This window comes from Idiomarina abyssalis (genome assembly GCF_900116625.1).
GTDB lineage: Bacteria > Pseudomonadota > Gammaproteobacteria > Enterobacterales > Alteromonadaceae > Idiomarina > Idiomarina abyssalis.
In genome coordinates, this window is the sequence record NZ_FPBE01000004.1 from 171,419 (window position 1) to 226,034 (window position 54,616).

Annotated in this window: 45 protein-coding genes (1 of these 45 only partly in view); 5 read left to right on the plus strand and 40 right to left on the minus strand. The window is 47.1% G+C overall.

Going from position 1 to position 54,616, the window contains the following annotated elements; all coding sequences use genetic code 11:
- The 28 genes from tldD to BM359_RS09400 form a co-directional block, all read right to left on the minus strand.
- Positions 1-732 carry the 5' portion of a metalloprotease TldD gene (gene tldD / locus BM359_RS09265; protein WP_074930848.1) on the minus strand. 690 nt of this gene lie to the left of the window's left edge, so only the first 732 of its 1,422 coding nucleotides appear in the window; it begins with the start codon at positions 730-732; its stop codon lies off the left edge, out of view.
- Positions 729-1,526, minus strand: a complete 798-nt coding sequence (locus tag BM359_RS09270; RefSeq protein ID WP_054489783.1) for a carbon-nitrogen hydrolase family protein — start codon at positions 1,524-1,526, stop codon at positions 729-731. The genes tldD and BM359_RS09270 overlap by 4 nt, the downstream gene beginning before the upstream one ends.
- Positions 1,498-5,376 (minus strand): YhdP family protein, encoded by a 3,879-nt coding sequence (locus BM359_RS09275; protein WP_054489782.1) that lies wholly within the window; start codon positions 5,374-5,376, stop codon positions 1,498-1,500. Before BM359_RS09275 ends, BM359_RS09270 begins: the two co-directional genes overlap by 29 nt.
- Positions 5,377-5,381: 5 nt before the next feature.
- Positions 5,382-6,851 (minus strand): ribonuclease G, encoded by a 1,470-nt coding sequence (gene rng, locus BM359_RS09280; protein ID WP_054489775.1) that lies wholly within the window; start codon positions 6,849-6,851, stop codon positions 5,382-5,384.
- On the minus strand, positions 6,841-7,437 hold the full coding sequence (locus BM359_RS09285) for a Maf family protein (protein ID WP_054489773.1): 597 nt from the start codon (positions 7,435-7,437) through the stop codon (positions 6,841-6,843). The genes rng and BM359_RS09285 overlap by 11 nt, the downstream gene beginning before the upstream one ends.
- Positions 7,437-7,922 (minus strand): rod shape-determining protein MreD, encoded by a 486-nt coding sequence (mreD, locus tag BM359_RS09290; RefSeq protein ID WP_054489771.1) that lies wholly within the window; start codon positions 7,920-7,922, stop codon positions 7,437-7,439. Before mreD ends, BM359_RS09285 begins: the two co-directional genes overlap by 1 nt.
- Positions 7,919-8,776, minus strand: a complete 858-nt coding sequence (mreC, locus tag BM359_RS09295) for a rod shape-determining protein MreC (protein WP_054489769.1) — start codon at positions 8,774-8,776, stop codon at positions 7,919-7,921. Before mreC ends, mreD begins: the two co-directional genes overlap by 4 nt.
- A 3-nt stretch (positions 8,777-8,779) precedes the next feature.
- Positions 8,780-9,823 carry a rod shape-determining protein gene (locus tag BM359_RS09300; protein WP_054489766.1) on the minus strand — a complete coding sequence of 348 codons (1,044 nt, stop codon included), beginning with the start codon at positions 9,821-9,823 and terminating at the stop codon, positions 8,780-8,782.
- 59 nt (positions 9,824-9,882) lie between these two features.
- On the minus strand, positions 9,883-11,712 hold the full coding sequence (locus tag BM359_RS09305; RefSeq protein WP_234972488.1) for a formylglycine-generating enzyme family protein: 1,830 nt from the start codon (positions 11,710-11,712) through the stop codon (positions 9,883-9,885).
- Between the two features lie 228 nt (positions 11,713-11,940).
- Positions 11,941-15,768, minus strand: a complete 3,828-nt coding sequence (locus tag BM359_RS09310) for a DUF6701 domain-containing protein (protein ID WP_054489762.1) — start codon at positions 15,766-15,768, stop codon at positions 11,941-11,943.
- A gap of 2 nt (positions 15,769-15,770) precedes the next feature.
- Positions 15,771-16,217: a hypothetical protein gene (locus tag BM359_RS09315; RefSeq protein WP_054489760.1), complete on the minus strand. Its 447-nt coding sequence runs from the start codon at positions 16,215-16,217 to the stop codon at positions 15,771-15,773.
- Positions 16,207-17,007: a PilW family protein gene (locus BM359_RS09320; protein WP_054489756.1), complete on the minus strand. Its 801-nt coding sequence runs from the start codon at positions 17,005-17,007 to the stop codon at positions 16,207-16,209. The genes BM359_RS09315 and BM359_RS09320 overlap by 11 nt, the downstream gene beginning before the upstream one ends.
- Positions 17,007-17,522: a type IV pilus modification PilV family protein gene (locus BM359_RS09325; RefSeq protein WP_054489754.1), complete on the minus strand. Its 516-nt coding sequence runs from the start codon at positions 17,520-17,522 to the stop codon at positions 17,007-17,009. Before BM359_RS09325 ends, BM359_RS09320 begins: the two co-directional genes overlap by 1 nt.
- Entirely contained in the window at positions 17,512-17,937 is a 426-nt protein-coding gene (locus BM359_RS09330; protein ID WP_054489752.1) for a prepilin-type N-terminal cleavage/methylation domain-containing protein, read from the minus strand. Before BM359_RS09330 ends, BM359_RS09325 begins: the two co-directional genes overlap by 11 nt.
- 54 nt (positions 17,938-17,991) lie before the next feature.
- Positions 17,992-18,504, minus strand: coding sequence for a prepilin-type N-terminal cleavage/methylation domain-containing protein (locus BM359_RS09335; protein WP_054489750.1), 513 nt, complete (start codon positions 18,502-18,504; stop codon positions 17,992-17,994).
- A gap of 45 nt (positions 18,505-18,549) precedes the next feature.
- The gene (locus BM359_RS09340) at positions 18,550-19,152 is read right to left on the minus strand and encodes a prepilin-type N-terminal cleavage/methylation domain-containing protein (RefSeq protein ID WP_054489747.1); all 603 of its coding nucleotides are present in this window, start codon (positions 19,150-19,152) and stop codon (positions 18,550-18,552) included.
- 62 nt (positions 19,153-19,214) lie between these two features.
- Complete coding sequence (locus BM359_RS09345; protein ID WP_054489745.1) at positions 19,215-19,664, minus strand: hypothetical protein; 450 nt, start codon at positions 19,662-19,664, stop codon at positions 19,215-19,217.
- Entirely contained in the window at positions 19,664-20,902 is a 1,239-nt protein-coding gene (locus BM359_RS09350) for a type II secretion system F family protein (protein ID WP_054489743.1), read from the minus strand. The genes BM359_RS09345 and BM359_RS09350 overlap by 1 nt, the downstream gene beginning before the upstream one ends.
- Positions 20,902-22,617, minus strand: a complete 1,716-nt coding sequence (locus BM359_RS09355) for a GspE/PulE family protein (protein ID WP_054489741.1) — start codon at positions 22,615-22,617, stop codon at positions 20,902-20,904. The genes BM359_RS09350 and BM359_RS09355 overlap by 1 nt, the downstream gene beginning before the upstream one ends.
- A complete protein-coding gene (locus BM359_RS09360) occupies positions 22,614-23,711 on the minus strand; it encodes a tetratricopeptide repeat protein (RefSeq protein WP_054489739.1) in 1,098 nt (365 codons plus the stop codon). Before BM359_RS09360 ends, BM359_RS09355 begins: the two co-directional genes overlap by 4 nt.
- Positions 23,708-24,616: an ExeA family protein gene (locus tag BM359_RS09365; RefSeq protein WP_054489737.1), complete on the minus strand. Its 909-nt coding sequence runs from the start codon at positions 24,614-24,616 to the stop codon at positions 23,708-23,710. Before BM359_RS09365 ends, BM359_RS09360 begins: the two co-directional genes overlap by 4 nt.
- Before the next feature lie 5 nt (positions 24,617-24,621).
- On the minus strand, positions 24,622-26,292 hold the full coding sequence (mshL, locus tag BM359_RS09370; RefSeq protein WP_054489735.1) for a pilus (MSHA type) biogenesis protein MshL: 1,671 nt from the start codon (positions 26,290-26,292) through the stop codon (positions 24,622-24,624).
- Positions 26,289-26,630: a GspB domain-containing protein gene (locus tag BM359_RS09375; RefSeq protein ID WP_054489733.1), complete on the minus strand. Its 342-nt coding sequence runs from the start codon at positions 26,628-26,630 to the stop codon at positions 26,289-26,291. The genes mshL and BM359_RS09375 overlap by 4 nt, the downstream gene beginning before the upstream one ends.
- Entirely contained in the window at positions 26,623-27,258 is a 636-nt protein-coding gene (locus BM359_RS09380) for a hypothetical protein (protein ID WP_054489731.1), read from the minus strand. The genes BM359_RS09375 and BM359_RS09380 overlap by 8 nt, the downstream gene beginning before the upstream one ends.
- Positions 27,259-27,260: 2 nt before the next feature.
- The gene (locus tag BM359_RS09385) at positions 27,261-27,857 is read right to left on the minus strand and encodes a PilN domain-containing protein (RefSeq protein WP_054489729.1); all 597 of its coding nucleotides are present in this window, start codon (positions 27,855-27,857) and stop codon (positions 27,261-27,263) included.
- Positions 27,854-28,765 carry a hypothetical protein gene (locus BM359_RS09390; RefSeq protein ID WP_054489727.1) on the minus strand — a complete coding sequence of 304 codons (912 nt, stop codon included), beginning with the start codon at positions 28,763-28,765 and terminating at the stop codon, positions 27,854-27,856. Before BM359_RS09390 ends, BM359_RS09385 begins: the two co-directional genes overlap by 4 nt.
- 129 nt (positions 28,766-28,894) lie before the next feature.
- Complete coding sequence (pyrC, locus tag BM359_RS09395) at positions 28,895-29,929, minus strand: dihydroorotase (protein WP_054489725.1); 1,035 nt, start codon at positions 29,927-29,929, stop codon at positions 28,895-28,897.
- 86 nt (positions 29,930-30,015) lie between these two features.
- Positions 30,016-30,597 (minus strand): thymidine kinase, encoded by a 582-nt coding sequence (locus BM359_RS09400; protein WP_054489724.1) that lies wholly within the window; start codon positions 30,595-30,597, stop codon positions 30,016-30,018.
- 99 nt (positions 30,598-30,696) lie between these two features.
- Between BM359_RS09400 and BM359_RS09405 the strand changes: the two genes are divergently transcribed.
- A complete protein-coding gene (locus BM359_RS09405; RefSeq protein ID WP_054489723.1) occupies positions 30,697-31,917 on the plus strand; it encodes an adenosine deaminase family protein in 1,221 nt (406 codons plus the stop codon).
- 34 nt (positions 31,918-31,951) lie between these two features.
- Here the strand turns inward: BM359_RS09405 and BM359_RS09410 are convergent, their stop codons facing one another.
- The 4 genes from BM359_RS09410 to BM359_RS09425 form a co-directional block, all read right to left on the minus strand.
- Entirely contained in the window at positions 31,952-33,937 is a 1,986-nt protein-coding gene (locus tag BM359_RS09410; RefSeq protein WP_082332154.1) for a GGDEF domain-containing protein, read from the minus strand.
- Positions 33,938-34,326: 389 nt separating this feature from the next.
- Positions 34,327-34,872, minus strand: coding sequence for a type III toxin-antitoxin system ToxN/AbiQ family toxin (locus BM359_RS09415; protein ID WP_054489720.1), 546 nt, complete (start codon positions 34,870-34,872; stop codon positions 34,327-34,329).
- Positions 34,873-35,383: 511 nt separating this feature from the next.
- The gene (locus tag BM359_RS09420) at positions 35,384-37,969 is read right to left on the minus strand and encodes a DEAD/DEAH box helicase (RefSeq protein ID WP_054489718.1); all 2,586 of its coding nucleotides are present in this window, start codon (positions 37,967-37,969) and stop codon (positions 35,384-35,386) included.
- Positions 37,970-38,038: 69 nt separating this feature from the next.
- On the minus strand, positions 38,039-40,690 hold the full coding sequence (locus BM359_RS09425) for an AAA family ATPase (RefSeq protein WP_054489717.1): 2,652 nt from the start codon (positions 40,688-40,690) through the stop codon (positions 38,039-38,041).
- Positions 40,691-40,925: 235 nt separating this feature from the next.
- Here BM359_RS09425 and BM359_RS09430 point away from each other — a divergent pair, with 235 nt between their 5' ends.
- A complete protein-coding gene (locus BM359_RS09430; protein ID WP_054489715.1) occupies positions 40,926-41,555 on the plus strand; it encodes a hypothetical protein in 630 nt (209 codons plus the stop codon).
- Positions 41,556-41,731: 176 nt separating this feature from the next.
- Here the strand turns inward: BM359_RS09430 and BM359_RS09435 are convergent, their stop codons facing one another.
- From BM359_RS09435 to BM359_RS09460, 6 genes are all read right to left on the minus strand, one after another.
- A complete protein-coding gene (locus BM359_RS09435; RefSeq protein ID WP_054489713.1) occupies positions 41,732-42,151 on the minus strand; it encodes a hypothetical protein in 420 nt (139 codons plus the stop codon).
- Positions 42,144-44,174: an integrase gene (locus tag BM359_RS09440; protein WP_054489708.1), complete on the minus strand. Its 2,031-nt coding sequence runs from the start codon at positions 44,172-44,174 to the stop codon at positions 42,144-42,146. The genes BM359_RS09435 and BM359_RS09440 overlap by 8 nt, the downstream gene beginning before the upstream one ends.
- A complete protein-coding gene (locus BM359_RS09445) occupies positions 44,167-45,723 on the minus strand; it encodes a site-specific integrase (protein ID WP_054489706.1) in 1,557 nt (518 codons plus the stop codon). The genes BM359_RS09440 and BM359_RS09445 overlap by 8 nt, the downstream gene beginning before the upstream one ends.
- A complete protein-coding gene (locus tag BM359_RS09450) occupies positions 45,713-46,966 on the minus strand; it encodes a tyrosine-type recombinase/integrase (RefSeq protein ID WP_054489704.1) in 1,254 nt (417 codons plus the stop codon). Before BM359_RS09450 ends, BM359_RS09445 begins: the two co-directional genes overlap by 11 nt.
- 154 nt (positions 46,967-47,120) lie before the next feature.
- Positions 47,121-47,681 (minus strand): single-stranded DNA-binding protein, encoded by a 561-nt coding sequence (ssb, locus tag BM359_RS09455; protein ID WP_054489702.1) that lies wholly within the window; start codon positions 47,679-47,681, stop codon positions 47,121-47,123.
- A gap of 41 nt (positions 47,682-47,722) precedes the next feature.
- Complete coding sequence (locus BM359_RS09460; RefSeq protein ID WP_054489700.1) at positions 47,723-49,102, minus strand: MFS transporter; 1,380 nt, start codon at positions 49,100-49,102, stop codon at positions 47,723-47,725.
- A 116-nt stretch (positions 49,103-49,218) separates the two neighbouring features.
- On the opposite strand from BM359_RS09460, the gene uvrA reads away from it, so the two are divergent.
- The 3 genes from uvrA to glsA are packed head-to-tail and all read left to right on the plus strand — an operon-like array spanning position 49,219 to position 53,410.
- Positions 49,219-52,044 (plus strand): excinuclease ABC subunit UvrA, encoded by a 2,826-nt coding sequence (uvrA, locus tag BM359_RS09465; RefSeq protein WP_054489698.1) that lies wholly within the window; start codon positions 49,219-49,221, stop codon positions 52,042-52,044.
- Positions 52,045-52,056: 12 nt separating this feature from the next.
- Positions 52,057-52,464: an acyl-CoA thioesterase gene (locus BM359_RS09470; protein WP_054489696.1), complete on the plus strand. Its 408-nt coding sequence runs from the start codon at positions 52,057-52,059 to the stop codon at positions 52,462-52,464.
- Complete coding sequence (gene glsA / locus BM359_RS09475; RefSeq protein ID WP_054489694.1) at positions 52,454-53,410, plus strand: glutaminase A; 957 nt, start codon at positions 52,454-52,456, stop codon at positions 53,408-53,410. The genes BM359_RS09470 and glsA overlap by 11 nt, the downstream gene beginning before the upstream one ends.
- Here the strand turns inward: glsA and BM359_RS09480 are convergent.
- Positions 53,407-54,126, minus strand: coding sequence for a substrate-binding periplasmic protein (locus BM359_RS09480; RefSeq protein WP_234972489.1), 720 nt, complete (start codon positions 54,124-54,126; stop codon positions 53,407-53,409). The genes glsA and BM359_RS09480 overlap by 4 nt on opposite strands.
- Before the next feature lie 216 nt (positions 54,127-54,342).
- A partial coding sequence (locus tag BM359_RS09485) for an EF-Tu C-terminal domain-related protein (RefSeq protein ID WP_459543462.1) occupies positions 54,343-54,616 on the minus strand: 274 nt, incomplete at its 5' end.

Genomic DNA, 54,616 nt, shown 5'->3' on the forward strand with positions numbered 1-54,616 from the left:
CAGAACCACCGGCATATTGCCCGCAGGTGCCGGCTTTGCTTCTAAATTAACCAGCCCCTGACGTACAGCTTCTTCAGCAAAACGCTGCCAACGCGCGTTACCGCTTTTTTCTTCCAGGAAAAACTCATATCCTACACGCGCTCCACCACCGGCACTGCCGCGCTCGCGGCGGCCGTTTTGCTCGGTGATGACAGAGCAATTTAGACGAATTAAGGGGCGTTTATCCGTTCCCAGAGTACCGTCTGTTGCAGCGACCAGAACTTCATCGTAACTGCCACTAAGGCTCACGACGACCTGGCTCACTCTTGAGTCCTGGGCACGTGCGTGGGCATCTACTTTTTTTAGTAATTCGATTTTTTCATCTTCAGATAAGGTATCCAGCGGGTTAAGCGCTTCATAGCGCGACTTAGCCTGCACCGATTTCAACGCCTGGACTTTTTTACTTTGTCCCTGACGGGCTATACCCCGGGCAGCTTCGCTGGTACGTTTAAGCGCATTCAAAGTAATTTCATCGGCGTACGCAAAACCGGTTTTTTCGCCTTGCACCGCGCGCACGCCCATACCGGTTTCTATATGAAACGCTCCGTCCTTAATAATGCCATCTTCCAGCACCCAGGACTCATTGACACTGTGTTGTAAATAAATATCAGCAAAGTCGATATCACCGCTATAAAGTGTTGATAACGCGTTGCTTATTTCGTCTTGTGACAGTTCGTAGTCAGTTAGTGTCATGTCTTTTGTACAACCTCAAATTGATTCTGTTGCGCCACCGGCATTTGCTTTCGAATGGATTCTACATCCGCTAAGTCAACGCTGGCTGAAATAATGCCTTCGCCCTGCTCCTGCTCGACCAGTATTTCACCCCAGGGGCTAACAATAATCGAGTGCCCATAGGTTTCGCGGCCATTATCATGCTGTCCGACTTGGTTCGGCGCTACAATAAACACCTGCTGCTCAATAGCTCTGGCCCGAACTAACGCATGCCAGTGAGCCTTCCCTGTAACCTGAGTGAATCCGGAGGGTAAAACAATGATATCGGAGCCCGCCTGACGCAATGCTCTAAATAACTCTGGAAAGCGCAGATCATAACACACTGACATACCAACCACACCTAAGTCGGTTGCGGCGGTTACTACTTCAGTGCCGGGTTTCGTCCATTTTGACTCCCGGTATTTTTTGGTGTTATCTGCAACATCGACATCAAATAAATGAATTTTATCGTAGCGATTGACAATAGAACCGTCAGGCCCGAAGAGTAACGATGCCGCAGAGAAACGCTCGCCTGCCGCTATGGGTATGGTGCCGGCAACCAGATAAATACCATGCGCTTTTGCCAGCGAAGCCAACTGTCGCTGTATTTCACCGTCCTGATAGGTTTCAGCCATATCCAACTGCGCACGATCACCAGCACCGAAGCAACAAAACGCTTCCGGCAACACCACCAGTTGCGGACGCGCAGCGGGAAGTCGCTCTAATAACTTAGCAACAGTGGTCAGATTATCTTGCGGATCCGGGCGACTGCTCATCTGCAGCGCCGTCAGTTGCACTTGTGTCATCATCTGCCTCGGAATCGGTTGAGTTCTCTTCCAATTCTGGCAAATCAACAGGGCGGCTGTCACGTTCTATTTCTTCAACTACCGGATCATCAATGGTTCCTGTCACCTGATACCGCAAGCGAGAAATGACTTTAGCGTCATGCAGTACCTTGTCAATAAACAAGGCAGCAAGGCCGCTGGGCGGGTTAACCATCCAGGCCAGAATAATAGGAAGGCTGGAAGTCACTTTAGGTGCATAAGTCAGATTATAGTTTAACTCGCCGGTGTTCATGTCTGTCCACCCGCGAATTTCCATATCGCCGGCGGAGCCTAATAGCTGCGCGTCATTGGTGTTGGCCACGCCGTCTTCAACCTGAACGCTCCCCGTTAAGTCAGTAAAGAACATTCCCTGAGAGAAGATGTCACGGAAATCCAGTGTCAACTTACGAAGAATGCTGTCCAGACTCAGCATAGAAAACAAACGCGCACCACCATCACTGACTTCGGCCAAATAACCTTTCTCTAAATCCCATTTAATTTCACCATTGAGTGACTCCCACTCGAACTGATGTAGATGGTCTTGCCAATTCAAATCAAAATCAATAACCGCCGCGCTGTCCCTTATTGCGGTTTCCAAACCATAATCGCGTAATAAATCGCCCAAATCTTCGCTACTTAGGCTACCGGACAAAGCGCTGAATCCCCGCTCTTCTGAATGCCGCCAGAACCCTGTCAGTGTCAGCTCGTCACTGTCTTTTTTAAGCGTCATTTTTTCAATACTGAAGCCGTCATCAAGAGGACTAAGAATCAACTCTACTTCACCTAAGTCTTTTTCATCGATACGGCAACTACGGCACAGAAAATTCAATGGAGGGACTTTTTCAAGCCAGCTCCAGTTCGTTTCATCCGATTCCTCCGGTAATTCAAAACCCGTGCTTAAGGCTAAATAATCCGCTCTAATGCTGATACCTTGCTGCACAAAATTCTCGGGGATTGTCGCGCTTAGCACGGCGTTATTCGCGTCTACGCGGGCTTGCCAGCCTGACTCACCAGGCCATACCTGGATATCGGCCTGATTAAATCTCTGCTGCCCCCAGCGCAACTGAGGTGTTTCAATACTAATAGAGTCCGGCAACCACCCATCACCACTGCTCTGCTGTTCACTATCAACACCTGCTCCCTCTGCCAGAGCGTAGATAACTGAATACCACTGTCCAATATCCGCTTGAGGTAACTCCGCATTCACAGCAAACCCGGTAAAACTGCCCGGCTCATCTGCTGAAGATACTTCTCCGACATTCAATACGGCTTGCTGCCATCCGTTACTACCAGGCTGCCAAAGGCTGTCCCAGCTAAGACGATCATCGATATTGGCGCGCAGTCGCAGTTGGTCACCGTTTCCATTGAGACGAACTGAGAGCTGCCACCCCTCTCCAAAGTCCTTTTGCAAAGGTTCGGGCAGTGAGGTTTCCAGCCCCGTCAAATCAAACTGTGACTCCAGTTCAACACCAACATCTTCGTTACTAAGGCGCAAAGATAAGTCCGCTTCGCCGTTAACCGCACCATAGAAAAACGGTTCCCATTGCGGGTAAGGGAGTTGTTCAAACAAAGGCTCGCTTTGCCAGTCTATTGCCGTAGTGATATCGAGCAGGTACTCCTCATCACTTAACTCACCAGACACCTGAGTATCTATTGGCATTCCATACCAGTTTAAACGTAAACCCTCGGTGCTGACGCTACTGTTCTCTACCGTTAATTGCCCGTTCGTTATGTCAAAGGTCTGCTGTAATGCCTCAACGGTAATTGAAACCCCTTTCAGCGGCGCGCTGACTTCTACCGCCACTTCACGAGAACCATTAAACGGAATGTCTAATTCAAACGCCCCCTCAACCTCACCTTTAGGGTTAAGCTGCAATAGGGTTTCAGTCACGCTATCAAGCGGAGACTGTTCAAAAACAGGAAGTAAAGATTCAGCCTTACCACTCACATTCGCCTGTACTTGCAAACCCTGCTCCGCATCCGTTAAATCAGGAATTTGGGCATCAACCTGCTTCACCTGTACCTCGTTAATGTGGCCGGCATTTGCTGACATCCGCAAGGCTTTGTTATAGAAATCTAATTTTAAGGGTGCGTTTTCTAACGGCAACCAATTTGGTTGAAACCGGTAGCTCAAAGTATCGAAGTCAACACGCGCGTTGAAAACGCCATTCTGTTTTTCCCCCGGAAACTCATTGACCGGCCCGCGCCATAATACTTCAAGACCTTTAGCCTCACCGGATACTAAAGCATTAGTGAGATAATCTTTGACGCCCTGCCCCATAACTGAGGGGAGCAATGTCCGCGCCGTTGAGACGGAAAAAGGTTGTTGGGTTGACAGTAGCGCATCAACTTGAGGTGTGACCGCTCCGCGACCAGAAACCTGTCCACTGCCCGCTAGAAGAAAATCGTCCTTAGCTAATTCCATCTGTTCTAACCGGACTTTCCAGTGTTCGGATTGCACTAGCCACGAACCGGATAAACTCAAAGTATCAATATCCCACGCCTGTTCAGGAGACAAGCTATTGCCTGCAAGTCGAACATTACGACCATCGATACGCCAATATCCCTGGTTTGCGGTGCTATTTACCGCTAAATCCAGGCCATTGAAGCTTGGCAAATTATCGTTACCGTCGGCAGATAAATTTTCACTTTTCAACGACCACTGCCGGCCAGAAACCGGGTGCATCCGATACCGAAAACTTGCTTTGCCATTAAGACCCAGGGCCATCAATCCGTTGGTATCAAAGTCGACAGGAATTAAAGGAAGCAGACCAATGACTTCACCGATATCCATATCGTCGATGCTAATATCATGAACATCAGTCAATTGCTGCCAGGCAATACGGGGGATGTCTAACTGACCAACAGAGGTGTTCACTGTCATAGGTAAGCTGTTGATAAGCCACCCTTCAGCTTCCGGCCTCAGAATAATTTCGCCCTCAGGGAGCTGAAGCCATTTAAGCTCATCGGCTCCGGCATCGAGCCAGGTGATGCGGTTATCTCTTAGTTTAAGTAACCCCTCAAACAACTGACCGTTACGAACATCTAGCCAGCCGGTGAAGTTAACATTCGAAGCTTGTACATCAATATCCCCCAATTGTTCTTCTAACCAGGGACTAATGTCGACATTTTGAGAATCGACGTAAAATTGACCATTAAACTCTGACCAACGATCACCTCGTAAATCAATAATGAAATTAAGGCTGTTGGTGGCAAAGTCTTCCATTCTGAACTGACCTATCCCCTGGTGTTTTTTGCCTTCATTTGTCCAGGACAGGCGATCAATATCAATTTTACGTGTCACTCCACGCAGATTGGTCAGTAATAATTCGCCATTATTCAGTGAAAACTTCTCTAACTGCTGCAAAAACAAACGGTTAATGTAGTCGATATTTAATTCTTCGGTTTCATCAAGACCGGAAAATTTCCTCAGATCCAAAGCTATGCGTGCATCTTCCAGAATAAACTGCTCAGCAATCAACTGTCTGTCCAACAGCGTATTCCAAAAATCCAGTACAACATGAACTTCACCGACGCGCACTTGCAGAGGTGACTTCTCACGCTCCAGTAAAACAAGATTATCGAGGACAACAGAAGGGCCTTCTCTGGTCCAGGTCATAGACAGGTCGCTGATACTCACGGGTTGCTGAAAACGGGCTTCCAACTGCTCTTCGAGAGGTTCAGTTAAATCGGGCAGGTAAGGCAGGCTGTAGCGCAATAAACTCAGGCCGACCGCAACCAGCACCAGCACAATAGCCAGCGTTAGCCAGAGTTTGTTCAATATCCACGACAGAGTACGCATTAGCCTTACATCATGACAACGTCGAATTGTTCCTGATTATACAAGGGTTCGGTTTGTATCTTTATTTGACGCGAAACAAAGAGCTCAAGTTCAGCCAGAGCATGAGATTCTTCATTAAGTAAGGCTTCACTTACCTGAGCGGAGGCGTAAACAACGAACTTATCCGCTTCGTAGGCTTTGTGCACCCGGACAATTTCTCGCATAATTTCATAGCAGACCGTTTCCACGGTTTTCATACTGCCGCGTCCAAGACAAACCGGGCATTCGGAACACAAAACATGCTCCAGACTCTCTCTGATGCGTTTACGGGTCATCTCAACCAAGCCCAGAGAAGTAAACCCATTAATGGTCGTCTTTGCACGGTCTTTAGCCAATGCCTGCTCCAGACTATGGAGAACCCGACGCTTATGCTCTTCATCCTGCATATCAATGAAGTCGATAATGATAATGCCACCCAGGTTTCGCAAGCGTAATTGTCGGGCAATAGACTGTGTTGCTTCGATGTTGGTATTAAAGATGGTTTCTTCCAGATTACGGTGACCAACAAAAGCACCGGTATTAATGTCTACCGTTGTCATGGCTTCGGTCTGATCAATAATCAACGATCCACCTGACTTCAAATCAACCCTGCGGTCTAACGCGCGCTGCATTTCATTTTCCACGTCGAACAAGTCGAAAATGGGACGATCACCGGTATAATACTCAAGTACGCTGGTCAATTCCGGAATAAAGTCCTGAGTGAAAGTTTTTAAGGTGTCAAAAGTCACCTTAGAATCCACTCGAATACGCTCTATTTCTTCTCCGACAAAGTCTCTCAATACGCGACAGGAAAGGTTGAGGTCTTCGTACAACATGCCCACTTTGCGCTGAGATTTTTTGCGGGCTTTGATTTTATCCCACAACCGGAAAAGAAAGTCTGCATCACCCCTTAAAGACTGTTCCGAAGCGCCTTCTGCCGCTGTCCGTACAATGAATTTCCCGTCTACCTTACTAACATCTTCAGCCAATTGACGTAAGCGTTCACGCTCATCACCCTCTTCAATGCGCTGAGAGACGCCCACATGGTCGCTCTTGGGCATAAAGACCAAATACCTTGAGGGTAGGGTTATATCGGTTGTTAAACGCGCTCCTTTGGTTCCCAGGGGGTCCTTTACCACCTGCACCATAATGTGCTGCCCCTGGTGTACCAGCTCGGTAATCTTTTGCTGAGGCTTTTCATCCGGTTGAGGCAGGTCATCGCCGTCCACTTGAACAACAATGTCGGAAGCGTGTAAAAATGCGGCTTTGTCCAGGCCAATATCAATAAAAGCCGCCTGCATACCCGGCAGCACTCTGGACACCTTACCCATGTAGATATTACCGACTAGCCCACGCTTTGCCTGGCGTTCAATATGGACTTCCTGCAAGATGCCGTTTTCAACAAGCACAACACGAGTCTCTGTGGGGGTCACATTCATTAAGACTTCAACGCTCATCGACTTCACCTTCCATTTCGAACATCCGCAATAGTTGCTCCGTTTCATACAAAGGTAAGCCAACAACCGCAAAGTAGCTACCGTCGATGCGCTTTACAAACTTACCGCCATAGCCCTGAATACCATAGCCAGCAGCTTTATCGTGCGGCTCTCCGGTTTCCCAGTAGGCTTCTATTTCTTCATTGGTAAGCGCCGCAAACTCAACCTGAGTTGTTACCACGGCGGTTTCCTGCTCCTGAATACTACGACCATTCCAGTAGCAGACACTGACGGACGTTAAAACCTGGTGCGTCTGCCCTGACAGCTGCTTCATCATTTGGCTGAAATGCTCGTAGTTTTCAGGTTTTTCCATAACCTGCCCCTGAAAACTGATTAAGGTATCAGAGCCTATAACCAAACAGGCCTCATTTTGCCTTTTCGCTACAGCCTGCGCTTTTTCTTCAGCCAGCCGGGTCACATAGTCCATAGCAGTTTCATTCTGGCCACGGCACTCTTCAATTTCAGGAACACAACAGTCGAAGGGCCGATGCAGTAAGGTCAGCAGTTCTCTGCGCCTTGGCGACGACGAGGCAAGCAAAAGACGCATCAGACTACCCCAAACTGGCGACGGACTTTTCGTAATAACGGGAACACCCAAAGCCAGAATACGGCCGATGTTAGTACCGGCCAGAAATAGGACAGTGTAAATTCTGCGTCGTGCAAAAATACATTCGCCTCAAAGACCACAAAGCGTTTAATAAATATGAGTAAAGCAATGACCAGCGCCTGCTGAATTAAGGCAAAGTTACGAATACGCTGAAAATGGCGCGCCGCAAAATAAGTAACCACCACCATGCCTAACGCGTGAACACCCACAATAGAGCCTAATAAAATGTCACTTAAAACCCCAAGAGCTAACGCTGTGCCCATATTAACCCGATGTGGCAGAGCTATTATCCAATACAACATGACCAGAGTCGGCCAGTCAGGACGGAAGGTGTCGAATGCGGCAGGCATCGGCATCACCATCAGCGTAAGTGCAATGACGTATGTAACCAGCAAGGTGATAAACCCGGGTTTAACCACAATCATCCCTCGTCCTCATCGAAAATCGGTTGTTGCTCACCTTCACTAGGCCATAGCAAAAGCACATTACGAACACGGTCCAGTGCGCTGACAGGGTCAGCGAATACCGTTGCAAAAGGCAACGACTCGTCTCTAACAATACTGCTGATTCGCGCAACGGGATAGCCTTCAGGAAATACGCCACCCAAGCCTGAGGACATCAGTAAGTCACCTTTTTGTAAATCACTGCTGTGTGGGATAAACATGAGCTCAAGGCGACCAATATCACCGGTTCCCTGTGCCAATACCCGAATGTCATTGCGCTCTGAGCGCAAAGATATGGCGTGACTTTGGTCAGACAACAATAAAACACGGGCGGTATTTCCGCCAACATCCTGCACCTGACCAATAATACCATTGCTGTCGAGCACCGGCTGCCCTTCATAGACGCCACTCAGGGTACCCTTATTGATGACCAACTGTTGTGAAAACGGCTCTGATGCAACCGCAATAACTTCCGCTACCATACGACGAGCGGAGTCGCGTGCATCGGACCCCAGCAATTCTCGCAGCCGTTTATTTTCATTCTGAAGAAAGCGAAGCTGCTGTTGCTCACCCTGTAACTCAAGAATCGCCTGCTTCAGGCGTTTGTTCTCTTCGCTGAGCTGAGAGGTTGTTTTTACCGATTCAGACAAGCCGTCCAGTATCTGTTCAGGCAAAATAGCCAGGTACTGCACTGGAGCCACTAACGAATTGAGAAATAGACGGACAGGCTTCATCGCTTGTAGGCGATGATCAATAAAAATCAGTAGAAACGAACAGGCTAGTGCGAGCACTAGCCTGGAGAGTAAGGATGGACCTCGGGCAAACAGAGTTTTCATGAATTACTCATAACTGAATAAATCACCACCATGCATATCAATCATCTCTAAGGCTTTACCGCCACCGCGTGCAACACAGGTGAGCGGATCATCAGCAATAATGACCGGAATACCGGTTTCTTCAACCAACAAGCGATCAAGGTCTTTCAGTAAGGCACCGCCACCTGTCAGAACCATACCACGCTCTGAAATATCGGATGCTAACTCCGGTGGCGACTGTTCCAATGCAACCATGACGGCACTGACAATACCCATTAGCGGCTCTTGCAGAGCTTCCAGTATTTCATTGCTGTTTAGCGTAAACGAGCGCGGAACCCCTTCAGCCAAGTTGCGGCCACGCACTTCAATTTCTTTCAGTTCCTCGCCCGGAAACGCAGAGCCTACTTCATGCTTGATGCGTTCAGCGGTTGCATCGCCGATTAAGGCACCAAAATTGCGGCGGACATAGCTGATAATAGCTTCATCAAACTTATCGCCACCAATGCGGACAGAAGACGAATACACCACACCGTTTAGTGAGATAATCGCAACTTCGGTGGTACCGCCACCGATATCAACCACCATGGAGCCTGTTGCCTCTGACACTGGCAACCCAGCACCGATAGCTGCAGCCATCGGTTCATCAATCAAATACACTTCACGAGCACCGGCACCCAGTGCTGACTCGCGGATCGCGCGGCGCTCTACCTGAGTCGAGCCACACGGCACACACACTAAGACGCGAGGGCTGGGACGAAAGTAATTGCTGTCATGCACTTGTTTAATAAAAGACTGAAGCATTTTTTCGCACACATAAAAGTCGGCAATTACGCCATCTTTCATTGGGCGAATGGCGCGAATATTACCCGGAGTACGACCCAACATTTGTTTTGCTGACGCCCCAACAGCGGCTATCGATTTAGGACCGCCCGAGCGTTCCTGCCGAATGGCCACAACGGATGGTTCGTTCAAAACGATACCTTCATCTTTAACGTAGATGAGCGTATTCGCTGTTCCCAGGTCAATAGACAGATCGTTTGAAAAAATGCCGCGAATTTTCTTAAACATGAAGCGGTATATCCCTACTTATTTAGCTAACAGAGTGACAGCAAAAAGCTCAGTATGTGTTACTGAGCTCTTACAACACGGAATCCAATGTAGTTGGAGTTAAAATCTGACGGAAGTTCCATTTTTGTCGAAACTCTTGCCAGACTCGGTGTAAAGTTCCAGGCGCCGCCCTTCACTACCACACCGTTATCGGTTTCAGTCCACTCCCAGACATTACCGACTGTATCGTACAGTCCCCAAGGGTTACGATGGAAGCTAGCGACTGGAGCCGGACGTTTGTTTGACCAATCTGTACCGCAGTTACGGCAGTTTGCTTTACCATAACCAACATCATTTCCCCACCAAAAATCTGTTTCAGAGCCGGCGCGCGCAGCGTATTCCCACTCGGCTTCTGTTGGAATGCTGTATTTAAAACCGCTCTTTTGAGTTAACCAGTCGGCGTATGCTTTAGCATCATTATAACTCACACAAACAACCGGCGAGCTATCTGACTGCTTAAAACCCGGATTTTTCCAGCTTAGATTGTCGTTAAACTGAGGGCGGCCATTGCTAAGGCTTGCACATGTGCCTCGTTTCTCGGCATCAGTGACGTACGCAGTATCTTTTACGAAATTACTAAATTGCTCAACGGTTATTTCAGTGTCTGAAATACCTAAAGCCGTTGGAATTTCACGTGTTTCAGCAGGGCGTTCATTAGGCAAACCATTGCCTACTAGATCACCCATTTTAAATTTCCCGGCAGGGACAACGACTAATTCCGGGCCACGAACGTCACGGAATAGAATGTCCTGAATTTTCTCGCCACGAGTAAAAGAATACTCTGACTTCTCTAAATCAGCTCGAATAGAGGTTGCGTCTTTTAATACTATTTTCTCTGCATAAGCAGAGTATCCGTACTTAAGAACTTCAATTTGGTGTTCACCACCTGGCAACATCACTTCTAACGGTGTTGAGCCATAACTTACGCCATCGATAACAACTTCATCATCATACACGTTCGAGCGTATGGTTAACGGGTGCATGACGGAGCTATCAACCGTTTCCTCATCACCCGCTTGCAGCTCCCCCGGCCGTTGCTCCGCCGCGCAGTAGCGCATATCAACATTCAGCAGAGTACATGCCTGACTTTGCGGCAGCTGCCCTCTCAGTTCCACAGCAAGTTTGACGCCATAATTACCAGCACCACTGAAGCCATTGCTAACGGTTTTTGAACCTAAGATTTGAACGTTCGGGCTCGCTTTTTCAATATTTTCACGTGCCAGCGACGATTCACTTAAGCCATCTAAAATTGTATTGAGATACTGTTTTGAGGCTTTTTGCTTCGCCATCAACTTACCGCGGTTCTCACACTGCGCCAAAGTTTCCTGACGATCACAGCTAATGGACTGGCTCACTTCCAGTTCACCCGTGCGGTTAAACTCGTTCTCTAACCGATCGACCCGAGCTAAGTTACGCTGTTCTTTTAAGGTTTCAATTTCATTAATTAGGCTGTGCTTACTAACACGCGCTTCTTCAACTTCACGCGCCTTTTCATTCACCAGGCTAACCTGCTGCTTAATGTCCGCTTTATTTTGCTGGTGAGCCATGACCGCTTGCTTATATGCTTCCTGAGCGCCAGCAATATCAATTGTGGGGTCTTCTACCAAACGCTGATAGCGGTCATTCATTTCCGCTAAAGCCGATTCGCGCTTTGACTCCAGTTCGCTATTGCGTTCACGCAAGTTTTGTAGCTTTTCACGCAGCTCACGCTCTTCTTGTTGAAGCGTATTAACGGTGCCAGAAAAGTTCTCAAAGTCGCTCTCTAGAGTCGAAATTTGGTTAGCAATTTCTTCGACAGTCATCTCCTGCTGAGCAAGAGCCGTCGAGGCGAATGTCAATGTAGAGGCCATTACTAGGGCCAGTCGAGCCAATCGCATCATGTTCCCATTCCAAGCTTGAAAAAATAACAAAGCGGCGTAAAAGCCAAAGCTGTAATCGCGCTATAGTTATTGTAATAATATTGAACGTTCGTCAACGTCGCGCATTTTTCGTTTAAACTCTGCTTTATGCTATTTGCTTGTCAACAAAAGAGCAAGAGGCATTGTCATCGAATTGTCGATTATTCATCATAAATGACTCTACCAGCCTACTTCACGCCAGTAAATTTGGCGATCGCTGCCGCGATAAATACCGAATGTGCCCTCGGCTTGCGGGTTTTCATCAAAGTCGCCATCTCCTGACCAGTCATACTGTAAATATGCAGGCACTTGAGCCTCAAAAAGAAACGAGTAGGGCTCACTTTCTTGCTCCGATACCCAACGGAATAACTCGTTAATATCAACATCTGAGGGGTTCAGTAACCCATCCCTGACGCTAAGTTCGGCCGGCGTTGTTTCTAACGCCGGGTACGGTCCGGCTGTTAGGTCGTCGCGCAATTGAATGTCTGCGCGAGAAAATGTCGAGCAAGCATCCTTTTCATTTGTAACAAAGCTTTCGCCCTGCCAATATTCAACAGCTCCGGCAACTGGCATGACATCGCCCATACCCGCGTACGTATCTTGCAGGTTAACACGACCATAATATAGAGAGGAACTATCCAACCGGGCGGCCCCGTTCATTGCAGGTAGCTCACTATTTTCGAGTACCGAGTAGAAATTACCATCTTCTTGATCGTCGAGTTGCCATCCCAGTATGTAATTTTCATATGGACCATCGGGCTGCTGTGACAATAACCGGGACACAGTCACACTAGCGGAGCCTATAAATTGGCCGATGCCATTGTCCCATTGCCAGTCATTTGCCGGGTTTTCAGATACTGAATGTTCAGATAACGGCTCTGCCAGACCACTCTGGTCATCATAGGCATAAAACAGAGGTATGGCCTTCGCGAGCGAGCCATCATAATTTGCCGTTACTGCGCCGCCAGCATTAACCGCTCTTGCTGACAGTTCAATCAACTGCGGTTGCCCCATGTAATAAAAATCTGTGCAAGTACCGGCAAATCCCGCGGTCAATGGCTCAAACGCGAAAGGAATGAAGCGACCAATGTTATGATCAGTGATAACCGTTCCTGTGCCAAGATAATCTTGGTCCGCAATTTGAGCAGTAACTCTAGCATTGCCGACTTCGGTATAAGCCACTGTCGTATTATCAAAGCGAATCGATCCGATATCCTGCGCTATGAAGTTGCCGGCATTCTCTATATTACCATCATTCTCTGAAGGCAAAACTGCATCTGCGATACTCGCTATATTCAGTGTCTCCTGTGGAGTTTCACGACCAAAATTCGGCGTTACCTCGCCACCCGCATTAACCGCTTGCAACGACATCGAGAACGCCTCGCCCGCCTTCGCCAGAATATCACCACTATAATTGCTCACGGTTTGTAGCGAGATTTCAGCCGGTTTATAGACAAAGTCGTTCGACACACCTTCAATCACTTTGCCATTAGGCAGTTGAGCTTTTGCGTGTAACTTCACCTGGCCAGCATCACCGTATTGAACCGTAAATAGATCCTCTCCATCAACAAAGTCTGTTACAACAGCTGTCCATCCTTCAACAACACCGCTGCCATTCTCTTCTAGTTCGTCGATTTGAGTGTTATCAACTGTCATTTGTGCATAAGGAAACTGAGTAAAGTCGCTACAGCTGCCTGGATTTACGCAATACATTCCCATATCGACTTCATTTACCTGTTCGGCCACGACTTCACAGGCCTTAGTTTCATCATTAAGTCGAACAACGGAAAGCGTACTGGAGAATGGCACTCCCGCAACCTGATTTGGAATCGCTCCAAACTTAAGACCGGTATCACTAAAGGTTATCTCACAATTTGAAGTTAAATTGCCATTAACGTAACACTGCGTCGGGTTCAAAGCTCCTGGCGTTGTTTGAATATCATCAACGGCTAGCGTGTAGTCACCCGCTTCTAACTGGCTTAACTCAACATTTGCCGTAGGTGCTACTACAACTGGGTTCGGGCTCCACTGCCCCGCACTCTGAGAAAGGTAGACCGTGCTGCTAACAGGTGAATAACTTGAACATGACTCATCCGCACATGCTTCGATAGTCACTTCCGTAGCTTCACAAGTTAATGCCGGGCTTGTATAGGACAACCGATAATGATCAGGCACTACAACCGGAGGCTCTGTATTGCCAGCTTCACAAAAATTGCCGCCATCCAGAGGTTCATCAGGGGCTCCATACGCTATTGTTGGCGAGAAAAACCCCGGAAAACCAAAAGAACTGGCCTGGCCTGCCAAACTCAGCGCCCCGCTAACCTCACTTCTGTTCCAGGGGAAAATACTTTCTTCGAAATACAAATTACCCTGAACATAAATATAACCGTTAATTTCTACGTCTTTTTCTAAATATAAATCACCCGTCACAACCAGAATCAGTTCATCTGCGCTGCCACCGATATTAATCCGACGGCCGGACTGTATGGTTAAATCACCATCAATATAAACCCGCGACGTCTGCCCGTTTGTTGAGTAGTTTGCGCCAACATCACTAAAATCACCAACTCGCAAATAATCTATAGGCTGTAGCGTTCCCGGCAATTGAGAGTTCAAATCTCGGTCTGGCAAGTCAAAAGGCAAAGGTACGCTATTGGCCGGGCTGAACCCTTGCGGCCATACTGCCGAACATTGAGGGCGGGTGTTCGCACATGGCCGTGTTTGGTAATACAGAACTGCAGCAGTTGTCGGCGTGAAAACTCCGTCACTCAAGTAGACTTCATCAATTTCTCCACGAAAGCTATTTTGTGAACTGCCCTGACCACCGATATAAAGGGTCGGTGTTGCTCTATCGTTAAGTCTCGTGTCGCCGGAGTAAGAGTTGGTATCGAACAGTTCACCGTCAATATACAAATAAAGAACGTTATTGTCGGCATTGTAGCTCGCCACTATATGATGCCACTGGTCATCAAATAAATTACTCTGACCATTAAAGGCATTTCCCGCTTCAATTGTCAGCAGGTCACCATTTCTTTTACGTACTTCAAAGTATAATCCGCCGCCGTCGCTATCATCCTGCCGGTAGACTTCAAAACGCCCAGCATCTGTCTCTGTCGTGCCTTCCCCGAGCAGTAACAACGTCTGGTAGCTGTCGCTCGGGTTTTGTAACTCCGAGTCACCTTTAAACCAAAAAGCAACGGAAATGGTATTTGACTCCAGTGTCTGGTCGACACCCGGAACGCGCACCCGGTTGTCGCCATTGAAGCGACCATAACGGCAAGTACTCTCATCGTTTAAGGTTCTCGCGGGGTTAAAACCTGACGTAAACGCATTGCTTAACGCAATACCGTCATAAGAGTATGGTGAGCTATCGGCAACTTCTCCGGATGTACCACCCCACTGTAATTCATCAAACTGCCAGTAACCTATTGGATCGGGTAGGGTCTGCTGGCAGTCGCCTACGTTACCGGGGGTATTGCAAGTTTCGCCTTCAATCGTACCGCTATTATTAATTACCGGCGCGTTCACATCACCCGTTACTGTACTTCCGGAGCCTATTGTTACCGTCCCTGCGCTACTAAGGTCACCTTCAACCGTTACGTTGTCCCCTAACGTTATATCCCCACTTGAACTAATATCTCCGGTCACCGTGGTGCCGTCGCTTATGACGATGTCACCGTCACTGTCGAAGGACGCATTCACCGAACTGTTTTCACCAATAGTAGTTTGCCCTCCCGATAAAAACTGCATATCCAGAGACGGGCCTTTACTGTTAATTTGAACTCCGTCAGCGAAGTCAATGGCCTCAACGATAATAACAACGCCTTCATTGCCGGTGATTTCAATTTGATCGCCACTGTTGAGTGTTAAGGTTCCGCAGGTGTAAGTCGTTCCATTTTGCGTACAGCCCGGCAGACTTTGGTTCGGCAAGTTGTACTTTTTGGCGTCGGCACTTACCGTGACCAGAAGACACGCAACGGCTAGTAAAAATAAATAGCGAGCTTTCATTTTTAATTCCCCACTCGCGTTTCTATTTGCAGCTGCCTTGATGCTCGTTGCGAGCCAGCTTCACAAACCGCGGTTGATGTCACCACAAGATGAGTAAAGGTCTCGCTATCAGCATCTGTGTAATTCTGACTATCGCAACTTATGGCTGCGTTACACTGCTGAAGGCTCTGGTTACCTGCGAAGCTGTAACTGGTGCCATCAAAGCTGCAGTTGGTAACAGGGTCATTATTTAATGGATAGACTTCCAACATGGCTTGCTCCAGCCCCGACTGCGCAGCTAAATAACTACGCGCTCCCAGCACTTCGGTAACCACACTTTCTGAGGTCGTCCTCAGCAGACTGGATAACACAGCTACCAGACCTCCGAGCACAACAATAACGAACACCGCAATAACTAAGGTATTCCCTCGCTGTTTACCGAGTTGTCGTTGCTGTCTGTTATGGCGCATTAGGGATGTGCACCTCACGGTAATAAAATACTTGTTCTTCAGCGGCTTCGCCGAATTGAAGTTGCAGAGTAATGATATTATTACTTTGCTGGTTATTCGCTTCTACGTCAAAAACAGCGGTACTCATGTTAATGTCTTGCGCAATTAGGTTTTCAGGTGCAAAACCACCTGAGGGTATTGGTTGCGTTTGCTGCCAACCATAGCCGCTCACCCTATATAAGTTACCCGCATTTAAACAGAAGCTGACCGGAGGGCTGCCAATATAAGCTCTTTGCAGTGGCGACTCCTTCGCGAACTGACTTGATGACTCTAAAGGCAGAGTATTCTCAAAGCTGGTAGACACATAGCCACTTGCTAGCTCTGCATAACGTTGTGGGTTATCTGAGTAGATAAAGTTTGCCCTGGTGGCATAAATAAAAATACGCTCATCTCCGCTTAGGCTCCAGCTTATATTGTCTTCATCTGAGCTCCCGGCAAAAGTCACAAAGGTCATTTCGTCGGCAGAACTGGGTCGTATTGGAGTATCATAATAAACCCCGGCGACTTTTGCCGGCACAAACTCAAGGCATTGACCACTAACCCGTACACTATTTGGAACCGCCCCCCGCACTTCCCGGGTCAAACGCTCAATGGCAAAACGGATTTTCTCTATGGTCTGCAACCGCTCAGCACCGGTCGAAAACATTTGCGCGCCAATACCAATAAACTGAAAACTAAAACCCGCCACTATGGCCAGCAACACAATAACAATAATGAGTTCTATTAAGGTAAAGCCCCGTTGCGCTCTCATCACCAGTTCCCTTTTATGGAGCTGAACTCTATGCGCTCGTCTTGAGGAGTAATAACTGTGACCGTTATTCTTTTAAGTTCATTTGCATTTTTTTCTGTGACACAAACAAATGCCTCAAAACCATTGTAACGATTCGGTGAGGAGCCACTCAATTCATCTCCACTTAGCCTCAAGCCGTTATAGTCGTCCACATCATCAAACTGTTCTCGCTGAGCTTCTTCGGCATTTGGGGTGCTACCGTCACCAGGACACGGAGCCGGTGTTGTGCAGCTCCCCGAACCTTCAGAGCAGCGTTCATACTGATTACCGATATTAGAATTTTCATCAAACCGCCGGGCCATTATTTCATTCATGAGACTTTGCCCAACTTCCGTTGCCCTAATCTGCTGCCAGGGGTCCACACTTTGACGAAAGAGCTGGCCCAACCCGGTTGTCACCACCAAAGTAACAATAGCAATAACCACAATGCCGGCAATAAGCTCAATGAGTGTGAAACCTGTCTGTTTATTGCGCATCAATAAAGCCTTCTTTATTAATGCTAATGGTTCGGCTTACGCCTAAATTTTCGGTAATCGTTATTGTGCAACCGCCAGTACAACCGTGTGTTGGCTGCCCTAGTGCATTGAAGCCAATAGTTAGGTCTGAAGGTGAAAACGTGATGTCATCTAAATTGCTGAGCTGAAGGCTATTGTCTTCGCTGTAAGGCGGGTTACCCAAAGTGCTTTCTGTTACCGAAATACTATAATCATTCACAGTATCTTGCATTGCTTGCTGCTGAACGGCTCGCAAAATACCCATCGCTTGTAAGCGGGCTGTTTGGCTTTTTGTGCCAGAATCACTAATAAATAAGGGGCTAGCCGATACGGCTAAGATACCGATGATGACCAGTATGATGATGAGTTCTATAAGAGTGAAGCCTCGGGACTTCATAGTTAGCCTTTAAAAAGCCCACAGCTGAATGGCTGCAGGCTCCTAAAGTCAGATTTAACAGCCAGTCGTTACAATAGTAATTACTGGAGGGGTATTAGAATCAGCCGCATCTGAATATGTCGCGTAACAGTTCGTGTCGGTAATATCCCCTACCGCTGCCGTTGTAGGATCTACTACTTGATCACCTGGAGCAATTGAAATGGTACCGCTATCTGCAAAAAACGCCCAATCTGTTGTTACTGTAGTAGCAGGATCAACATTTGTTGCATCTAAATTGGCAGCAGTAACAATGCCTGCCTGTGTCGCTGCTGGATAACCGTTCACAGTAGCTACACCATTAACAGTCACCGGAGCAGCCGAAGTGCCATCCAAGTCATCATCAATCGCAGCTCTTGCATATACTGTCTGAGTCGCGCCCTGCATTGCCCCTTTAAGACCTTTCACAGTCGAAGTACGAGCATCGCCGGAGAAGTTAATAAACTGAGGCGCAGCAGTTACAGCCAAAATCCCCAAAACTACGATGACAATGATCAGTTCGATCAGAGTAAAACCTTTTTGATTGCGCATAATTAAAACTCTCAATTGTTGTTTAAAAATATTTCTATATAGAAATTATTGGTTATTGCTGTGAATACTCACGCCGCCATTGCGTGGATTATAAACGAAAGCGTTGCCCACTGTCAGATAATCATCACCCGACGGCGCTGTTGCTTCATTTTTTATGGTGTTTGTTAAATAATAAACACACATATCGTTACCTGCGGCACTGTCCTGTGTCACGTAAGTAAAATAACGGGTTTGCTCAAGGTTACTAAAATCGGTTGTAACCGTTGGTGCTCCTTGCAAAATAGACTGCATAACACTTACACAGTCCTCAGCTACCAGATTTTCGTCGTGCGCTGCGTCGTTGTCACCACTAACCGGGTATCCGGTATTGCCATCCACATAAAGCAGAATTTGGTCCAGCGATACTTCAGCCCCGGAACCCGTGCTGCTATCACCTTTCGGACGTCCGCTAAGCTCCCACTCACCCCGAACAATGCCTACAGCACTGGCAAAACCGCCAGCTACGCCTTCAAGAGCTGCGTCTTCTGCGTCTGATGATACATCGGTAAACCGGGGAATAGCCGCGGCGGCCAATAACCCCAGAATAACCACCACGATAATCAGCTCTATAATAGTGAAGCCTTGCTGCTTTCTCATTTTAGTTCTCATACTAAAACTCCAGTGGAATCCATTTTATGACATTTCCTTAACACTTAACACCAGCTTTCTCTTTATTTTCGAACGACCTGACCCTGCTTATCGTGATAGCTAAACCAGGCCCGTTGGTTAACTTCGTAATAACAGCTGTTTAGCTCCGCTTTAACCTGCAAAGCACTGGCTGGTATTTCACCGCCCAATTGCTGCCATAAGCGCAGGCAGCCTTGTTCAACCGAAGGCCAGCCCTTATTATTCATGACTATTTTCACTTGCTGCTTTCTGCTTTCATTCAGCAAGGCCACTTCTTTCGGCTTGCCGCGGCGCATCCATTCGGTGCGTGCCAGCCAAAGCGAGTCAATAAAACGCGATACTGCAATGTCTAACTCGGTTTGACGCCACTTTTGCGGCTCGTTAATAAGTACCATTCTGGCGGCCACCGCAGCCAGTATCAACAAAAGCAATACCACCAGAATGTTCTGAAAACGTTGAATGCCCTTACGTTCATCCGTTGTTTCCCGTGTCATTAGCGTCCCTGGTATGCGCTCATCATGTCCCACATTGGGGTAAATATTCCCAGCGCGAGAATCAGTACCATCACCGCGACCACAGCTATCATTATCGGCTCAATACGCGCGGTTAAAGTTTTCAGATCGTAATCGGTTTCGCGCTCATAATATTCAGCCACTTCCAGTAACAGCACATCGACTCGACCGGTTTCTTCACCAACGGATATCATTTGCAGAATCAGCGGCGTAAAGAGTTCCGACTGGCGGGCAACTCGTGACAAATTTTCGCCTCGTTCAATACCCCGACGCATTTCTATAATGCGTTTTTCCATCCAGGCGTTATCAACGGCCTCAGCCACTAAAGATAAAGCCTGAGTCAATGGAACACCGGCGCCAATCATCACCGAAAAACTGCGCGCAAAGCGGCCTAACATGGAACGCATTAAAATAGAGCCAATAATAGGAATTTTTAATTTAAGGCTGTCCCACTTCAACCGCCCATTGTCCGTTCCGACGTAATAACGAATACCGAAAAAGCCGCCCACCATGGCAAGCAGCAGAACATGCCAATAGCCGACAAAGAACTGGGAGGACCCGAGTAGCGCCCGCGTTGCCCAGGGGAGCTCAACATTGAACCGGCTGAACATGGAGGCAAAAGTTGGAATAACAAAAATGTTCAGCACAAAAATGGCGACAACCAGAGCTATCAACACAAAACTCGGGTAACGTGTGGCCGCTTTTATTCGCTTACGGGTGTCCTGCTCTTTTTCCAAGTACACCGATAGCTGCTGAAAGGATTCCTCCAGTTGACCGGTGTTTTCTCCCACATGCACAATAGCAATAACCAACCGGGGAAAAACGCCTCGGTGCTGAGACATAGCGGTGGATAAATTCCGCCCCCGCTCCAGTTGATCATGCACATCTTTAAGGGTTGTCCGCAGACGCTTGTTTTGCGTGGTATCAGCAAGGCCTTCAATGGCTCTTAGCATAGGAATGCCGGCATGTGTCAGCGAGTACATCTGCCGACAGAAAATAATCAGTTCGTCTAATGAGACTTTCTGCTGAAAAGCCGATTTTAAACTTTCACCAAAGCTGCTGTTAAGTAACGAAAAGCTCTGTCCTCCGGCCGGGTTAATGGACAAAGGAACCAACCCGCGCCGCATGAGCACGTCAGCGGCATTACGCTCATCGCTGGCATCAACTGAGCCGCGCTGCAGTTGGCCTGACTTGTCCCGGGCACGATAACGAAACTGCATCAGATGCTGTCCTCAACACTTTCAGCCAGGAATAACACTTCATCCACACTGGTAACGCCCTGCCGCGCATAATCCAGCGCAACCGTTGCCATGGACTGATAGCCCGGATGCGCTTTAGCAGCCGCAGCAAACTCACGAGTGTTACCGTCACGTAAGGCATCCATCATGGGTGTGTTCATTTCAAGCAGCTCAAACACACCGATACGTCCCCGGTATCCGGTATGGTTGCAGCTCTGACAGCCAGCTCCGCGTTTGAAAGAATACTGAGAGCTACCTTCTTTCAAATGTTCCAGCCACTGGCTTTCTGGTTCATCAGGCTGATAACCTTCAGTGCACTTGTCACACACCCGGCGCACCAGACGCTGAGCTAAAATACCGCGTAGTGCCGCAGCAACCAGATACGGCGGCGCGCCCATATCAATTAGGCGCATGGCGCTGGTGATAGCATCGTTGGTGTGCAAGGTGGATAAAACCAGGTGACCAGTGATGGAGCCGCGCAAACCTATTTCTACGGTTTCGTGGTCACGCATCTCACCAACCATAATAATGTCAGGGTCCTGACGTAAGGTGGTACGTAACACGCGTGAGAAATCCAGGCCGATTTTACTGTTTACCTGCACTTGAGATATACGCGGCAAGCGATACTCCACCGGGTCTTCAACCGTAATGACTTTTTTGCCTTCGGTGTTTAACTCACTCAGAGCGCCATACAAGGTTGTCGTTTTACCGGAACCCGTTGGACCCGTTACCAATAGCATACCGTGCGGCCGTTTTATCAACTTACGTACGCGTTTTAGAATTGAGTCCGGCATACCGGTTTGCTCTAAAGACAATAAGCCAGCTGACTGGTCCAGCAGACGCAGTACGCACGACTCACCGTACTGCACCGGCATAGTAGATACACGAACATCAATACTGTGCTTGCGTACCTTCATATTAAAACGCCCGTCCTGAGGCAAGCGACGCTCGGAGATATCCAGTCCGGCCATCAGCTTAAGACGCAATACCAGCGCATTGGCAATATTGGTTTCATCCAGAACATTTTCCTGTAGCACGCCATCAACCCGCTGACGGATACGGAGCTTGCGATCATCCGGCTCAATATGAATGTCAGACGCGCGAACTTGCACGGCATCTTCAAAGATTGACTGCAGTAACTTGGCGACAGTTGCTTCGTCCGTGTCGTCATCAAGGCTGAGTTGGCCCAGTTCAAATTCACTGGTGTCTTCGTATTCGTCCTGTAACTGGCTGGCAAAGGTTTCAATTTCCTTCGTGCGTCGGTACAAGTTGTCGAAGGCCTGCATCAACTCACCCTCTGGTACAACCGCCAGTTCAACCTGACGAGGAGCCAGCAACTGGTTTATCGCGTCAATTGAAGACAAGTCGGCCGGGTCACTCATGCCAACCAGGGCTTTCTTGTCATCGGCTTCAATGACCAAAGCGCGATGCCGGCGAGCCTGAACCTCAGGCAGTAACTTGAAAGCCTCCGGTGGGATTTTTCGCTCAGAAATACTAATGAGCGAAAGTTTCAGTTGCTGCGCCAAAAACTCCAGTAACTGCTGTTCTGAAATGTAACCGAGATCAGTTAACGTTGCCCCTAGCTTGCGTCCGCTGAGGTGCTGCTCTTCCAAAGCCTTATGCAGTTGATCTTCTGTGATGATTTGCTCATGAACAAGCAAGTCACCCAGTCGCATTTTGAGACGTGGGCGCTTCATTCTTCACCCGCCGGAGCATTTGTTTCTAACAACGCAATTTGCTGATGAATAAACTCGACAGTAGGCCGATGCGTAATTCGCGTTAGTGCCTCTTCATAAGAGACTAAAGCTGTTTGCGGTGCAAATTCCTGCTGAGCTAAAGCTTTACCTAAATACCAACGGCCCTGAGTCGGCTCCGCCACAATAAGTCGCTGATAAGTATTTGCTGCCGTCTGATAGTCACCCACTTCCTGAGCTAACAATGCTTTTTTCTGAACGTAGTCCGGGTAGTCTGCTGCATTCGGTGTCGCTTGCTTCAGCAAACTTAGGGCCGCCGCAGGACGGGCTTCTTTTTCTAAAATGCGAGCGCTTAATAACCGAAACTCAAAGTCAGACGGGTCACGTTTAAAACCTGCCTCTAATGTCGTCAGAGCTTGAGATACCTTGTTGCGCCCAAACTGAAGCGCTGCCAGTTTCTTTCGGACATTTTTATTGTCCGGAGTTACAGCCAACGCTTTACGCCAATGCTCTTCAGCTGAAGTTAACCGCCCCTGTTGCTGCGCTTTCTGCGCTTTCTCAATATGTTGTTCAGCAATTTCGGCCGGTGAAAGTTGTACGGGCTGCTTACGAAACTCACCGCTCGTCTCAGCTTCGTCGCTGCTGTTATCTGCGGTCGATTCAGGTTCTTCTTCAACCGCTTTAGGCTCTACCTCTTTACTTTCGGGCTCGGGTTTTTCCTCACTTTTAGGCACAGACACCGCCACTGATGCGAGGTTATTCTGGTCAATGACAGTTTGTTCGCGCGAGCCAGTCTCTTGCGCATCGGCACGTTCAGTGGGTACCGTAAATGCAGATGAATCAACCAATGGCTCAACGCGCTCCTGCACTAACGGCATGTCCGCAGCTTCGCTTTCAGTTACCGTCATCACGTCATCATCTGAGGACTGCCACCAAAAAAACACCAGAGCAAGCGTAATAACAATGAGTGACGCTAACAACCATAACCCAAAACGATGACTCCCGCGGCGCTCCACCGCGCTACTGGCAGCATTTTTCGAAAAAGGTTGCTGGCCACGGCGATCAAGATCCTTCAAGACTTTATTGATTACGCTCATAGAAAACCACCCATTTTCCAGTAACTAACAGCGGCAGCAGCCAGGAAAACAAAGCCGACTGACACAGTAACAGGTAGCCAAACAGAGCGAGTTGACTCAGTATCTTCGGTATCCTTAACCGCCAGCTTCAAATCTTTTGAAGACAGTTGGCGCCGACCTTCTCCGTAAGCTAATAACAGCATTTTATGGCAGAGCATATTAACCAACCTTGGTACGCCGCGGCTGCTCCGGTGCAGGCCTTTTATCAGTTTCCAGTCAAAAATTGGCGTACCTTTATAACCAGCCACATCCATTCGGTGAGCTATGTACTCTGCTGTCTCATCGACATTCATGGCCGTCAGTTTATGCGCAAAGCTAATGCGCTGACGTAACTGCCGGAAAGCTTTTTGAGATAAACGCTCATCGAGCTCTGGTTGCCCGAGTAAAATAATATGCACCAATTTGCGTCGTTCAGTTTCCAGATTGGACAATAAACGCAAAGCTTCCAGACTTTCCTCTGGTAACGCCTGCGCCTCATCAATCAAAATAACGACCGCCTGCCCGCTTTTATTTATATCCAGCAAACGTTGCTGCAGAGCTCGCGCCAGTTGTTGCTGGTTGGTTAACGACTCAGTTTCAACGGACAATTCCTGAGCAATAGCCAGCCTCAGCTCAGCCGGGTCCAGGTAGGAATCAGGAATATAGGCCGTTTTAAAAAAGTCAGGTATGTCGTTCAGTAGCCGCCGGCATAGCAGAGTTTTACCGGTTCCCACTTCTCCGGTAATTTTAATAAAGCCTTCGCCGGTTTTAAGCGCAGTCAAAACCACCTCGAAAGCCTCGTGGTGGCTTTTCAAGTCGTAGTAGAACTGCGTGTTCGGCGTTATTGTAAAAGGCAGTTCGCGTAAGCCGTAATGGTATAAATACATACTACCTATTGCTCAATGTCCGGGAACCATTCCTGCAGCAGTTCGCGTGATCGTTTCAGTTCATCGCGCCAGGTATCAACACCGACTACCGTGGGCTTGAGTAATATCACCAGTTCTTTCTTTTCCTGACGGTTACGACGGTTCGTAAAGAGCTCTCCCAACAAAGGAATGTCGCCTAATAACGGAACTTTACCCACTTCTTCGGAATTTGTGGTTTGCATTAAACCACCCAATACAACAATTTCACCGTTGCGGGCCTTTACTATGGTATCGGACTCGCGAATGTTGCTGCGCGCCAGCGGCAGTACCGACTCTTTTCCTGACACGGTGATGACTTTTTCCTGTTCGCTGGTTTCGACCACTGACGGATGAACATGCAAAATGACTTCGCCGTCATCGCTAATTTGTGGTGTAACATCCAGAGAAATACCAGAGAAAAACGGCGTGAACTCAATATCAGAGTCTGACGACGAAATACCGCCTGAATCAAGTGAAGTACGGCTGGTCACATCGGTAACAAAGTACTCGTCTTCACCAATTTTAATGACCGCTTTTTGATTATTCGACGCACTGACACGAGGGTTCGACAGAACCTGCACGGTGCCTTGGGTTTGCAGCATCTCTATCATGCCACTGAAATTATTTCCTTCGTCGGTGTAAGTAAGACCGAATAAGCCACCAATAGCCGCTGACGTCGCGTTAGTTGGGGTTACGCCATTGAATTCCACTCCAAAACCCGCATTGCCGGAATAGATATCGCTCCAGTTAATACCCTGCTGATAACTGTCGTTCAGTGTTACTTCAATAATGCGTGCTTCCAGAATCACCTGGCGTTGTAAGCGCGACTCCAGGGTTTCGATGAAGTCGCCAACAGCGCGAAGCTTGTCCGCTGACGCAGTCACACTAACCACCCCGGCCTGCGGCGACAAGACAACGTTGCCGTTACCTATGATGCCTTCAATAACTTCTTTTAAGTCGCCCCACAGGTTGGTTTCCGATTGCGTGGTAATACTGGAACCATTGCCTTGCATGGAGTTTTGACGTGAGTCCCTGCTGTATTCACCACTACCGGCGAAAGGACTTGCCCCAGAAACATTGGTGTTATTCGTATTTCCGCGATTAGACTGGTTATTGTTATTACGCTCATCACTGACGCCACCGCCCGAGATTTCAGTTTGTGACATGCCAAAACGCCGCAGTGACAGGTAGTCGAGCGAAAACGTTTGGGTGCGCACACCAGAAGGGAATATTTGAATTGTACGGCCGGAGCGGCGCACTTCAAAACCGTACATGTCCTGCACCGCATCCAGCGTTTCATCCAGAGTGACATCTTTAAGACTCATTGAAATTTCACCGCTGACATCCGGATGTACCAAAATGTTGTAAGGGGAATCAGCAGCCAAACCATAAAAGAAAGCTTTCGCATCAACTTCATCCGCCTGTAGAACAAAGCGGGGTTCTTCTAGCAATGCTAAGCCGTCTTCTTCTCGCCCGTTCGCGCTTTGACTCAGAAAGTTACTAACTTCTGCCGGCATAGCCGACTTTGTAGCAGACGCTTTTTTCTCAGCAGCTTCTGGCTTCATTGCCTCATTTGCTTCGTCTGGTGAATAGCTCGGCTGATAAGCACAACCCGCTATTACTGCCAGCAATAATGCGCCTGTCGCAACTTTTATCATTGTACTGCCCCCGGGATGCCTTTCTTATTCTGTTTTATCGGCTTAAATAAAGTAATCTCGACCACTTCATTACTTTTTTCAACAACCACACTGTTTGGTTTTATTGACGTTACTTCCACACCATCAACCCGCTCTCCCGGCTTGACCCACTGGCCATTTAACCGAGCTGACTGGCTCTGCTCAGAATACAAAATTTGCGTCAATTTCAATTCTTCCGCCCAGCTGTCCAGGTTAGCTATTGTTTCCGTTTCATTGACCGGAGGCCGAGTCGGGTCACGCTCTTGCGCTAACGTCGACAACGGCAATAAAACAAATAGCCATAAAATTAAGTTACGCACTGATAAACTCCTTATCAGTACTCAGTAAATACCAGACAATAGTCACTGTTGCTGTCGGATAATTCGTCACTTGGTACTCAAAGTTCGCCCACCGCACACTTGGATACTCCGTTTGCAGTTTATCGACAAATTCCGATACAGCAAAAAAACGTCCGCTGAATTCCGCCTGAATAGCATGTTGATACAGCTTGATTGAACCGGTTTCAAACACCACTGACGGCTCCTGCGCTTCCAGGTTTTCCATTTCCAACTCAGAAGCGTGTCGTAACACCCCTTGCAAAAACTGTTTACGCTGGTCGGCAGGTAATAGCACGGTGTTTCCTGAGAAATCTTCTTTGGCCACAACCAAGCGCTGCTGTAGTTGTTTAATCTCTGCTTTAACCGGCGCGTTCACATCTTTACTTAACTGAGTTCTTAACTCTTGCTGCAATTGCTTCAGCTGTTCCAGTTGCGACTCAATACGACGGTTATCAGCCTGCGTACTTTTGTTCTCTTCAACAGTTGGAACAATTAAGTAACTGATAAGAGGCAGTGTCACAACAAGAAAAGCTGCCAAGGCCATCAACGCACGCTGGCGAGCAGGCATAGCGTCAAAGTTTTCTTGTAAGTTTAGCCACCAGTTCATCATCTCTATTTGTCCTCGTCAGTCCTGACGCTTTGCAACAGAAACTGTTGGTAGCCCTGTTCGCTTCGCTTAAGCTCAACAACAGCAAAGCGCTTGTCTGCCAGCAAGTCAGACTGACCGAATTTATCCATCCACAAAACGAGTGCTTCACTATTTAACGCCTGCCCATGCAAACGAATATTCTCGCCCGCAATTGAAAAGTCAGTCAGCCAAATAGCTTCCGGCGTTATTTGTGCCAATTCACTTAAAAAGCCGCTAACCGAAGACGACTGACCTTGTTGGAACTCGCTAATTCTGCGACTGAAACTTTGCGTATCCTGAAGTTGTTGTGCGAGCTCTTCTTTTTCTTCACGTAACTGCAGGCTAGGCTCCCTCCGTTCAAGTCGTTCCCGGGCACGAGTCAGGTCATCGTTAACCGCCTGTAGCGCATTTGATAGTTTTGCGTTTTCCTGGGTAACTGCTGAATTTTGCCATTGAGTAACCACAAGTGCAGCTATAAGCAGCGCCAGCCAAACACCTAAAACAGTGCTTAACCGACCTAGGGTCAGACGCTGCTTAATTGGCTGCAAGTCACTGCGATAAAGGTTTACCCACTGCTTCATACGGACACCTCTAACAATGCGCCCATGCCTGCCAAATCGGAATAGTCGTCTTCGCGCAACTCAGTTGCCCATTGTGGGTACGAATAAACGCTGCACTCAACAGCTAAAAGCTCTGACAGACTGCTCTGCACCGCCGATAGCTGCCTGTGTTCAACCGCTAAAATAATGCGGCTAATAGGTGCCTGCCGTAAATGACTTTCAAAATAGTCAACTGAACGCTGGAGCTCGGTTGCCAGCGGCTCCAAAGCTCCCGCCTGTATTTCTTCTGCGGTATAGCTCGAAATGTCGGTGACACCACGTAGTAAACGCGTAAACATCAGCCCTTTAGGCGTGTTAATTTGCGCGATGTAATTACCGCCCGGGTTCTGGTAAAGGGTTAACTCGGCATGGTTTTGAATTTCGACCAACCGGGGCAAGGCTAACTCCGCAATACCAATGTCCATTAGCTGCAGGTCATGCTCGCCAAAAAAATCGACCCAGGGTTTTAACTCGTGTCGGTTCGCCGCAACGGCAACCAATTTGTCCTGACCCGAAGGTTGTTCAGGAAACTCATAGTAATCGGCAATAATTTCTTCACCAGAGAGGGAAACTAAGTCGCTTAAGCTGTATTTTAAACTCTCAGCGATTTCACCGGGGTCAAGCATGGGTCTATCTACTTGAACCGATTCATATAAGTCCGTACCCAAGACTAAAATCACCTGCGCATGCTTTAGAGACATACGCGAATATTTGTTCAGCAATGCGCCCGCTTCTTTAATCAGTGAGCCACGCTTTACTTGCTCATGATCGTTAACAATCAGTTCAGGTGACTGGGCAGGCCCTTTAGCAATAAGGAGACGGACGCTGGTTTGCGTTATCTGAAAGCAAATACGGTGACCATTTTGTTTCTGCTTCGAAAATCCTAACACCCAGCAGCATCCTTTATTATTTTTTCATGTATGTTAACAGAAACTTTGCACAGCTCATTACAAAAAGAATAGCGTTTACGCAGTTTATATCTTTCATCATAGCCCATTTGTCGTGCTTTAACTGCAATACTAATACTTGAGCTTCCATTGCAAACTCGAGCCGGCCCAGTAAGGCACCATGGGTCCGGTTGCTGTATCTACCGTATCAGCCACGGTCCATTCCTGCTGAACAAGTTCAATGGTATCTGTATTACGTGGCAATTGATAAAAGTCCGCACCGTAGCCGCTGGCAAAGTTTTCTAGCTTGTCTAAGCCGTTATGCCGGCTAAAGAACTCCGCATAAAGTTCAATTGCTGCAGGCGCCGAATAACACCCGGCGCAACCGCAAGCCGTTTCTTTACTCGCCTGTACGTGTGGAGCCGAATCGGTTCCCAGAAAAAACTTAGGGCTGCCGGAAAGTGCCGCTTGTTGCAGCGCCTGCTGATGTGTACGCCGCTTTAGAATCGGCAGACAATAATTATGCGGACGAATACCGCCAACGAGTAAATCATTCCGATTCATCAGCAAATGCTGAGGCGTCATGGTTGCTGCAACATTGTTGTTAGCGTTTTTCACGAACTCAACGGCGTCCGCGGTTGTGATGTGTTCCAGCACTAATTTTAACTCTGGGAAACGCTCAGTTATTGGAATTAAATGGCGCTCAATAAATACCCGCTCACGGTCAAAAATATCAATATCGCTGTCGGTCACTTCGCCATGCACAAGCAGTGGCACACCGTGTTCCTGCATAGCAGCTAACACTGGCCCCAATGCGTCAACTGACTTAACCCCGGCAGCGGAGTTTGTGGTTGCCCCCGAGGGGTAGAGTTTGAAACCGATAATGTGATCATTAGCAGCGGCTTCGGCAACTTGCCCGGGGGTGGTTTCAGCCGTGAGATACAAAGCCATTAATGGGTTAAAGCTAACGCCTTCGGGCACCTCTTCCATAATCCTTGCCCGGTACTCTAAAGCCGCTTTTACAGTTGTCACCGGCGGTACCAGATTTGGCATGACAATGGCGCGGTGAAACACGGTTGCCGATGCGGGTACGGTTGTGTGCAGCATAGCCCCGTCACGTAAGTGCAGGTGCCAGTCATCTGGTCTTGGAATGGTTAAGCTTTGCATAGTCACTTCTGGCTAAAAAATGATAAAGCCAGTATACCATTAAGTTCCTTAGCAAAAACCTTTAATCTGTATTCTATTTGAGCGTTTTAGCGTAACCCCATGGCTTCTTTCCAGTGCTTACGACAGCAGGAAACGTACCTATCGTTACCACCAATTGCAATTTGCTGCCCCATGCGAATGGCGTTGCCTTTTTCATCAACCCGCAAAGACATGGTTGCCTTGCGCCCGCAGTGACATATGGTTTTCATCTCCACCAATTTGTCCGCTATAGCCAGCAACACCGCACTTCCCGGAAAAGCATTACCAAAGGCATCGGTCCGAATGCCGTAACACATCACCGGAATATTATCGGTATCGGCGAGGCTGGAGAGTTGCCACGCCTGCTCTTCGCTCAAAAACTGAGCTTCATCAATTAATACGCAGTCAATCGGCTGTTGCATATAGCGGGCACGCACCACCGCCGCTAAATCGGTTCTGTGAGTAAAGGAAACCGCATCACGGCCAATGCCTAAACGCGACGCAATGCGCCCTTTGCCAGCCCGATCGTCTAGAGCAGGGGTCATCAGCAACACATGCTGATCACGCTCTTCGTAATTATGCGCCACTTGCAATAACGAAGTGCTTTTCCCCGCGTTCATTGCCGAATAAGTGAAATATAGAGAAGCCATTTTGTTCTATTTTTTAAGTTATTGTGGTTAGATCCTGGCAGAGATTAGCACGATTTTATGGCATTATGGGACAAAGCAACCTTAAGGCAGGAGTTCTCTATGCAATATTCCCCCGAATTTATTAAAGCCATTCCTAAAGCTGACTTACACCTGCACCTGGACGGCAGCCTCCGTGCCAGCAGTTTAATTGATATGGCTAAACGCGCTGATATCGAACTCCCTAGCTATACCGAGGAAGGCTTATTTGATTTAGTTTTTAAGTCTCACTACAACAATTTGGGTGAGTACCTCAATGGTTTTCAGTACACCTGCGCAGCCTTGCGTGACTTAGAAAACCTGGAGCAAGCCTCTTATGAGTTAGCCGTCGACAACCAGAATGAAGGGGTTAATTACATTGAGGTACGCTTTGCACCGCAACTGCTAATGGACCCGAGCAAAGGCGTGACCTTCGATACCATTATGCACGTCGTTAACGACGGTCTTTTACGGGCGAAGAATGAATACAACAGCAGCGCCGACGTAAAGAATGGCGATAAACCGCCATTTGAGTACGGCATTATCAACTGCGCAATGCGCATGTTTGGTAAAAAAGGATTCTCACCCTATTACACGCAAATGTTCCAGCTAATGCGTGACTTTGAGCCCATGCAGGTGATTAAAACAGCGGCAATGGACTTAGTCCGCGCCAGCGTTCGTATGCGCGACGAAGAAGGCATGCCTATTGTGGGGCTGGATATTGCCGGGCAGGAAATTGGCTACCCGGCAGGTGAGTTTAAAGAGGTTTATGAGTACGCTCACGAAAACTTCTTACTCAAAACTGTGCACGCCGGAGAAGCTTATGGTGCCGAAAGCATTTTTGAAGCCTTAACCAAATGCCATGCCGATCGCTTAGGTCATGGGTATTCGTTATTCTCGCCTGAAATGACTCAAGATCCGTCTATAGAAGATCCGAAAGCTTATGGTGAAAGCCTGGCTTCTTATATTGCTGACCGCCGCATTGCCGTTGAAGTTTGCCTGACCAGCAACCTGCAAACCAACCCGGATATCGGCGACATTAAGAATCATAACTTCCAGCACATGCTGGACCATCGCCTGGCCACTATCATTTGTACCGACAACCGTTTGGTATCACGGACCACGGTCAGCAATGAATACCAGTTAGCTCTGGACAACTTTGATATTCCATTGAAACGTCTGAAAGACATGGTCGCCTATGGCTTTAAGAAAAACTTTTTCCCGGGCCGTTATGTGGATAAGCGCGACTATGCCAAACAGAATCTGAAGTACTTTGACAAAGTGGTTGAGAAGTTTGGGCTTTAATCAACGACTACTGAGTTTATAAGGTTACCGGCCCTTATTTGATAGAACTGCTAATTTTGACACTGTTCTGCTTAAGTGAATCCTCCAGAGTTTGCTGCAGAACAGTTTCAAGCTGCTCAGGGTCGGTGACTTCGTCAATGCAAGCCCAGCAATTCCGTCCATGCTGCTTTCCGTAGTACATCGCCAAATCTGCCAGTTGTATTAGCTTGTTCCAATGCACTCCCGCATCGCCGTATGGGCTGTACGGATATATAGCCCCACCAATAGAGCAGGAAACCTTAACTTTGAGTCCCGAAGGCAAATCAAACTCTTCTTCACTGACAACGGTCCGTATTCGCTCCGCTAAACCATGGTAGTCATCAAGATCATCCAGTTTTGCAACCAACAGAAACTCTTCTCCACCCCAACGAGCAAGTATGTCGCTTTCTCGTCGTACAGATTTAACTCGTCTACTAAATTCCACAAGTACCTGATCACCGACCTCATGCCCATAGGTGTCGTTAATCATTTTAAATTTGTCGATATCAAAAAGATAAATAGCGACTTTGTTAGTATCTTCACTTCGATTAGAAAGCACAGCAGAGTCGATGTACTTGCTAATGTTGTGTTCAAGATAAGAACGGTTATTCAGCCCGGTTAACATGTCGGTCTTGCTCAGTTTCTCAAAACGTTTAGCCTGGCGGAACTTTTGACGCAGCTGAAGCAGACCAAAAATAATCACTAGAACAAAGATACTGGCCAATGCATAGGTTAACCGAGTTTGGGTTTCCCGGCGCTTGCTCTCAGCTTCTTTTAATAACTGCTCTTTTTCCAGCAGCTCGTCCTGCAACTGAGACTCCAGCTTTAAGCGACTAAGCTCCGCGCTCGACGCAACGGCACTGGCGCTTTGCTTTAATTGCGGCTCCAGGGTCTCAAGATATAAGGCGTAAAATTTCTTAAGCCCCTGAAACTGTAACTCCTCTTGCTCAAGCTCCGACATCCGCTTGTAAACATCCAGTTTCACTTCGAGTTGGGTATCGGGATGCAAATTATTGCATGCGCTTATTGAGTCCGTTTGCTTTAACTTAAGCTGTATCAGTTGCTGATAGCAATTTAGGTAACGAGCGGTAATCTCATCCGGCGCGGTGGTTTGTAATGACTGATCTAAAAAGTTCGCGCCTAACTCATTTTTACCCAATAACACTGCAGACAAGGCAGAGAAAACCAGGGTGGATTTCAACAGTCCTGCATCATCAGACTGAACCTTATCGAACCACTCAAGCGCAGCATCATAATCTTCCAGGTGCAGTGTATTAGCTACCCCCAGATTAAAATAGGTTAGACTGATGGTATTTTGAGCCATACGCTCATCAATCTGTCCTTCTTCCATTAACTCTTTAGTGCGTCGAAGCACTTGCTGGTGCAGCTCAACACCATTTTCCATATATTCTTTGTCACCATACATAATATACAGCGTTGCGGTATTCTGCATGACGGTATTCAACACAGGCCAGTTTACTGCTGGGTCTTTAGCAAGCTCCAGTGCACGTTCAAAACTATTAAATGCCAGTCCAATATGACCGTTACTTGACTGTATCCAGCCGATTTCTGATAGCAGCTCAGTTGCATATTCAGTCCCACCTAACTCAAGAGCGTCTTCATGCAGGGCGATAAGCTCGGCTAGTTTTTCTTCATATTCCGCATCCTTTACCGAGACACATAAATGCCGATAAAAAATATCGAAGTCCTTGGGAGGATGAAGTTGGCAGGCTTGTGCAGTTAACTCAGTCTCGTAATAGAAGTAGTGTTGATAAGCTAACTCTCGCTGAAGACGATACTCATCAGCGGGTCCCTCGGCTTGTTCCAGATGTTCCGTTAAATAATTAATTCGTTCTAGATAGGAAAGCGACTCAAAATCCTCGGCTAAAGGAGGAAGCTGTTCGAGTTTTTCTACGGTAACTTCATTCTCCTCTTGAGCATCAGCTAAAAAGGAAACAACGAAAACCAAACTAATAAGCAATTGCATTGTATTCAGTCGCATAGCTTCAATTTAGAGCCTATACAAGAAAATGACAAGCAAATAGAAAGCAAAGACCCCCTTAAAGAAGGGGGTCAATGATAATACAGCCACACTTAGACAGTCGGAAAACTAGAAGGGTTCTATTTACCTTGTAGCTGAAAAGCAATCGCAATTAACTGTAAATATTAGTGATTTTCAAAAAAATGAGCGTAAATGCAAAGAATTTTGTAAATTTTTATTCAAGTTCAAGCTCAAACTTTACAAAAATAGCATCGTCGGTTAAGTCAGCAAAACACAACACTGCCATGTGGTGCCATGCCGTGCCTACTATCGTAATACTATTGTATTCAGGGGCTTTTTTCGAAGACTATGAATGAGGTTTAGGCTGCGATAGAAGGCTTTAAAGGATTTTACTTCTTTGTAAACAGCGTTTCCAACGCATCAAGCTTATCTTGTGAGGCAGGTTGGCTTTTGGGAGAAACATAGCTTTTCATTGCAGCCTCAAGCTCTCTAAAATCGCAACAATTGTTGATTAGACCTTTGGCATGACCCTTTAAGACAATCTGATATAGCTTAGCAGCTCTCTTTTGGAGGTCTTCTCTATGCTTACGCAAGTACTGTTGTTGTATATTGAGTAGGTTTCGATACTTTGAATCCAAAGTTGACAGATCTAACAGCTCCCTCTCAGAACTCAATACAGGCAGCATATTATTTAGCTGCACCATTCCAAGCTTGTTTGTCTCATTACCCAGCTCATACATTTTGAAAATTAAAGGGTATGTATCTGGTATTTTGTCATGTTTAGCTTTGTATGAGGTCAGAGGAGCTAAAAACTCTACTTTATTTATCTCAAATATGACACCAATATACGGTCGCTTCCCTTTATTCTCTCGAACCTTTTCATCAGCACCTTTCAAATGCTTGATGTAGTCGTCATTAACAATGTAAAATTTCACCCATCGACTCCCTGATAGTAAAAAGCCTCGCAGAAGCGAGGCTTTTTGGTCTTTTTACTTCACACTTAACGGTAGTGACTCTCCGATTCTTTTAACCTCACACTTAACGGCAGTGACTCTCCGATTCTTTTTACTTCACACTTAACGGCAGTGACTCTCCGATTCTTTTAACTTCACACTTAACGGCAGTGACTCACCTTTAAGTACTATTATAGATCTATCAGATTATTAGTCAACTGTCTTCGCGCTGACTCAATTGATAAGTCTCATGTGGTGACACTGAACCATGTTACCGTAGCAAAGCAATGCATTAAATGAAACCTCCTCTTGTAATTCTTTTAAACTTACAAAGACTGCGCCAGCCCCCGGCTGGCCGGCTGGCCGGCTGGTTCAGCCTTCCGTCGGGGTATCGCATATGTCAAGTAACTTTCTTTACTGGGTAATAGTTAATTTTATTGCTCTATTGTGATTCCTGGTAAGACCTTGCCACATTACGCTCATGAACTTAGTGTTAACTAACTATCTCCATTGCCTCGGTCGCGACAGGCAATGCCTCCAAAATCCGCTTAATAGTTAAAGACTCCGCTTCAAGCCTGATAGCGGCCTCAGCTTTCCAAACTAAATCAGCCTCTCCTGGATAACTTCCTTTTAATTCCCTGAGGACATCAATAGCGTGCACTGCCCAGGTACGAAACTCACCTACTTCCCAGTAATGGACATCTTCTAAGTGAGGATCTGCGCCGCTCTTGGCTTTTTTACACGGTGTTATGAGGACGGGTGTGATGTTCATTCCATCGGTACCAGGAACCATCTTTTTCACCCATTTCGGGTGACTGGAAGCCTGACGAGCTTTATTCGCTCCAAAAATGGTTGAAGCGTTACCATTAGCATGAGCTTCAAACACAATTCCATTTTCATGAGCAAGCCACCAAGGGTCTGGTGCGGCATCGCTCTCATCGTTATCCGATGTAAATCCTAATAAGGCACCAAGAGCTACCAGCGCTTCTTCAAAGAGTTTGTCATTAAATAGATTATCTACAATCCGAGCAGCTTCTTTTTCGAACCTATGGTTTGTCGCCGTACCCATCAAAGTAAAGGTGTCAACAATAGCTTCGACCTGTCTTTGAGTTTCTTCCTGACTACCTTGTACATCGTGTTGCTCCGAAGTATTTAGGTCCCTCATAAGCGCGTTTAGCCAAGAAACACTTGGAGCTGCACGTTTTGCAGCAAGAAACTGTTCACTCGCAGCCTTTGCTTGAGAATCATTAGGTTCTCTAGATAAACGCATGGCGGAAGAACCTGCTAAGTAATGCCAAAGAGCGCGATATCCTCTGAGATCTGTGTTGTTCAGATTCGCCAAAATCGTCCTTGTTGCTGCAAGAGCTTGTTCATAATCCTTATTCCAAATTGCCTGTTGATAAACTATCTCTTGTTTCACTACTGATGCAAGCTCATCCATGGCAGGAAACTGTTCCTGATCAAAACTCTCTACTGCATTTCGGATTGAGCTATCGGCAGCCCCCCAATCAGAATCATTCGCTATGAACATTTCAAAGTTATCACGAATATCGGCGGCGGAAACCCCACTTGACTGCTCAACGCCGAAAGTGAGCTCTGCTTGAAGTTCGGCAGGAAAGTGCTTCCACTTTCTATCATCAGCGAGGTAATCGACAAGCTCAGTTCCCGTTACGATAATCGCTGAACGATCCTGTAGACTCCGAGTGCACCTTCCCATAGCCTGTAAGATTCGAGTTTGAACTCGGTCATTATATAAAGCAGATGCTCCCAACTTGGACATCATAAATCGCTCTTGAGCGTTCATCGCTTTTGGCAACCCATCGACGCAAAGGAGTCTGCACTCATCACCAGGAAAGTCGATGCCGTCGTATCTATTAGCTAGAATTGCTACCGCTTCTTTCGAGTTAACAAACGGAGCTTTATCATCTTCAATATCATCTTTAAGGAAAACAGTGAAACCTTCCAGTTCTCGTTTCACTCTCTTTACGTGCTCATCAGCCTGTGGGGTAGAAGGTGTTAGAACAACAGATCTTCCAGCTTCTTCTTGCATCGCAAGTCTTAATAAATCCGAATCATCATCCGAAAACGATAAAGTAGGAAAAATAAAGAAACGCCGGCCTACGCCAGCGGTCTGAAAACCCTCTGGTGCTGCCAATCGATTGATATCGGGACGACCAGTTAATCTCTCCAAATCACCGCCTTCACCAAGCGTTGCAGACATATAAATCCGTTGCTTAGCCCCGGAAAACGAATTGTGTGTAAAAGTTGGAGGTATTAAAGGGCGAATGAGTATTTCTTTGGCACTTAAGTACATATGGCAAGCATTCAGATGGTCCCTCAACAGCGACCAAGTAAAATGCAGATTGAGATTTCCAGGAGTCGCATGAGCCTCTATGATTTGCTCTATTTGCGCCACCAATTTGTCAAGCAAGGCTGTCGGAAGTTTATCTACCCACATAGAATCAGCCGGCCCCGTCCAGTCACCTGTCATTCTTGCTACGGCCTGCGGTCCGATATACCCCCCAAGAAACTCCACCAACGATAAATAAAGAGCACTGCCCGATGGAATACTTAGGGACCACATATCCGCGATATAATTTTCTGCTGCATGCGCATCATCTATAATCACCAAATCGGGGTCGTCAAAAAAAGGATTCGTATTAAAAAGGCCCTTATAAGTGCTTATGGCGACTTTCTTACCTCGTTTATATGCTGTTCGGTCATCAGGAGAGAAGTCACTTTTACTGCCTGACAGGTCAACAACATCTATTCCATATTGCTCATGTGCTTGGTGAACCGTTTGACGAACTAATTGCTTTGTAGGACATAAATATATCGCTCTATCCCCGAATTTTCGCCGTCGCCAGTCCGCTATCAGAAGACCAACTAGGGTTTTTCCACTGCCCGTAGGTAGTTGCAAAGCGACATCTGGACGTTCAACAAAGTCAATAGCATACGATTCCAGCATCTCCTTTTGGTGGGGCATAACATCTGGAAATTCGCGCTTTGTCAGCGTCTTAAAATGCAGTGCAGGGTTTGCTGCTGCTTTAGGAGCAAACGAATCAGTTTTAAAGGCCATATCTAGATACCAGTCCGTAGTTTTTTATAGTAGTTGATCAATACAACTTGGTTTTTTACTTTTAGAAGGCTACTTCTCTTGACGTTGCTTTATGCTGCAAAACCAATCATCCAAACATTTAATTTCTGCTTCTATATCAGCAGGAGTCGGTAAGCGTGGGTTAATATCGCCCGGTTGACTATGCAGAAGGTTCGAACACCGTCCGAAGGCATCTCGCATCTCATGACAATCCTGCTCTTCTAACACCGTAAGGCTAAGTAGCCCGCCCGTATTAACTTTCCTAGATAAACGTCTTATTACCGGTGCTACAGCCGCCTCAACCGCGCGCTCCCACGCCTCGCGTAACTGCACAGAGAACGAGCTCACTTCGACTCTCCACTTATCTTGTTCTCCCCGCGTATGGTGAATGCTTACGTTGGAAAGACGAGCACGCATCTGCTCAATAACTTTTTTTATCGGTAACACATTGCCTGGCGGCTCACTGCTACAAAATCCGGCGGCATCTGCGCCCCGGCTTACGACTCTGTAGCCTATATCTATTTTTGCTCTGTCTCTCGTCTTCTGACAAGCTTCATCTAACAAAAGTAGGAATGATATATCGTGTGTAAAAACAATCACCTGCCGTGTCATGCTCTCAGCCGCTAACCTGTCGGCAACCCTGTCCTTATGGATATGATCCAGCGACGAAACTGGATCATCAAAAACTATTCCAGATTTTGTGTCTAGCGTTGAAAGTTCTGCTAAGAAAGCAGCAAGGGCAACGCAGCGATGCTCTCCTTCGCTAAGCACTTTGCCAATTGGGGCGTCCGGCTTATCTGCCATCCGAATATGAAAAAGGGGAACACCGGCTTTAGTCCTGGCGTGTTTCAGTTCAATAGAATGTTGCTCAGCTAGACCTAGCTGTTCAAGCTCCTCTGAGAATTGATCACACAAACGCTCAGTCACAAGTCTCGTTGCGAGTTCGGAGCTAAGCGTCGTCAGCTTGTTCGTTGCGGTTGCTCTCGAAGCTTTCCTTAGCGAAGCAATACTTTTCAGGCGTGAAATTTCTGCGAGCACATCGTCCTTAACTGTCTTTAACCAGTCCTTATCTTTCAATTGATTGCGTTCAAAAACTAGGGCTTCGTACTCAGGTGAACTCTTCTCCGAAAGAAGCGTATCTGCTCTGATTATCAAATCACGCGAATAGACATCAAGTTCTTCGCTTGGCGGGTTAACAGCAGGGAAAGTTACTTTGATGATTTCAGATTCTGAGCTTTTACGGACAGCACGGAGCCTACACAAATTAGATAATGCACACCGTTTAATACTTTGTGCAAGAGCTTCATTATTTATTACATCACGCAAGAAAACCCGCATTGCCCTTAAATCTCTTATTGATATACGATTCGCCCGCATTTCTCGCAATGCTTTTTGGTAAGCAGTTTTAGCTTCACTCTCGCGCTTCTTGCTCTCATCCAACACGAATGATTCAAAGCGGTCTAAACGATCCGACGCTTCCGAACTCAACTCTTGATGACATAAAACACAACGAGCTTCCTCACCAGTTAAAGGGAACTGCTTCTTAGGGTAGGCACTTTGATCTGAGTAAGCTCGCGCTGACTCCCAAAGATTCCTCCATACGTCCGACCCCACATCAGGAAGCGGCTCGTCAGCAAATAAACGTCCAGAGGCAACCGCCGCGGCCTCTTTTGCAGTAATGTAGTTTAGACGCAGTTGCTCTAATTCTGCGACTTTTTCGTCGCTTATGGCAGTTGCTAATTGTTTAAGTCGATCTCTTATCTCATCTATCTGACTTTTCTGGCTTTGTAACTGCTTAGCAACGCGAGCAGGGTCATTGGCAAGGTCCGCTGTAAGGGCTTTTAATCGAGACTCTTCAGCTTCAGATAGTCCGGATAATTCCTCCACCTTTGCAACTGGGGTTTTCGCATTCAAGCCAAATATTAACTTTCCTACGTCTGAGTCTCGGGAGCATTTAGGTGGCCTTAGAACGGCTGGGGTTTGCCTTTCGATCTCGTCGATATCACGCTCAAGTCTAGCTTTAATTGTTTTACATAAGTCAGCTAATGTTGCCATTATCCTCAATGGAAGTGGGGTATACGCTAATTCATTAGTAGATTCCACATGGATTGCAGCAGTATCACTATCAAACACACTTATTGCTGATAACCGAGGATCAGTTTCATGCCCTTGTCGCCATATAGTCGAATGCCTCTGAGCTCCTGCATTGAATACTATCTGAGCCTCTGGAGTGGCTTTTTGATCTTCATAAACATTTGTGAGAACGGAGTCATTCTTAGGTAACCTGGCTCGGCAGGCTTGTTTGAGGATTCGCGCATATCCAGATTTTCCAGCCCCATTGTCACCATAAACAACAGTCAAGCCCGACGACTGAAATAATAAAGTTTCACCTGGCTGTAAAGCATTAACATTCTTTACGTTCTGGAGCCTTGTAAGAGCAATCTCAATAGTTGCTACTGCTGGATCACGTATGTGCTTGACGGAAATGGGTTCGCATTCTTTCTGCCCCTTACATATCGCCAGTAATTCATCACAGTCGACATCGTTCAGCTTGTCCTTGCTGCAAAGCCGACGCAAGGCATCTCTTTGCCAAGTAGGCCAGTTTTCGGAGGCCACGACAATTTCTGAAAGAGCTTCGGTTTCTGACTTATCAACTTGTTCAGTACCTGCTTTTTTATTAGTCTCTAAAGAGGGCTCGCTCATACAGTTCTTCCTGAAATGTGTTTAAATTCCCTTTACATCGCTTTATCAAGAGACGCCAAAGAGGCAAAGTTTTTGTAGACTAGATTTATAAATTGTTCATTTAGTAAACTATCAAACTTACAGGGCACTGTCACTTCTACCCACGGCTCAGCTCCAGAGGTACGAATCATTTAAAAGTTGATCTATAGGTAAAATCATATATAGTTCCATATATGATTAACCTGATGGATGCGTTATGCCGACTAATATTACCTTGTCCGATGAGATTTATCGACGTCTAGAGCAACTAGCTGTAGGGTTTGATACGCCTGAGCGCGTTATCGAGCGATTACTTGATGATGCTGGCAACGTGAGTATCGGAGCTGCGATATCTAAACCTTATTTAAGTTTTGTGCCAGACGAAATAACATTCAAAAATGAATTAATTAAGCACAAGAAAGCACAGATTGTGTTACACATGAACAACGGTGCGCGTGACGTGCTCCATTGGAACGCATCCAGATTCCAGCCGCGATCAAACCTAAGAGCCAACCTGTGGTCAGGAACACTCAGAAACTGGAAAGAGAAAGGAATAGTGTCCGCTGAATTATCAATTCTTCCGAAAGGCGACCGTCATGCCGGTGACAACACTAATTTATTGGTTGAGCTTAGCGAAGAACTGAAGTGGACTTTTGATGAGGTTGCGCGTTATTTCGAAGAAATTGAGATCATTCGAAGTGACGACGACCTCCCTTACTACCGTTTAGTCACTTTCAGTGAAGAAACGCCGGATTCGTTGAAAGAGATTGGCGGACTCAACGATTTATACGAGCGCCACTTGGATATCGGCAGTGAATACGATCCCGATGACTACCATGATCACTAGGTGATCGGCATAATAGCTCATCCTGGGCTTTCGGAAAACATGTCAAAATAACCAAGTATTTAATTGCTATTGATGTGACCAAGAGTCGTATTGATCACTGTTCACCACTTGATAATTTTAGTCCAGAGTTCAGAGGATGGGTGGGCTGCGGCCATTTACCCCCAATTGTTCCTTTTCTAGCGCTTCTGTTGATCAGAACGCTCACGATCTATTTCAGGCAACGGCTGATTTAAATGTCTCTCGTCGATACCGTGCTTATATGCGTTGTACTGCCAGACTGTAAACATCTGCTGAAATTTTCTGTTCTTCTCTTTCAGCTCAGCAATCTCAGCTTCAAGATGGCTAATACGGTCTCCAGCTGACTTGAGGCTGGCTGGACGCCGCTCTACAGGAGCCTTACCCTTCAGGCTATCTTTCCTAGCTTTATAAGCCTCTACGATTGCTGGGTGTGCATTTAATGACTGCCTCGTTGGAACCTTCCCAATCAGTGGGCCCGCAGCTTCGCAAATTGCGGTCCATGTCAGTTTGTAGTCCTGCCAGCCTCGAATCAAGCTAACGATCGCGTGAATATCTTTGGTGTTTAAATGCTTAGCCAAACCCACCCCCTAGCAAAGACGTTAAATCATCCAGCATTTTAGCTTCATCACTTCCCGATCCCAGCTCTTTCGAAGCGTTTAATGACTTCTTCTCAGACACTCGACGCAGTTGGCTAAAGTCGTTCCCCTTTAATTTGACTTGCGCACCGTCTTCTATGGCAGGGTTTTCCAATATCGCAATTAACTCTTTTAACCGGGCAATAGTTTTTTCTTGACTGGTGTACCATCGGTCTGAGCCCTTATCGCCGTCAGCAATTGAACCTTCAGCCTTCGCTAATAAGTTTTGAGTTCTAATAAGCCTCTTGCGCAACCGCTTAAGCTTCTCATCTTCCCCTTTAACGCACACTTGCTCTGTACAATTTATGCAGTCTCGAAACTTTTCACAGGGGCTCATTGTGTAATCATGCACGCAATATCCATACTCCGTCACATGAGCAGCAGCGTGCTCTAGCGTATTAAACTCTTGTGAAGTGACAGGCAGATGTTTTTTCACGTCACCAACGGGCCCAAACATGGGCTTCGATGTATCAAGCTTTTCAGCCATCGATACAAGCTCATATTCAGACATATGGTTGTAGGTTCGATTTTGTTTAACGTCAGCTCGCCCGGACCACTTCGCGATTTCTAAGTTAGAAAGGCCGCCTCGCTGAGAAATGGTATTAAGCAGATGCCGTGCTTGATGCGATGTTATTTTGAGCTTCTCACCGTGTTGCCCTAAGTACCCATGGCGCGCGAAAATGTAATCGTGATTTCCTTTTAAAGACTCGCGTGGCGATAAGTCGTTATTAAAAAACGTTCCGTCAGGCCTATGAAGCTCAACGGGAGAACGAGTTCGCGTTTTATGGAGCTGGTTGCTGCACATCGCAAAAAGCGCTTCGCTAAACTTGATTCCTTTATCTTTATCGAACCATGGAAAACCCTCTGGCATTCGATTCATAACGTGCTGCCAAAGACTGTTCAGGGTATGAACCCCGTCCGCTGTTTCAAGCTTTCTGTTATTTAAACTTGTCCGGCAAGCCTGAACTGTATTCGATGCAAACCCTAGCGCCTGGCATGCCTGCTTCATCGTTAACGGTTCATCATCAGCAACATCGGGACAGTTGTCATGCCGATAAAAATAGCCAGGATGTTTTTCTATCCATCGTGCGACTTTCCTTGCATCCGCAGAGAGTCGCCTTGCTCTTTCGACAGCAGTCTTGGCAACGCTCACCATTGCCGTCGGAATCCACTTGATGTCACCTTCAAACCCTTTCCCCGCATAGAAACGCCATCCGTAACGTTCAATACCGTTCCTATCTTTTTCGACTACTTCACAATCCACCGGCAATGCCAACACTTCGGAAATTCGCGATGGGGCAGACATCAGCATTACGAATACCGACGTCGTGAAAATATCTCGGCCGTCATCTGGGTTGTTGGCAAATATCTCAGCTAATGCATTGAGTGCCGCTTCATCTGGCAGCTTTTTTTCACGTAAGTCTTTAGCTTGCTTCCCGGTTTTAACTGTGTCATGGGGTCTCTGAATCGGGTTACGCCAATCATGCAGTCGAGCATTAATCAAATGGTTTTCTGAGAGAAACTTGGCAAGTCGTGCTAGCTCACGGCCACAGTGATACGCAGCAGTTTTGGAGTAGTGTTTTCTGCTTAACACAGCAGCTTCGTCCAACACAACCACCGAAACACCCTCAATACGTGCACTCTGATTTACTTGAAGTAGCGCGGCTTCAATAGCCCGGAGAGCTTTCAGTTCATTTTTCGTGCCCGTTGGGCTATGTCCCTGCTGATAGCGGAAATAAGCCTTTGCAAAATCGATAAACTCATTGTCCATTAGCTGATCTTGTTGTGGCTTGCGCGTAGTGACACCAAGTTTTGAAAACACTCCAACTTTTGGCCATACCGCCGCCTCCCAATCGAGCGAATCGCCAAAAACCGTTAGCTCGTTACGGCATTTCGAAATAAATGCCGCCAAGTTACTTTCCGCATCAACGACTGATTTAGGTTTAAAGTGGAAAATATCAGCCATTGGAGTCTTCCTCTTGTTTATCAAGCTCAGCACGTCTCAGCTTACAACGCTGAATGACATCAGCCACCGCGATAATGCTTCGGTCAAGAATTGAAGCAACTTGGATATCACCGGTTAAGTTTTTAATCCTTTCACGCTCTTTAATTAAGTCTTGGTAAACTTCTTCATGTGGACCATCTAACCAGGGCTGAAAGTGCACACAGGTGTAGCAGGGGATGGGCACATTCGCACCACAAAAGCCATATTCACCGCAATTGCCTATTCCAGTACCTTCTTCTGTTCTCAAGCGGCTTGTCGGGTCATTGCCACGCACCGCATCTTTCTCAGAATCAACCAAAACACCTGCAAAAGCTTGGGCGTAAGGTGCAAGTTGGAAACCGACAGCTTCATCTAACCTTTCGACGTGCTCAGGAATATTCTTGACATATACCCCCGCATTTTGCGTATCGCTGTGATCCAGTAGTTCCGCTATCACAAGCTCTCCAAAACCTTCCCGTGCGGCTCTTGTTGCTGTGGTATATCGAAACCGTCGCGAACTTAAAAACAACTGTTCTCCTGTTCTTTCTGATTTGACTCCAGCAGCACCAGCAACAAATTGAATGGTATCTGTGACTGCGGCGGAGGCTATTTGCAACTTGTCACCATTCACCAACTCACGGAATTGCTGCCGCGACACAATCGAATGCATAACCCGAAGATCAGGAAATAATGGTATTTGTTGACGCTCAACTTCATCCAATTTGCAATCAAGCGATTTCTCAAAAAGGTTTATCGAACTTTTTGCCTGCGCCATAGCAATAGCCCACAATTCCTGAGTAATTGCAAAAGGCTTAAACTGGGTTCTGAATCCATCCCCTTGCTTCCCTCGGGGAACATTCAGGATATAAAACGGCTCGTCTTTATTGTTCTTTCCGCAAAGGACGTCCATGACCCGCAATTGAGATATTTGAATTGGGCGTCGTCCTGTATTGCTAGTGCAAAGTGCGATTGCAAGCTCACTGAGAGATATTAAGTCTTTCTCGTAAGCACTGACTGCACCTTCATTAAATGCAGTAAGTTCAATATCGGTTAATGGCCCTTGAGTAGGATGTTTTCTCTTAACCGCATCCCCTTTACGATTTCCTTTGATTCTCCAACCGTCAAGTAACCTTATTACGTCTTCGCTGACGCCACTGTAACCTAATTTATTCCAACGCCTTAAAAAACCTCGAATGACCCCGAGGTACCACTCCGTAGACGCAGTCAAAGATGCTCGATAATTAATTAGCGCAGTTTCATTTATTGTCTCAGCCTCAGTAAACCTCAGCATGTGCTGAAGACGCTCAATGACATTTTTAGTGTGGCTTGATGATAAGTTTGAAGCGTAGAACGCCAACACATGGAGGCATCCGGCGAGAGTGTCAGGTGATAAATACCGATGAAGCTCTCTAAGCTGTACTGTGATGTTTTTATCAAGAACCCAAGTGGTATCATACAAACCGAATGAATACCCGTTCGCCCTAGACTTGAAAATAAGCGGCTGATCAACATCGAGCTGACTACTTCTCATTGCTTAACCCCTGTGGAAGCCTAGTGCCATTGGTTGCCTGCAATGCAAGCCCTGCTTCTTTGGCTTGTTGTTTTACAAATCGACGATTGTAATATTCTGCTGAGCCGGAGCCGGGCTTCCAACCCATTAAGTAAGATCGTAACTGTGCTTGACGCTCTTCACTTAAAGGACTTTCACTTGAGTCCATTTGCTCTGAGAAGTCAAAGTTCCAACTATGGCGCAGCATGTGACCTGTGAGCGCATATAGAATCGGAGAAAGAGTTTTAATTTGATTTATAATTTTAAAATACCCTGACTTTGACAGGGGCTGACCGACTGTTGGTCCTGACTTGTGCGTTACAAAAAGGAAGTCATTCTTTCTGGCATTTTGTACCCGGCGTCGGTCCTTGTTGATGTATTCATGTAGCTCATGAGAAAGTACATCCCCAATCGGTAGAGTGCGCTCTAACGTTTTAGTGTTTGGCTCCAAACCCCGCGGATCATCTTCTTCATCCGCTCTTCTCACAATTTTTATCTGATTATTGTGGAAGTTTATATCCGGGATTCTGATGTTCAGAAGTTCCCCTCCTCGAATCCCCAAATAATACAACATGGAAATTATGAGCCTGTTTCGACGCTGCACTTCTTTGCCAAACGGATTTATCGGAGAGTCAAGTTTTAAGGAGTCAAAAAGCAAATCGAGCTGCTCTTCGCTTAGCGAGCGATCTCGATCCTCATTCCTTCTTTTCCTCTCTGGGCGTCGTGCAGTTATCTGCGACTCTATTGCTTTAATTCGTTCAGAAGCTTGTGAATCAGGACTCTGGAAAAGTTGCCCAGCGAGCCATTTCAAATATTTTGCGCTGTTGGTAAGTCTCATATAATGGGTACCACTATCAACAGAGCCTTCTAACTCCTCAAGCTCATCCAGCGTAAACATAGAATCCACAGGCTCCTCTTTCGGGGCACGCCGAAACTTTCGCTGCATATAATCGCTCAAAGCATCAACTTCATGGGGGCTAAGAAATCGTCTAGTCAAGATTCTTTCTTGAATATCTATTTGACGACGCTCAAAGAATCGAAGAAGAACAACTAGCGAGCCCGCAGTCGCCAGTATTGTTGAAGAAGCGCGTGATCTATTACGCACTTGAGTGGTCAAATAAAGGTTAGGGTAAAACTCTGGGAGTCCAGTAGTAAGATTTATAACGTGGCAATACCGCTCACCGCTATCCATCTTAAAGGTAGTCGTACCAAAATCATTGCTCATAAGCACACCCAAAATTTTACACTTTTAAAAGGTATACTTTATCTTGAATTTTTGTCAAATATTTTTACACTTAAAAATTATAAAATTCCAATAAAAAGCCCCTAGTTAAAGGGGCTGTAGAAATAATATTTACAATACCACCCTGAGGTGTACTCTAGAAGGGAATGTCGTCATCAAAGTCGTTGTCCGGTGAAAACGGTGCAGGTTCTGCCGGTTTCTGTTGAGGCTGTTGATTTTGCTGCTGCGCTGGCTGAGGTGCCGGACGTTGTTGCTGCTGCGATGGCTGCGATTGCCCGCCACCATAACCGCCGCTCTGCTGACCACCAAAGCCTTGACCTTGCGGCGCTGCGCCTTGTGGTCCACCCTGAGGCCCACCACGAGAATCCAGCATCTGCATTTCGTTAATCACAACTTCCGTCGTGTAACGCTCTACGTTGTCCTGCCCTGTCCATTTGCGAGTTTGCAAACGACCTTCAACATACACTTTTGAGCCCTTCTTCAGGTACTCACCAGCAATTTCTGCCAGGCGGCGGTACGCCACGCAGCGATGCCACTCAGTTTGTTCGCGCGGTTCACCGGTTTGCTTATCTTTCCAGGTTTCACTGGTAGCAATCGACAGGTTGGCTATCGCTGTGCTGTTTTGGGTATAACGTACCTCTGGGTCAGCTCCCAGGTTACCAATTAATATGACTTTATTTACACCGCGACTGGCCATTATTTTCTCCTGTTCCTTATGCGCGTTACAACTGCTTCAATTTATTGGGCGACCGATGCCTTTTCAAGCAACTGATTAACCGCCTTTTCATCATAATGTTTTTTATCAACTTTTAAATAGGTTGCCTGATCTTCTTCAACCCACCTTGCTTCCGTTACCCCGGCTACAGTAAGTAACCGCTCACTTAGTTTCTTCGCCTTGTCCTCAGATAGTCCGGGTAATGATAACGATACACTGGTAACGCCTGCAGGATTAACCATAACTAAGCTGATGAGTAACCAACATACTAGCAAGATCAGACAGAAAACAACAACGCCAGATATCTGATAATTCTGTAAGACCCAACCGCCTGCAACACCGCCAACAAAGGCACCTAAAAACTGTCCGGTTGAATAGATACCGCTGGCACTGCCCTTACTCCCGGCGGGCGCAATACGGGTCAGTAATGACGGTAAACTGGCCTCAATAAAATTAAAACCGGTGAAAAAAATCACCAAAGCAGCGACTAGCAACCATCCTGACTGCCCGGCCGCACCAATAATTAGCAGAGATACAATTAAGGTCACAATCGAAAACCGCAGCCACTGCACTGAATTATTATTGCGGGAGCTGTGAATGATCATCGGTACCATAAACAAAATTGAGGCGGCCAGGGTTGGTAGATAAAACCAGGCATGCGTCTGACTTTCAAAGCCTGCATTTTGCAACTGGGTTGGCAAGGTCACAAACCAGGCGGTCAATATAGCGTGCAACACAAAAATACCGCTGTTCAGACACCACAATTGTTTATGTTTAAGTAAGTCTCCCAGCTCGGACAAAACCGGCAAGGATTCCCGCCGGGCAGAAGTAGTAACCACTTTCGGCACACTGAGCAGTAGCACGAAAATGCCCAGGACACCGCTGGCAGCCGTAAACCAAAACAACCCTGAAAGACCAATAACGTCACCCAGCAGAGGTCCTGCAACCAATGACACCGCAAACGCTAAGCCAATACACATACCAATGGTAGCCATAACCTTCGGCCGTTGCTCGTCACGTGACAGGTCAGCCGCCAGGGCTAATATTGCGGCGGCTATGGCGCCAAGGCCTTGCAGAGCTCGACCAACAGACACGCCGAATAAAGTATCAGCCTGCGCCGCGACCACGCTTCCGGCAACAAAAACCAGCAGCCCGCCAACAATAACGGGCTTACGACCTAGCCGGTCTGACAACATACCCAAAGGAATTTGCAAAAGCGCCTGAGTCAGTCCGTAGGCGCCAAGAGCAATACCCACCCACAATGGCGAATAGTCTGGATACTCCTGTGCATAAACTGCCAGCACGGGCATGATCAAAAACAGGCCCAGCATCCGTATACCAAAGACAGACGCGAGCGCTAAAGCGGCTTTTTTTTCAGTTTTATTCAGTTTTTGCGGTGTCATTTCACTGCTTCATAGTCAGTAATATGATAAATGATGCTGCTATTGTACCAGATGCCTAACACTGTGCGATAATAGCGTTTTGTCGTCAGTCATTTACTGAACAACAGACGGGAATTATGGATACTATTGAAGTACGCGGTGCACGCACGCACAACTTAAAAAATTTCAACCTGACGATTCCTCGCAATAAGCTTATTGTGATTACCGGGTTGTCCGGTTCGGGTAAGTCGTCACTGGCTTTCGATACGCTGTATGCCGAAGGCCAGCGACGCTACGTTGAGTCCTTATCCGCCTATGCTCGTCAGTTTTTATCGCTGATGGAAAAACCCGATGTAGACAGCATCGAGGGCTTGTCACCTGCAATTTCAATAGAGCAGAAGTCGACTTCACATAACCCACGCTCAACCGTTGGTACCATTACAGAAATTTATGACTACCTGCGCCTGATGTTTGCGCGAGTGGGCGAGCCACGCTGCCCGACACATGATGTGCCGCTGGCAGCTCAGACCATCTCGCAAATGGTCGACAACGTGCTGGCCGCGCCGGAAGGCGAGAAACGCATGTTACTGGCACCTATTATTCAGAACCGTAAAGGCGAGCATTTAAAAGTTCTGGAAAATCTGGCTCTTCAGGGCTTTATCCGTGCGCGCATTGACGGTGAGATTTGTGACCTGAGCGATCCTCCAACACTGGAACTGCAGAAGAAGCACACCATTGAGGTGGTGGTTGACCGCTTTAAAGTTCGTGAAGGTATGGAACAGCGCCTGGCCGAGTCATTCGAAACGGCGTTGGACCTCAGTGGCGGAACGGCATTGGTTGTGCCAATGGAAGGTGACGGCGAGGCCGATGTATTCTCAGCAAATTTCGCCTGCCCTCACTGTGGCTACAGCATGCAGGAACTGGAACCTCGTCTGTTCTCATTTAATAATCCGGCGGGTGCCTGTACAACCTGTGACGGACTCGGAGTTGAGCAGTTTTTCGACCCGGAAAAAGTCATAGTTAACGCCGAATTATCACTAACCGGTGGCGCAATTCGCGGCTGGGACAAACGGAATTTCTACTATTATCAAATGCTGCAGTCGCTGGCGAAACACTACGACTTTAAACTGTCGCAGCCTTTTAACCAATTGCCCGACGACATTCGTGAGAAAATTCTGTTCGGCAGTGGTAAAGAAGAAATTAAATTTACCTACATGAATGACCGCGGTGACAAGGTCGTAAGAGCGCACGCTTTTGAAGGTATTATCCCGAATATGCAGCGCCGTTATCGCGAGACTGAGTCACAAGCAGTGCGTGACGAGTTATCAAAGTATGTGGCGACCCAGCCTTGTAAAAGTTGTGGCGGCACGCGCTTACGCACAGAAGCTCGTCATGTGTTTATTCAGGGCACCACGTTACCTGAAATTGTAGAACAGTCTATTGGCGACGCACTGGAGTTTTTCCAGCAACTGCATATGGAAGGCCAACGCGCCCAAATAGCAGAAAAAATTCTGAAAGAAATTAACGACCGGCTGCGTTTTTTGGTGAACGTGGGGCTTAACTATTTAAGCCTTTCGCGTAGCGCAGAAACCTTATCCGGTGGTGAAGCACAGCGTATCCGCCTGGCGAGCCAAATTGGTGCTGGGTTAGTCGGCGTAATGTATGTACTGGATGAGCCCAGCATTGGCTTGCATCAGCGCGATAATGAACGCCTATTGAATACGCTCACGCATTTACGAGACCTGGGCAATACAGTGATTGTAGTTGAACACGATGAAGACGCGATTCGCCAGGCAGACCACGTTATTGATATTGGCCCTGGTGCGGGTGTCCATGGTGGTGAGATTATTGCTCAGGGGCAAGTCGACGACATTGTTGGGAGTGAAGACTCACTAACCGGCGACTACCTGTCCGGCAGAAAAGAAATAGAAGTTCCGCAGCAACGCCACAAGCCCGATGAACGCCGGCTCACCATTCGTGGCGCTAGTGGTAATAACTTGAAGAACGTTGATTTTAACCTACCGCTGGGCGTACTGACCTGTGTCACCGGTGTATCTGGCTCCGGCAAATCGACGCTGATAAATAATACTTTATTCCATATTGCGCATCGCGAACTCAATGGTGCAACAACCGGTGAACCAGCACCCTACAAAAGTGTTGAAGGGATGCAGTTGCTGGATAAAGTGGTGGATATTGACCAGAGCCCGATAGGCCGGACACCGCGTTCTAACCCGGCAACTTACACCGGAATTTTCACACCCATTCGTGAACTGTTCGCAGGCGTTCCGGAGTCACGGGCTCGCGGTTACAAGCCGGGCCGCTTCAGCTTTAACGTTCGCGGCGGACGTTGCGAAGCCTGCCAGGGCGACGGCGTTATTAAGGTTGAGATGCACTTTTTGCCGGACGTTTATGTCCCTTGTGACATTTGTAAGGGCCAGCGCTATAACCGTGAAACTCTAGAAGTAAAATACAAAGGCAAGAATATCCACGAAGTACTGGATATGACCATAGAAGACGCACGTGAGTTCTTCGATCCGGTTCCGGCCATTGCACGTAAACTTCAAACCTTAATGGATGTTGGTTTATCTTATGTCCGTCTGGGTCAGTCTGCTACCACACTCTCAGGTGGTGAGGCGCAGCGGGTTAAATTATCACGTGAGCTCTCTAAGCGAGATACGGGTAAGACCTTGTACATTCTGGATGAGCCAACGACAGGCCTGCATTTCCATGATATTAAGCAATTACTGGCAGTTATCCACCGTCTGCGTGACCACGGCAACACAGTCGTTGTCATTGAGCACAACCTGGACGTGATAAAAACTGCTGACTGGATTGTTGACTTAGGCCCGGAAGGCGGTTCCGGCGGCGGCGAAATATTGTGTGAAGGCACACCAGAAGACGTCTGTGAAAACGAGCGCTCTCACACGGCGCGATTCTTGAAACCGATGCTAAAGCAGTCATAAAAAGGACGCAGTATGTTAACGGAAGACTTTAAAGTACGATTTTATGAGACCGATGCCCTTGGGCACGTCAATAACACCGTTATTCCCGGCTGGATCGAAACCGGGCGGTTGCCTATTTTTGAGTTCTTCGGGGAAATGTCGCCCGAAACGCAGAGCTTGATTGTTGCCCGGCTTGAGGTTGACTACTTACTTCCAATTTATTTTGGTGGTCATGTCACAGTTAAGACTTATGTTAGCCGTTTAGGTGGTAGCTCATTTGATATTACGAGCGAAATTTGGCAAAAAGATAAACTCTGCGCTAAAGGGAAAACAGTCTTGGTCTACTTCGATTACCAACAGGAGCGTTCTGTGAAGTTATCCGATGAATTAAAAGAACGTCTGGCGACTATAACGCATCCGGAGCACCCTCTTGACGCGTGATCTCGTCAGTGGTGGGCAACAAATACATGCCCCTGATGATCTCAAAAGCTTGCTGGAGGAAATTCACCAGCAAGCGATGAAGATCACAGAAGGACATGTTGCCAACTACATTCCGGCATTAGCAGAGGTCAACCCGGAGCTCTGCGGACTTACCCTTGCCACCCTTGATGGCGAGGTATTTAACGTGGGTGATACTCACGAGCAGTTTTCCATCCAGTCCATTTCAAAAATTTTCGGCCTAATGCTGGCAATGGAGCGCCTGGGCGAAGATTTATGGGACAGAGTCAAAATGGAGCCCTCAGGCCAGGCATTTAACTCTATAGTGCAGTTAGAGTGGGAAAAAGGCATTCCTCGTAACCCTATGATAAATGCCGGCGCTATTGTCGTTAGTGATGTGCTGGTGAGTCGTTACTCAGCCAGTAAAAATGCCGTTTTAAGCTTAGTCCGTACCTTATGCGGCAACGACAATGTGTATGCCGATAACATTGTACACCAGTCAGAAAAAGAACACGGCCATCGCAATTCGGCACTGGCGCACCTAATGAAGAGCTTTGGTAATATTGATGCAGACGTTGATGAACTGCTTGATCATTACTTTTGGCAATGTGCGTTAACCATGTCCTGTGAAAACCTCGCTCGCTCTTTTACTTTTCTCGCAAATGACGGAGTTTGCCCTTTTTCCAAAAAGGAAATTATGTCTAAACGGGACTCTCAGCGTATTAATGCGTTGCTATCAACCAGCGGCATGTACGACCAAAGCGGTGAGTTTGCTTTTACGGTAGGCGTTCCTGCAAAAAGTGGGGTTGGCGGCGGCATGATTGCTGTTGTACCTGACTTTGGCGTTATCTGCTCATGGAGCCCAAGATTAAACAGCTTTGGTAACAGTGCGCGTGGCATGTATATGGTCAGAGAACTTGCTAATCGTTTGGGTCTAAGCGTTTACTAACGAATTGTCGAGGGGCGGTAAGTCTGAAAACGTTCCATATTAAATCGTCTAAATAAGCTATCTATCTCGCCCTTTCGCCCCAACTCTGTTAAGTATCTTTGGATACTTCCTGCTGTAATACTCTTATTTTCGCCGACAAGTATATGCAAGTTATAGGCAAAGCTGGTTTTTTCGGAGAGTAATAGATTTTCTACTTTAATTTGTTGTGAACCCTCAAGCGCCGATAGTAACTCATCATTCACTATAGTGAGGTCAACTCGTCCACCTAACACCATACGTACGTTGATAATTCGTGAGTCAGCTAAGTAAACGGTGTACTTTTCTTTGACTTCATCTGAGGCAATTAGCTCACCACCAAGCAAGTAGTGGTAACCTTTTACGCCGCCCAGAATCTTTCCCTCAAAATCATCGAAGAAAGACTGGGTTCGTCCCTCTTTTTTTGCAGTGACTAAACGCTCTTTACCACTCACCAGAGGAATTGTCTTTTCGTAATTAATGTTCCGTCTATCCCACCCCCACAGTGGCGATTCAAAGAATATCACGTCGCAACACCCTGCTTCGCTAAGCGCCTCATAGCGACTCGTAGGTGGGATAATCTGAATTTGAAACTCATAACTATCCTGGTGCTCATTCAATAGCTTAACGAGCTCTCGTGTGAGATCCGTCTCAAGAACGTCTGAAAAATAAGGAGGGTAATCGTAAGCAGCTACTTTCACTGGTATCTTTGCTGCGGCAGTACCACTTATCGCAGCTAAAACGATTACAGAAAGGTATCTGAGTATTCTCAATAGACTGACTAATCGGTTAAGTATCTGCATCCATAGTTAATTTTCCGGCCCCAAATGTCAATAGTTGAGCGACCCTTCGCTTAATTATTAACAGGCATAAAAAAGCCCGGCCGAAGCCGGGCTCTTAAAATCAACAGGACAGCATTAGTCCATGATTTTTGATACGACGCCTGCACCTACGGTACGGCCACCCTCACGGATAGCGAAACGCAGACCTTCGTCCATTGCGATTGGAGCAATCAGCTCCACAACAAACTTCAGGTTATCACCAGGCATAACCATTTCTACGCCTTCTGGCAATTCTACAGCACCAGTTACGTCCGTTGTACGGAAGTAGAACTGTGGACGGTAGCCTTTAAAGAATGGCGTATGACGGCCACCTTCGTCTTTGCTCAGTACGTAAACTTCTGCTTCGAAC

Coding starts and splice junctions, on each gene's coding strand:
- BM359_RS09470 (WP_054489696.1), top strand. CDS start 52,057: ATGTTAACGGAAGACTTTAAAGTACGATTTTATGAGACCGATGCCCTT.
- rng (WP_054489775.1), bottom strand. CDS start 6,851: ATGAGCGTTGAAGTCTTAATGAATGTGACCCCCACAGAGACTCGTGTT.
- BM359_RS09320 (WP_054489756.1), bottom strand. CDS start 17,007: ATGAGAGCGCAACGGGGCTTTACCTTAATAGAACTCATTATTGTTATT.
- BM359_RS09410 (WP_082332154.1), bottom strand. CDS start 33,937: ATGCGACTGAATACAATGCAATTGCTTATTAGTTTGGTTTTCGTTGTT.
- BM359_RS09345 (WP_054489745.1), bottom strand. CDS start 19,664: ATGACACGGGAAACAACGGATGAACGTAAGGGCATTCAACGTTTTCAG.
- BM359_RS09285 (WP_054489773.1), bottom strand. CDS start 7,437: ATGCGTCTTTTGCTTGCCTCGTCGTCGCCAAGGCGCAGAGAACTGCTG.
- BM359_RS09420 (WP_054489718.1), bottom strand. CDS start 37,969: ATGGCCTTTAAAACTGATTCGTTTGCTCCTAAAGCAGCAGCAAACCCT.
- BM359_RS09430 (WP_054489715.1), top strand. CDS start 40,926: ATGCCGACTAATATTACCTTGTCCGATGAGATTTATCGACGTCTAGAG.
- BM359_RS09355 (WP_054489741.1), bottom strand. CDS start 22,617: ATGAAGCGCCCACGTCTCAAAATGCGACTGGGTGACTTGCTTGTTCAT.
- BM359_RS09400 (WP_054489724.1), bottom strand. CDS start 30,597: ATGGCTTCTCTATATTTCACTTATTCGGCAATGAACGCGGGGAAAAGC.
- BM359_RS09380 (WP_054489731.1), bottom strand. CDS start 27,258: ATGATGAACTGGTGGCTAAACTTACAAGAAAACTTTGACGCTATGCCT.
- BM359_RS09440 (WP_054489708.1), bottom strand. CDS start 44,174: ATGGCTGATATTTTCCACTTTAAACCTAAATCAGTCGTTGATGCGGAA.
- BM359_RS09270 (WP_054489783.1), bottom strand. CDS start 1,526: ATGAGCAGTCGCCCGGATCCGCAAGATAATCTGACCACTGTTGCTAAG.
- BM359_RS09460 (WP_054489700.1), bottom strand. CDS start 49,102: ATGACACCGCAAAAACTGAATAAAACTGAAAAAAAAGCCGCTTTAGCG.
- ssb (WP_054489702.1), bottom strand. CDS start 47,681: ATGGCCAGTCGCGGTGTAAATAAAGTCATATTAATTGGTAACCTGGGA.
- BM359_RS09275 (WP_054489782.1), bottom strand. CDS start 5,376: ATGCGTACTCTGTCGTGGATATTGAACAAACTCTGGCTAACGCTGGCT.
- BM359_RS09405 (WP_054489723.1), top strand. CDS start 30,697: ATGCAATATTCCCCCGAATTTATTAAAGCCATTCCTAAAGCTGACTTA.
- BM359_RS09330 (WP_054489752.1), bottom strand. CDS start 17,937: ATGAAGTCCCGAGGCTTCACTCTTATAGAACTCATCATCATACTGGTC.
- BM359_RS09365 (WP_054489737.1), bottom strand. CDS start 24,616: ATGTATTTATACCATTACGGCTTACGCGAACTGCCTTTTACAATAACG.
- BM359_RS09340 (WP_054489747.1), bottom strand. CDS start 19,152: ATGAGAACTAAAATGAGAAAGCAGCAAGGCTTCACTATTATAGAGCTG.
- BM359_RS09425 (WP_054489717.1), bottom strand. CDS start 40,690: ATGAGCGAGCCCTCTTTAGAGACTAATAAAAAAGCAGGTACTGAACAA.
- pyrC (WP_054489725.1), bottom strand. CDS start 29,929: ATGCAAAGCTTAACCATTCCAAGACCAGATGACTGGCACCTGCACTTA.
- uvrA (WP_054489698.1), top strand. CDS start 49,219: ATGGATACTATTGAAGTACGCGGTGCACGCACGCACAACTTAAAAAAT.
- BM359_RS09350 (WP_054489743.1), bottom strand. CDS start 20,902: ATGCAGTTTCGTTATCGTGCCCGGGACAAGTCAGGCCAACTGCAGCGC.
- BM359_RS09385 (WP_054489729.1), bottom strand. CDS start 27,857: ATGAAGCAGTGGGTAAACCTTTATCGCAGTGACTTGCAGCCAATTAAG.
- BM359_RS09360 (WP_054489739.1), bottom strand. CDS start 23,711: ATGAGCGTAATCAATAAAGTCTTGAAGGATCTTGATCGCCGTGGCCAG.
- BM359_RS09450 (WP_054489704.1), bottom strand. CDS start 46,966: ATGAGCAATGATTTTGGTACGACTACCTTTAAGATGGATAGCGGTGAG.
- BM359_RS09315 (WP_054489760.1), bottom strand. CDS start 16,217: ATGCGCCATAACAGACAGCAACGACAACTCGGTAAACAGCGAGGGAAT.
- BM359_RS09305 (WP_234972488.1), bottom strand. CDS start 11,712: ATGGCCTCTACATTGACATTCGCCTCGACGGCTCTTGCTCAGCAGGAG.
- BM359_RS09325 (WP_054489754.1), bottom strand. CDS start 17,522: ATGCGCAATAAACAGACAGGTTTCACACTCATTGAGCTTATTGCCGGC.
- BM359_RS09335 (WP_054489750.1), bottom strand. CDS start 18,504: ATGCGCAATCAAAAAGGTTTTACTCTGATCGAACTGATCATTGTCATC.
- BM359_RS09310 (WP_054489762.1), bottom strand. CDS start 15,768: ATGAAAGCTCGCTATTTATTTTTACTAGCCGTTGCGTGTCTTCTGGTC.
- BM359_RS09300 (WP_054489766.1), bottom strand. CDS start 9,823: ATGTTTAAGAAAATTCGCGGCATTTTTTCAAACGATCTGTCTATTGAC.
- mshL (WP_054489735.1), bottom strand. CDS start 26,292: ATGATAAAAGTTGCGACAGGCGCATTATTGCTGGCAGTAATAGCGGGT.
- mreC (WP_054489769.1), bottom strand. CDS start 8,776: ATGAAAACTCTGTTTGCCCGAGGTCCATCCTTACTCTCCAGGCTAGTG.
- mreD (WP_054489771.1), bottom strand. CDS start 7,922: ATGATTGTGGTTAAACCCGGGTTTATCACCTTGCTGGTTACATACGTC.
- BM359_RS09445 (WP_054489706.1), bottom strand. CDS start 45,723: ATGAGAAGTAGTCAGCTCGATGTTGATCAGCCGCTTATTTTCAAGTCT.